Origin of the sequence: Pseudomonas sp. UBA6699, from assembly GCF_002454615.1 — a bacterium.
GTDB lineage: Bacteria > Pseudomonadota > Gammaproteobacteria > Pseudomonadales > Pseudomonadaceae > Aquipseudomonas > Aquipseudomonas juntendi.
Map to the genome: position 1 here is coordinate 60581 of NZ_DKJF01000060.1, position 56975 is coordinate 117555.

Below are 56975 nucleotides of genomic sequence, written 5' to 3' on the forward strand. Positions count from 1 at the left end.
TGTAGGAGCGGCCTTGCGCCGCGATGCGCCGCGCGGGCGGCGCTCGATCTCACTGCCACCACAAAAACCACGCCATACACCCATATGACATGAGGTTATCCCCCATTACAGACCAAGGGGTGAAACCCTGCCCCCCGGATGCAGTACAATCGCCCCTTTTTCTTGGCAACGAGTCGAAGCCAATGATCGAACCCAAGCGCGTCCTGCGCGCCCTAGCCGAACACTGGGCCCTGATCGAGCCGCTGTGCGAGCGTTTCGACCAGGGCACCCTGAGCCTGGTCGAGCTGCGCCAGCATGTGGCCCGCCAGCAAGTAGAAAGCACCCCGCAGGACATCACCCAGCTGCTCGACGTGTGGATCCGCCTGGACATCCTGGTCCCGGTGGCCAAAAGCCCGAACCGTTTCGAGCTCAATGCGCAGATACACGACTTTCTCGCCTACCTGCGCCGCGAGCACCGGCTGGGCCTGTGCCTGGAGATCGAAGCCTACCTGCGCCACCTGGAACGCCTTGCCGGGCACATCCAGGACGCCTTCGACAACCGCGACAGCGACGACCTGGCGCGCCAGCTGCGCCTGCTCGACATGCGCGTGCGCGATGTGCTCAAAAAGCTCGACAACGACGAGCAGGCGCTGGTGGCGGTGGCCGAACGGGCCAAGACCAGCAACCGCCAGATCCCGCTGCGCCAGCGCTATGCCGAGGTCCTGGCCACCTGGGACGAGTACGTCGAGCCGATGATCCAGCTGGTCAACGCCGACGGCGCCTTCGAGCAAGGCGTGCGCAAGGTCGAGACCGTGCTGCTCAAGCTGCTGGGCGAACAGGCGCGCCTGGGCCACCTGGTCGATGACGACATGCTGCTGCGCACCCATGCGCGCATCCTGGAGATGCAGACCAACGCTCAGCTCACCCTGCGCCACGCCCGCGAACTGCTGTTGCCGCTGCGCGAAGAAGCCCGTCGGCACAACGCCGTGACCCGTGGCGCCGCACTGGCCCTGTCGGTGATCCGGCGCAAGGGCCTGGATGCCGTGCCGCAAGCGGCCATGCCGATGTTCACCCGCCCGCAAAGCACCTTCCTCGGCAGTGCCAGCCAGGTCGAAGCCTACGTGTACGCCCTGGCCCGCTTCGAGCCCAAGCCGGCGCGCTTCCCCAAGGCCCACAAGACGCAGTCCGGTGCCCTGCCCCGCGCCCCACGCACGGTCAAGGAAATGGCCGAACGTTGCGAACAGGCGCTGCCCCTGCCCGACCTGATGGTGTGGCTGCTGGAGCAGGAGCCCGAAGGCGCCACCGACGAGTTGCTGTACTGGTTCTCGCGCCTGTCGCGGGAAAAGCGCTTCAAGCGCGAACGCCTGGACCGGCGCGAGTACACCACCCAGGAACACTTGGTCAGCCTGCGCTCGTTCGCCCTGACCTCCAGCCGCGAAGACGCCAACAGCGCGCCTACCGACCCCAACGCGAGCCCAGCCCATGCATCTTGATCTTTCCGAACTAGCCCAGCTCGCGCCGATCTTCCGCGAGCTGTTCAAAGGCTTCCACATCAGCCGTCGCGACCCCGAGCTGTATGCTCAGCTGTCGAACTTCCAGGACCAATACCGCACCCTGTTCAAGGCCCTGGGCTTCGAGCTGGTGTGCGACACCCGTGGTTTCTACTACTTCGTCCCGGACATGACCGCCGCGCAGGTCAACAAGACCGCGCAACGCCTGTCGCTGTTCACCTTCATCCTGGTCGAGCACCTGGCGGACCAGGGCCGCGACCCCATGGCAGTGCTGGACGGCGGCAGTATCGGCCGCGACGAGCTGCCATCGCTGCTGGACAAGTACCGCGACCTGTTCCTGCAGGCCGAGGTGCAGACCGTCGACGAGCTTGAAGAGAAGATCCTGCGGCGCATGACCCAGCTGGGCTTCGCCCACGAAGAAGGCGGCATCTACCGCTTCCTGCCGCCCATGCACCGTTTCCTCGACGTGTGCCTGTCGGTGCAGCAGGACCGCGACCTGGCCGCCACGCTGCACAGCGACCTGCCGCTGCCGACCCCGGTATTGGTCGAGGAAGAAAGCCCCGAGGAACTCAACCGCACCGACGACCCGCTGGACCTCACGCCGTTCGACGGCGAGGAAAGCGAAGAGGACGCCCTGGCCCGGGCCATCCGCGAAGAGCAACAGGAGATTGACGCATGAGCCAGGAACGCTACGGCATCCGCCGCTTTGCACTGCTCAACACTGCAGGCTACAGCCTTGGCCTGTTCCCGCTGGAGCACCCGCTGTCGGTCTACGGCGCCAACAACCTGGGCAAATCGGCGTCGATCAACGCGCTGCAGTTCCCGATCCTGGCACGCATGTCAGACATGAGCTTCGGCAAGTACAGCCTCGAGCAGTCGCGCCGCTTCTACTTTGCCAGCGACACCTCGTACATTCTCTGCGAACTGAGCCTGCCCCATGGCCCCCACGTGATTGGCGTGGTCGGCCGCGGGCCGGGCGGTGGTTTCGGTCACCAGTTCTTCGCCTACAAGGGCGAACTGGACCTGGCCCACTACCAGAAGAACGACACCTGCCTGCGCCAGAAAGAGCTCTTCACCAACCTCGAGCGCCTGGGCATAAAGGCTTACGAGGTCAAGCCCGACGAGCTGCGCCGGCTGCTGGTCGGCGGCCACACGTCGGTTCCGCTGGACCTGACCATGATCCCGCTGCGCTCCACCAGCGAGCAAAGCCTGAAAACCTTCCGCGCACTGTTCATCAACCTGCTGCACATGCGCGAAATCACTGCGGCCAAGCTCAAGCAACTGTTCCTCGATGCCTTCGAGCACAGCCTGCGCTCGGGCAGTGTCGACTACATCGCCGCCTGCGAAGAGGCCTTCCGCGACGTACGCCGCATGGAACAGGACTACAACGCCCTGGTCGCGGCCGGCCCGCTGGTCGAGGCGCTGGCGGGCGGCGTGGCCCAGCGTGACATCCTGCGCGGCAAGCTGCACCGCATTTCCCCGGTGCTCGACACCTTGCTGGGCACCTGGCAGGAATACGCCATGGCGCGCAAGGAAGAGCTGGTGATCCAGGCCGAGCACTACCGTGGCGAGCAGGACCGCCTGCAGAACGACCAGCGCGGCGGCACCCAGGAGCTGATGCGCCTGGAGCGCGAAATCACCGGTATCCAGCGCTGGCTGGGTGAGCTGTCGGTCCTCAAGCACCGCTTTGCGCTGGTCGAGGACGTGAAGGTGCTGGAGCAGCAACTGCTGGCAGCCAAGGACGCGCACGACGAACTGGCCGGTGCCCTGGCCCAGTCGCGGCAGTTCAGCGCCGAAGACCTCGACGAGCGTGTGCGCGACCTGGAAAAGCGCCTGAAGCAGGTCAAGCAGCAGCTCGACCATGCCGACAACAACAGCTATGCACGCCTGCGCGAAGAGTTCTCGCAGCAGGACGTCGACCGCCTGATGCGCCTGTTCAACGGTGCGCTGTTCAGCCTGCCACTGGGCGAGCGCGGCATCGAGCTGGACGACAGCGACCTGTGGGTAAAATCGCTGGAAGCGGTGCTCGACGGCTTCAAGGGCGAGCGCTTCGAGGCGCCGGGCCTGGCCATCGACCTGACCAACATCGACCCGCCGGCCCTGCAGGCCCTGGCCGACCGCGCCGCCCTGCGCGACCAGAAAGAGCGCCTGGAGAAAGAGCTGAAACAGCTCAAGACCCAGCAGGCCGTAGCCGCCGACCGCTCGGCCTCCAAAGCCCAGACCGAAACCCTGTATCAGGAAGTGCTGGACGCCCAGAAGGCCCTGGAAGACTACCGCCGCAGCCAGACCCTCGCGGCCGAAGAGCCGGAAAAACTCGAGCAACTGTCGCAACTGGAAGCCGCCCAGGACGAGCTCAAGCGCTCCAGCGACGCGTTCACCGAACGCGTCCAGCAACTGTCGGCCAAGCTGCAACTGGTCGGCCGCCAGCTCGCCGACCTCGAGTCCAAGCAGCGCACCCTGGAAGACGCCCTGCGCCGCCGCCAACTGCTGCCGGCCGACCTGCCCTACGGTACGCCTTTCATGGAAGCCATCGACGATTCGATGGACAACCTGCTGCCGCTGCTCAACGACTACCAGGACAGCTGGCAGAGCCTGCAGCGCGTCGATAACCAGATCGAGGCACTGTATGCCCAGGTGCGCCTGAAAGGCGTGGCCAAGTTCGACAGTGAAGACGACATGGAGCGCCGCCTGCAATTGCTGGTGAACGCCTATGCGCACCGCACCGACGAAGCCCTGACCCTGGCCAAGGCGCGCCGCGCGGCGGTGACCGACATCGCCCGCACCCTGCGCAACATCCGCAGCGACTACGACAGCCTCGAGCACCAGCTGGCGCTGTTCAACCGCGAGATCAACAAGCGCCAGGTATCCAACCTGGAAAGCTTCCGCGTGGTGCTGGCGCCGAACAAGGAAGCGCTCAAGCATATCGACCAGATCATCCACAGTGCCGGCCAGTACGAGGAAGGCGAAACCCTGTCGGTATTCGACCTGACCCAGAGCGCCGAGCAGGACAACAAGAACGAAGAGGCCAAGGAGTACCTGGCGCGCCTGGTGGCGGCCAACCACAACCAACTGGGTTTGAAGGACCTGTTCGAGCTGGCGTTCGAGATCACCAAGGTCAACGGCCAGCCGGTCATCCATGCCGACATCGATGGTGCGGCGTCCAACGGCACCACCATGACCATCAAGGCGTTGACCAACATGTACCTGTTGCTGCACCTGATGGACCGCGACCTGGCCGGCCGTATTCGCCTGCCGTACTACCTGGACGAAGCGGCCGACATCGACGAGCGCAACCAGGCGGCACTGCTGGAAACCAGCCTGCAGCTGGGCTTCGTGCCGATTCTGGCGAGCGTGAAGCCCCAGGTATCGGCACGTGTGGCGATCGACCTGGAAGGTGGCAGCGGGCCGAATGGCATCTACATCGACGAGGCGGACTGGAAGTTCATCAGCCGCTTGGATAAGGTGAAAGCGGTTGTGCGTGAGGATCAGGCCGAAGAGTTGGCCTGAGGAACCTGGGGCCGCTTTGCGGCCCTTTCGCGACACAAGGCCGCTCCCACATTGACCGGCATATGCAGGACCTTTGTGGGAGCGGCCTTGCGTCGCGATGGAGGCCAAAGGCCTCCCGGCCATCTATCAGGCGATCACTGCGCCCAAGGCAAGATCGGAATCGCCGTCACCGCATTCTGTGGGCTGCCCTCGACGATGCGGTCGCTGTACACCAGGTACACCAGGGTATTGCGCTTCTTGTCGAGGAAGCGCACCACCTGCATGGTCTTGAACACCAGCGAGGTGCGCTCCTTGAACACCTCCTCGCCATCCTTGAGCTCACCCTTGAAGCTGATCGGCCCGACCTGGCGGCAGGCGATGGAGGCCTCCGCCCGATCTTCGGCAAGGCCCAGCCCGCCTTTCACCCCGCCCGTCTTGGCCCGCGACAGGTAGCAAGTCACACCTTCGACCTTGGGGTCGTCGAAGGCTTCCACCACGATGCGGTCGTTCGGCCCAAGGAACTTGAACACGGTGGACACCTGGCCGATTTCCTCAGCCCCGGCCAGCATGGGCAAGGCCAACGCGGCAACGGCAATCATCCTTCTCAACACAGCCAAACCCTCAGACCAGAACCAGGTTGTCGCGGTGCACCAGTTCTGGCTCCGCAATGTAGCCCAAGGTGCTCTCGATGGCATCCGAAGGCTGGCCAATGATCTTCTGCGCCTCCAGGGCGCTGTAGTTGGCCAGGCCACGGGCGACCTCTGCACCGTCCGGGCCGACGCACACCACCATCTCGCCACGGCGGAAACTGCCCTGCACGGTTTTCACGCCCACCGGCAGCAGGCTCTTGTTGGCCTGGCGCAGCGCCTGCACGGCACCGGCATCCAGCACCAGGGTGCCACGGGTTTGCAAGTGCCCAGCCAGCCACTGCTTGCGCGCCGCGAGCATGCCGCGCTCGGGTGACAGCAAGGTCCCCAGACGCTCGCCAGCCTTCAGGCGGTCGAGCACGCGCTCGATGCGGCCACCGATGATGATGGTGTGGGCACCCGAGCGGGCCGCCAGGCGCGCGGCGCGCAGCTTGGTCTGCATGCCGCCACGGCCCAGCGCGCCACCGGTGCCGCCGGCCACGGCATCCAGCGCCGGGTCGTCGGCACGGGCTTCGTAGATCAGCTGGGCCTCGGGGTTGTTGCGCGGGTCGGCGTCGAACATGCCATCACGGTCGGTAAGGATCACCAACAGGTCGGCCTCGACCAGGTTGGCCACCAGCGCCGCCAGGGTATCGTTGTCGCCGAAACGGATTTCGTCGGTGACCACGGTGTCGTTTTCGTTGATGACGGGCACCACACCCAGGTCGACCAGGGTACGCAGGGTGCTGCGGGCGTTCAGGTAACGCTTGCGGTCGGACAGGTCGTCATGGGTCAGCAGGATCTGCGCGGTGTGCTTGCCGTGCTCGCCGAAGCTCGACTCCCAGGCCTGCACCAGGCGCATCTGGCCGATCGACGCAGCGGCCTGCAGCTCGTTCATCGCGCTCGGTCGCGAGGTCCAGCCCAGCTGGCTCATGCCGGCAGCAACGGCCCCGGAGGACACCAGTACCAACTCCACGCCCGCCTCACGCAGCGCGACCATCTGCTCGACCCAAACGGCCATGGCCCCGCGGTCGAGGCCCTTGCCATCGGCGGTCAGCAGAGCACTGCCAATCTTCACGACCCAGCGCTTGGCGCCCGTCACCTTGCTTCGCATCTTCTTCCAACCTATGTCGAATCTGTAGATACCGTGGATACAAAAACGCCGCTCCAGAGAGCGGCGTTTAGTGTACTGCAACCGGTCAGTCGCGCACGTAAATGATTTCCGGGCCGTCTTCGTCGTCCTCGAAGTCATCGTCCCAACCGTCATCGTCGCCGATGTCGTGCACGCTCTTGACGCCGGTGCGACGCAGGGTGCGGGCGTCGTCCAGGGCCTGCAGCTGGGCACGGGCTTCGTCTTCGATGCGCTGGTCGAGGTCGGCCAGCTCTTCGGCGTAGGCCGGGTCGTTGGCCAGGCGGTCGGCGCGGTCTTCGAGGTAGCGCATCAGGTCGTGGCTGAGCTTTTCAGTGCCCTGCTTGGAGATGGCCGAAATCACGTAGACCGGACCGTCCCACTGCAGGCGCTCGACCACTTCCTGCACGCGCGCGTCGCGCTCGTCGTCCATGACCATGTCGGCCTTGTTCAGCACCAGCCAGCGCTCACGCTCGGCCAGCGACGGGCTGAAGCGGGTCAGCTCGTTGACGATCACTTCGGCTGCGTCGGCAGGGCTGCTCTCGTCCAGCGGCGCGATGTCCACCAGGTGCAGCAGCACGCGGGTGCGGGCCAGGTGCTTGAGGAAGCGGATACCCAGGCCGGCGCCATCGGAAGCACCTTCGATCAGGCCGGGGATGTCGGCGATGACGAAGCTCTTCCAGCGGTCGACGCTGACCACACCCAGGTTCGGCACCAGGGTGGTGAACGGGTAATCGGCCACTTTCGGCTTGGCGGCCGAAACCGAGCGAATGAAGGTGCTTTTGCCGGCGTTTGGCAGGCCCAGCAGGCCCACGTCGGCCAACACCTTCATTTCCATCTTCAGGTCACGCTGCTCACCCGGCTTGCCTGGGGTGGTCTGGCGCGGTGCCCGGTTGGTACTGGACTTGAAGCGCGTGTTCCCCAGGCCGTGCCAGCCGCCTTGGGCGACCATCAGTTTCTGCCCCGGGGTGACCAGGTCACCGATCACTTCCTGGGTGGAAGCATCGATCACGGTAGTACCGACCGGCACACGCAGGAACAGGTCTTCACCCTTCTTGCCGGTGCAGTCGGTGCTGCCGCCGTTGGCGCCGCGCTGGGCTTCGTGGTGACGGGTGTAGCGGTAGTCGACCAGGGTGTTCAGGTTTTCGTCGGCAACCATGTACACCGAGCCGCCGTCACCGCCATCCCCGCCATTGGGGCCACCGTTCTCGATGAACTTCTCGCGACGGAAGCTCATGCAACCGTTGCCGCCGTCACCGGCCTTGACCCGAATAGATACTTCGTCAACAAACTTCATTAAAACCGCCTCTCGTCGGCAGACGAGCTGAATGACTCAAAAACATGAGGCTCTTGCAAAAATGAGCGCGGCGGCCCCGTACGACCGTAGAAACCAACGCCGGCAACCCAGACAAACAGCTTTGCAAGAGGCTCACCACAAACGAAAAAGCCCCGTCGCATGACGGGGCTTCTGGAGCGACGTCGCGATTAAGCGGCGACGATGCTCACGTAACGGCGCATGAACTCGCCTTTCTTCTCGAACTTGATCACGCCTTCGATCTTGGCGAACAAGGTGTGGTCCTTGCCCATGCCAACGCCGTAGCCAGCGTGGAATTCGGTGCCGCGCTGACGGACGATGATGTTGCCTGGCTTGATAACCTGGCCGCCATACATCTTCACGCCAAGGCGTTTCGATTCTGAGTCGCGACCGTTACGAGTACTACCACCAGCCTTCTTGTGAGCCATGGTTCAATTCTCCAAATAAATTCAGGGGATCTAGGGGATTAAGCCTGGATACCGGTGATTTTGATCTCGGTGAACCACTGGCGGTGGCCCATACGCTTCATGTGGTGCTTACGACGACGGAACTTGATGATGCGAACCTTGTCGTGGCGGCCTTGCGAAACGACTTCGGCCACTACTTTAGCGCCAGCAACAACTGGAGCACCGATGGTGACTTCTTCACCGTTGGCGACCAGCAGGACGCGATCGAAAGTCACGGATTCGCCAGTGGCGACTTCCAGTTTTTCGATCTTGAGGAATTCACCTTCAGCGACTTTGTACTGCTTGCCGCCGGTAACGATTACTGCGTAAGACATGGTATTTCTCCGATAATCCTGCTCACCCAGCGCTTTATATGATGAGTATTGGCTGGCATGGCTGCACAGGGCTGGAACGGCCCGGCGCAATTGCGTAAGGCAGGTGCTGCCCAGGAAGTTAGGGTGCGCGATTGTACGCAACCACGGTTTTGCTTGCAAGTGCCGCCCCCGGCCAGCTGGCACCGCGCCTTGACACACCGGGACCTGCGACCTAGCATGCCGCGCAACCTCACTGGAGCAGCCGATGCAACCCCAAACCTTCTACCGCGCGGTAGCTGATGATTTCAGCGCCGTCGACGAGATCATCAAGAAGCAGCTGACCTCGCGCGTGCCGCTGGTATCGAAGATCGGCGACTATATCACGTCCGCCGGCGGCAAGCGCCTGCGCCCCCTGCTGGTCCTGCTGTGTGGCAAGGCCCTGGGCCGTGAAGGCGACGACCTGCGCCTGCTGGCTGCCACCATCGAGTTCCTGCACACCGCCACCCTGCTGCACGACGATGTGGTCGACATGTCCGGCATGCGCCGCGGCCGCTCCACCGCCAATGCCCTGTGGGGTAACGCGCCGAGCGTGCTGGTGGGTGACTTCCTTTATTCGCGCTCGTTCGAAATGATGGTCGAGCTGGGCTCGATGCCGGTCATGCAGATCCTGTCCAAGGCCACCCGGGTGATCGCCGAGGGTGAGGTGCTGCAGCTGTCGCGGGTACGCGACGCCAGCACCACCGAGGAAGTCTACATGGAGGTCATCCGGGGCAAGACGGCCATGCTGTTCGAAGCCTCCACCCACAGCGCCGCGGCGCTGGCCGAAGCCACGGACGCGCAGCGCGAAGCCCTGCGAACCTTCGGCGACCACCTGGGCGTGGCCTTCCAGCTGGTCGACGACCTGCTGGACTACAAGGGCGACTCGCAGACGCTGGGCAAGAACGTTGGCGACGACCTGGCCGAAGGCAAGCCTACCCTGCCGCTGATCTATACCATGCGCGAAGGCACTGCCGAACAGGCTGCGCTGGTGCGCCAGGCCATTCAGAAGGGCGGCCTGGAAGACCTCGAGCAGATTCGCGTGGCAGTCGAGGAATCGGGTGCGCTGCAGTACACCGCAGAGCTGGCTCGTGATTACGTGAAGCGCGCCATTGCGTGCCTTGAGGTGCTGCCAGCCAGCGAGTACCGCGATGCGCTGGTTGAGCTGAGCGAGTTTGCAGTCGCGCGCACGCACTGACAGACCGAGCCGCTTCTTCGCGGGCTTGCCCGCTTCCACAGGTTGATACCAACACTGTGGGAGCGGGCAAGCCCGCGGTTGCTTTTGTCCGGACATAATCCCTTCTGGAAAAATACCTTTTACAATGCGGGCTTTCTACCGCCCGTCTGTTTGTTTGAGGAACCGAAGTGAGCACTCTGCCACCCTGCCCGAAATGCAATTCCGAATACACCTATGAGGATGGCACTCAGCTGATCTGCCCTGAATGCGCCCACGAGTGGTCGGCCAGCGGCGATGCCGAGGCTGCCAGCGACGAGGTGGTGAAAAAGGATTCGGTCGGCAACATCCTGCAGGATGGCGACACCGTCACCGTGATCAAGGACCTGAAGGTCAAGGGTTCATCCCTGGTGGTCAAGGTCGGCACCAAGGTCAAGAACATCCGCCTGTGCGATGGCGACCACGACATCGACTGCAAGATCGACGGCATCGGCGCCATGAAGCTGAAGTCCGAGTTCGTTCGCAAAGTCTGATTACATGAATTCCGCCAATTGGCGCTTGCTATTCTGATAATAAGAATTATTCTCATTGGAATCGATTTCCAAGGAGAGTAGCCATGACTTATCTGATCGACGCCTGGCTGGACCGCCCTCACCCCTACCTGCGCATTCTTCATCGGGAAACCGGCGAGGTGTGCGCGGTACTCGAAGCAGAAGCCCTCGACGAACTGCGTGACCAGGGCGACCTGGACATGAGCGGGTTGAATTCGAGTGAACCGGGGGTATTGAAGGAGCTGGTGCGCAATCTGTTTCTGTTCTGCTATGCGCGGGCGTTGCGCCCTACGGGAACGGATTGGAATTGAGGTTGGCAGCGCCGGCCTCATCGCTGGCAAGCCAGCTCCCACAAGTACTGCTAACGCGACACCTGTGGGAGCGGGCGAGCCCGCGAATGGGCCGCAAAGCGGCCCCGGCGATCTTACAGAACGTCGAGCAGCTCGACGTCGAACACCAGCACGCTGTGCGGCGGGATGCTGCCCACGCCTTGGGCGCCGTAAGCCAGCTCGCTCGGCACGTACAGGCGCCATTTGCTGCCTGCGTTCATCAGCTGCAGGGCTTCGGTCCAGCCAGCGATCACGCCGCCGACCGGGAATTCAGCCGGCTGGCCACGCTCGTAGGAGCTGTCGAACACAGTGCCGTCGATCAGGGTGCCGTGGTAGTGCGTGCGCACGTTGTCTTCACGGCTTGGCTTGGCGCCGTCGCCGGCAGTCAGCACTTCGAACTGCAGACCGGAAGCCAGGGTAGTGATGCCGTCACGCTTGGCGTTCTCGACCAGGAATTCCTTGCCCGCGGCAGCAGCGGCTTCGGCCTTGGCCGCCGCTTCGGCTTGCATCACTTCGCGGATGACCTTGAAGCTGGCCGACAGGTCGGCTTCGCTGACGCGGCTGTCGGCGCCGTTGAAAGCGTCGGTCAGGCCGGCCAGGATCGCTTCCAGGCTGACGCCTGGTGGTGGGTTGTCGCGCAGCTGGCCGCCCAGCTGACGGCCAATGCCGTAGCTGACGCGGGTTTCGTCGGTGGACAGGTTGAGTTCGGACATTGTCGTGCTCCACTGCAGGGCGCAGTGCAGCCGCGCCCTTGATGAAAAGGGCGAGCAGCCTAGCACACTGGGCCGCCGCGAGCAGCTACCAGGCCAAAGGCTGCGCGCGCGAACAGCCCTGTACGACTCAGTGCTTGGTCAGCTTGTCCAGGTAGCCCATGCAGAACGCCGAAACCACGAAGGTCATGTGAATGATCACGTACCACATCAGGTAGTCGGTGGAGATGTTCTGTGCGTCCATGAACACGCGCAGCAGGTGAATGGACGAAATGGCCACGATCGATGCGGCCACCTTCATCTTCAGCGACGAAGAGTCCATTTTGCCCAGCCAGTTGAGCTTTTCCTTGCTTTCGTCGATGTCCAGTTGCGAGACGAAGTTCTCGTAGCCGGAAATCATCACCATCACCAGCAGGCCGCCCACCAGCGACATGTCGATCAGCGACAGGATCACCAGGATCAGGTCGGCTTCACTGAGGGCGAAGACGTTGGGCAGGACGTGGACCACTTCCTGGAAAAATTTCAGCGCCAGGGCCAGCAGGCCGAGTGACAGGCCGAAGTAGATCGGGGCGAGCAGCCAGCGCGAGGCATACATCGCGTTTTCGAGGATACGTTCCATGAAGTTCGGGACTCATCAGGTGACTAAAAAGCGACGGCGAGTATAGCCAGCCACCTGTTGCAGCAAAAGCCCGATCCAGGCGACCACGACCCCCTGTAGGGCGGCCTTGCGTCGCGATCGGCCCGCAAAGCGGCCCTAGCGCTCGCTCAGGTCTCCGGATGGAACTGGTAGTCCCCCAGGTTCCGGCAGCGCTCGCCGTTGATCCGGCGCAGCTGCGCCTGCAGGTGCAAACACCAGATCTGCGGGTCTTCTGCCACTTGGTACCCGTGCAGGGTCAGGCTGTCGACGATGGCATGCAGCACCGACTCGGCCACCATTGGCCCATGGAACGGCCCCTGGGCCTTGATTGCAGAGGGTTGTTCACCGGCCATGCCGGCGGCGAACAGCAAGGTCCACATGCCGGTGTCGCCGGCCAATGGGCGGATGCTGCATTCGATGCGGGTCACCAGGCCCAGGCACTGGCGTGTGAGGCTGAGGTTGCGCATGGCCGCGTCCCCTCCAATGAGCCTTGTTCAGCCTGAAACCCTCAGGCTGTTTCCATCCTGAACGCTGTTCCTTCCTTAAGTTCCAGCATAGAAGAGGAAAACAGAAAGTTGGAAAACCGGCGCTGAACGGTAGCACATGGCCGCCAGCGCCGGTTTATTGACTCAGGCGGGCTTGGCCTGGGCGATGACTTCCTCAAGGCGCTCCTTTTCCGCCCTTTCGATCTCCTCCTCACTGATCATCTCGGCGATTTCCCGCAGGCGTTCCACCACCCGGGCGTTGACACTGCCCTCGGTGAACTGGCCCTTGTCATCCAGCACCCCGGCCTCTTCACCTACCAGCAGGCTGAGCGCCTCGTCGGCCTGGCTGACGGCGTAGACGTGGAACATGCCGTTTTCCACAGCCTGCAACACACGCTCGTCGAGCATCAGGGTAGCCACGTTGGCACGCGGGATGATGACTCCCTGCTCGCCCGTCAGGCCACGCGCTTCGCACAGGCGGAAGAAGCCCTCGATTTTCTCGTTCACCCCACCCACGGCCTGCACTTCACCAAACTGGTTGATCGAGCCAGTAATGGCGAAGCACTGCTTGAGCGGTGTACGCGACAAGGCCGAGATCAGCGTGCACGCCTCGCCCAGCGAGGCGCTGTCACCGTCGACATAGCCGTAGGACTGCTCCAGGGCGATACTCGCGGAAATCGCCAACGGGAATTCCTGGGCGTAGCGGCTGCCCAGGTAACCGGTGAGGATCATCACCCCCTTGGAGTGGATCGGCTGGCCCAGGTTGACCTCTCGCTCGATGTCGACGATACCGCTGCCGCCCGGGTAAACCGTGGCCGAAATACGTGCCGGCATGCCGAACGCCGAATCGCCGACTTCCAGCACCGTCAGCCCGTTGCACTTGCCAATCGCCGCACCCTCAGTGTCGATCAGGATGATGCCGGCAAGCATGTCGTCCAGTACCCGCTGCGATACCCGGCCGGTACGAGTGGCCTTGGCCTTGAGCGCCCGCTCGATATGGCCGGCGTCAGTCATTTCGTCACCGGCCAGCTGGCGGATGAAGTCGGCTTCGCTGACCAGCTGGAACAGGTCGCCGATACGGGCCGACAAGCGCGACTGGTTCTCCGCCAGGCGTGCGCTGAACGTGGCCAGGCGCGCCACCGCATCGCTGGTCAGCGGCGCCATGCCTTCTTCGTTGGTGCGGGTGCGCAACAGCTGGGCGAATTGCTCCAGGTTCTCGTCGACCATGGGCATGTCTTCGTCGAAGTCGACCAGCACGCGGAACATCTCCTGGAAGTCAGAGTCGTGGTCCTGCAGTGCGTAGTACAGCTGCCGCGAGCCGATGATCACCAGCTTGACATTGAGCGGGATCATCTGCGGCTGCAGGCTGACAGTAGCCACCCGGCCCAGCTCACCGATCGGCGATTCCATTTTCAGCTTGCGCGATTGCAGCGCACGCTTGAGCGCGTCCCACACGAACGGTTCGCCCAGCATCTTCTCGGCTTCGAGGATCAGGAAGCCGCCATTGGCCCGGTGCAGCGCCCCCGGGCGCAACTGGCGATACGAGGTATACAGCGCGCCCTGGTCGGTGCTGTATTCGATGCGGCCAAACAGGTTGTCGTAGGTCGGATGCGGCTCGAACACCACCGGTGCGCCACCGTTGGCGTAGTGGCCCACGACCAGGCTTGGCGCGTATTGCTCTTCCAGCAGCTTGCGAGCAACGGCGTCGGTCTTGCTGTCATCGACCAGTTGCTCGACCACGGTGCGCAGCAGGTTCAATTGCACCGATTGCAGGTAGGCGCAGACCGCGGCGTTCTCGGCGTACTTTTCCGAAAGCGGCGCCAGCAGCGGTTGCAAGGCCAGGGTGATGGTTTCTTCGTTCAGCTGGCGCAACTGGTTGTTCGACTCGCGCTTCCACTGCGGCAGGCTGGCCAACTCCTCGTTCAGCTGCTCCTCGAGCTGGGCGATGTCTTCGTGGAACTGCTCGCGCACCTCTTCCGGCAACTGGGCGAATTCCGCTTCGTCCAGCGCCTTGCCATCGGCCATGGGGGTAAAGGCGACGTTGCTGGAGTCGCGGTACAAGGCCACGTCCTTCTCCAGCGACGCCCGCTCGATCACATCCAGGGCACGGTCATAGCGCTGGTTGAAGGCGCGGTCGATGGCGCCCTTCTTCTGCTGGTACGACGGGTGCTCGAACACCGCCGGGAAGGTGGCCAGCAGGTTGTCGATCAGCCCGCCCATGTCGGCGATGAACTCGGTGGCGGTGCCGGACGGCAGCTCCAGTGCCCGCGGCTCGCGGGTGTCGTCGAAGTGGTTGACGTATACCCAGTCGGCCGGGGTCTGCTGGCGTTTGCCTTCGGCCTTGAGGTAGCGTTTGACGAACGAGAAACGCCCGGTGCCGGGCTCGCCCATCACGTACACGTTGTAACCAGGGCGTGGCATGGCCACGCCGAACTGCAGGGCCTCGACAGCACGTTCCTGGCCCAGGACTCCGCGAAACGGCTCCAGATCGTCGGTATTGGTAAAGGCAAACTGCTCGGGTGAGAAACGCCGGGTCAGGGCTTCAGGCGCAAGACGCAGGCGCGCAGCGACAGGATCGGGCATTGGGTTTCCTTACTTCGGCGGGGCAGATACGCAGCATTCTGGCGCTGCCCGCGCGCGCCTTGCAAGGCTCCAGGGGACTTTATATCGCCGCACCTCACCGCCAGAGCAGGTATTCGAACAGCAAATTTTTCGCAATCAACAACGCAACCTTTAGATCGTGCCTAAACTCCAAGCTGCGCGGGTGGGTGAAATGCTTTCCCGACCTGGCAACCGAGTTGCCAGAAACCCTGACCCTTGGTTATGACAAAGAGAAAAAAGCTATGAAACGGATTCTTCTGGGTACTCTGTTCACCGTGGTCTCGCTCAACGCCATGGCAGAAGCGCCAGGCGGCCCGAACTGCGGCTGGGGCAACATGCTGTTCGAGGGCCAGCGCGGCACGCCGGCTCACTTCCTGGCTTCCACCACCAACGGCACCTCTGGTAACGCCACCTTCGGTATGACCTCCGGCACCAACGGCTGCTCGACCAAGGCTTCGCTGACCTACGGCGGCAAGTCCTGGTTCGCCATGAACGGCATGATGAACGAGCTTTCCGAAGACATGGCCATGGGCCAAGGTGAAGCACTGACCACCTATGCCGTGGTACTCGGCGTGGCCCCGGAAGACCGTGGCTACTTCAACTCGGTCACCCACCAGCACTTCAACCAGATCTTCAGCAGCGCCGACGTCACCGCTGAAACTGTCCACAGCAACACCCTCGCTGTACTGAAGGGCGACCCACGCCTGGCCAAATACGCTACCGAGGCCTAAGCTGCAGCTCCCGCCCCTTCGGGGGCGGGTTTCGCCTTTTTCGGCATCGTTCAGAAGTAGTTGCCCGATATGCTCAAACGCTTCGCTGCCCTCGCGCTGTGTGTCTGCGCCCCTGTTCACGCCGCCCCTGTTCACGCCGCCCCTGTGCTGGATCAAGGCCGCCTCCAGCAACTGGCCAATACCCCCTACTGGATTGCCTTGGGTCATTACGAAACCGCCAAGCTCGGCGGCTGGCGCAGCTATGTGGACGATGACGCGTTCTTCCTGGCCAAAGACGGTGCGCACCACCCCGACCAGGAGCTGCAAGCCACGGTGCAAGCCCTGTACGCCCCGGCCAGCCTCGGCGACAAACATGCCCAGTGCGTATTCCCCGCACGCACCCGCTGGCTGCGTGAGCAGCTGAATTTGCAAGGCTTGCCACAACCGGACTGCCAGGCGTTCAACACCTGGTACAAATCGGTCGACCCGCACAGCGCCGCGCTGATTTTCCCGGCGGCCTACCTGAACAGCCCCTCGTCGATGTTCGGCCACACCCTGCTGCGCATCGACCAGTCCACTACCCGCAGCGACGACACCACGCTGCTGAGCTACGCGATCAACTTCGGCGCCTACATCGAAGGCAGCGACAACAGCATCCTGTATGCCTGGAAAGGCCTGATGGGCGGCTACCCGGGGCTGTTCGCGCTGATGCCCTACCAAGAGAAGCTCTCCGAATACCGCAGCCTGGAAAACCGCGACCTGTGGGAATACCAGCTGGACCTGACCCCACAGGAAACCGGGCGCATGGTCGAGCATGTGTGGGAACTGAAGCAGATTCAGTTCGATTACTTCTTCTTCGACGAAAACTGCTCGTACCGCCTGCTGGAACTGCTGCAGGTGGCCCGCCCAAGCCTGGACCTGACATCGCAGTTTCCGCTGACCGCTATCCCCACCGACACGGTCAAGGCCGTGAAGCAGTCCGGCCTGGTCGCCAGCGAAACCTACCGCCCTTCGCGCGAACGTGAGCTGCTGGCCCGCGCCGAGCCGCTGGACCACAACGAAAAGCAACAGGTGCTGGCGGTCAGCGCCGACACCGCGCAACTGCAGAGCCCTGCGTTCAAGGCGCTGCCCCGCGAGCGCCAGGCGCTGGTGCAGGACGCCGCCTATCGCCTCGAGCGCTACCGTGCCAACGGTCAGGAGCGTGACCCGGGCCAAGCCAAGCGCAGCTTCGAACTGCTGCGGGCGATCAACGGCAACCCGCCCCCGCCGCTGCAGGTAGAGCGCCCCGGCCTGCCCGAAGACGGCCATGACTCACGGACCTGGCAACTGGGGGTGGGCACCCGCGAGGACCGTGCCTACGCCGAGTATGGCCTGCGCATGGCCTACCACGACCTGAACGACAACGCCTATGGCTTCCCGCTGGGCGCCCAGATCGAAATCCTGCAATTGAAGGTGCGCCAGTACGAAGGCAACGACTGGCAGGTACAACGCCTGGACTTGGCCACCATCCGCTCGCTGACCCCACGCAACGCCTTGCTCAAGCCTTGGTCATGGCAAGTGGCTGGCGGCCTGGAGCGGGTACCCGGCAAGCATGATGACGAGGTGCTGGTAAGCCATGTGAATGGTGGCGCCGGCGGCACCTGGCAACTGGCCGATGGCTTGCTCGGTTTTGCCCTGGGCACGGTGCGGGTCGAACGCCACAACGACTTCGCCGAATTCATTGCCCCGGCCGCGGGGTTCAATGGCGGGCTGCTGTGGCGCAACGGGCTGGGCAACATGACCCTGGAGGCCAAAGGTGATTACTTCACCAATGGCGAAGTACGTCGCAGCCTGAGCCTGAACCAGCAATGGGAAATCAGCCAGAACCTGGGGGTGAGGTTGAGTGCTTCGCGTGAGTTCAGCCACCTGGCCACTGCGCAGAATGAGGTGATGCTGGAGCTGAAGTGGTACCACTACTGAAGATTGCGGGTTGCCTGCACAGGCAACAGTGTGGCCCAACCAACTCTTTGACACTGTTTTGACACCAACCCGACAAATCGCCACCTAGACTTGCCCCTATCGACGGGAGGGTCAGGTGGTTATGTCGCGGTACTGGTTCGGCGTGTGCATTGCGTTGTTGCTGTCAGGTTGTGAAACCACACACGAGCAAATGCTCGCCAACGGCTATCCCCCTGCCTATGCCGATGGCTTTCAGGACGGTTGCAGCAGTGGCCACCAGGCCGCCGGCACCATGGCCGGCGACTTTCGCAAGGACGTACCCCGCTACCTGCACGAGCGCCAGTACGAAACCGGCTGGGACGATGGCTTTCGCCAGTGCCAGGCCATGCAGAACACTGAAGAGCAGCGCCAGTACCACGAGCGCTTCTGGGACCAGCGCGACCGCGAGTGGCAGCAGGAAAAGGACCGTGGCGCCGCCAAGGCCTATCGCCACGACTGAGGTCGTTAACGGACATTTCTTTAAACCCGCGGCCTGCCATGATGGTCTTCTGCACAAGGAGGCCTTGCATGAGCCGAGCATTCGTCAATGAGGACCAGGCCGCCGCCCAGGCCGATCAACCGGTAGAGCGGCGCGTCAGTGAGCAACCCAACTATGTGACCGCCAGCGGCCTGCGCCAGTTGCAGGAACGTGTGGCCGAGTTGAATGCCTTGCGCAGCGACCTGCAGGCGCAGGGCGAGCGTGTGGACAAGCAGCGGCTGGCCGATACCGAGCGCGACCTGCGGTACTTCAGCGCGCGGGTGCAGAGCGCCCAGGTGGTACCGCCCGCGACGTCGCACAGCAAGGTGCAGATTGGCAGCCGGGTACGCTTTGTCGACGCGCAAGACCAGGCGCATGAGGTACGGCTGGTGGGCGAGGATGAGGCGGATGCCGGGCGCGGCCTGATCAACTGGGGGTCGCCGTTGGGGCGGGCCTTGCTGGGGGCGGGGCCGGGGGATGAGGTGGTGTGGCAGCGGCCGGTTGGGGAATTGCTGATCGAAGTGACTGACGTGATCGCTGAAGGGTGAGGTGCTTTGTATCGCGACGGGCCGCAGAGCGGCCCCCTGCGATCCCGGATCAAACCACGCCCTGAGCCAACATCGCATCCGCCACTTTGACAAAGCCGGCGATGTTCGCACCTTTCACGTAATTGACCCGGCCATCCGCCTCTTCACCATAATGCACGCAAGCATGGTGGATCGATTGCATGATGTTGTGCAGCTTGCTGTCCACTTCGCCGGCAGTCCACAGCAGGCGCATGGCATTCTGCGACATCTCCAGGCCAGACACGGCCACACCGCCGGCGTTGGATGCTTTGCCCGGGGCATAGAGGATGCCGGCTTCCAGGAAGATATCCACCGCTTCCAGGGTGGTCGGCATGTTGGCGCCTTCGGCCACGCAGATACAGCCGTTGGCCAGCAAGGTACGGGCGTCTTCGGCGCCCAGTTCATTCTGCGTGGCGCACGGCAAGGCGATGTCGCATGCCAGGCTCCAAGGGGTCTGGCCCTTGCGGAACTCCAGGCCGAACTGCTCGGCCAGCTCGCTGATACGGCCCCGCTTGACGTTCTTCAGCGCCATCAGTGCTTCCCACTGGGCATCGGTCAGGCCGGCTTCGGCATACAGCGTGCCTTCGGAGTCCGACATGGAGATCACTTTGCCGCCCAGGTCCATGACCTTGCGCGCGGCATACTGGGCAACGTTGCCCGAGCCCGACACCGCCACGCGACGGCCGTCGATGCGCTTGTCCTGGCGCTTGAGCATTTCCTCGGCGAAATACACGCAACCGTAGCCGGTGGCTTCGGGGCGAATCAGGCTGCCACCGTAGATCATCCCCTTGCCGGTCAGTACCGACGTGAACTGGTTGGCAAGCCGCTTGTACTGGCCAAACATGAAGCCGATTTCGCGGGCACCCACGCCGATGTCACCGGCCGGCACGTCGCAGTCGGCGCCGATGTGGCGGTACAGCTCGCTCATGAACGCCTGGCAGAAGCGCATCACTTCGGCGTCGCTCTTGCCTTTGGGGTCGAAGTCCGACCCGCCCTTGCCACCCCCCATGGGCAGCGAAGTCAGGGAGTTCTTGAAGACCTGCTCGAAGGCCAGGAATTTCAGCACGCTGAGGTTGACCGAGGGGTGGAAGCGCAAGCCGCCCTTGTACGGGCCGATGGCGCTGCTCATCTGGATACGGTAGCCGCGGTTGACCTGCACTTTGCCCTGGTCATCGACCCACGACACGCGAAACAGCACCGCACGCTCCGGCTCGACCATACGCTCCAGGATGCCGGACTGCAGGTAATGAGGGTTGGCTTCCAGGAAGGGCCACAGCGTGCGCAGCACTTCTTCCACTGCCTGATGAAACTCAGGCTGGCCTGGGTCGCGCTGTTGCAGGCGCGCGAGGAAACTGTCGACAGATTCGATCATGGTAGACATCTCACCGAAGATTTTGGACTTATTGGTTTTTCGGGAATGTACCAAGAAGCAATCGCACCGGAACAGGGCGATATGTCGTTTTTCTGAATTTATTTGGTGCGTTTTATATAAGTGTATACAAAAACAGCCGCAATACTGGCCTTCAAACAGCCACACCCGTAAACGGCAGGCACAAAAATGGGGCCACCAAGGGCCCCATTCCTGTGCATCAAGACACTGGCTTACTGGGCCAGTTTCTTGTGCCGTACCCGGTGCGGCTGGGCAGCAGCGTCACCCAGACGCTTTTTGCGGTCGGCTTCGTACTCGGTGTAGTTACCCTCGAAGAACACCACGTTCGAGTCGTCTTCGTACGCCAGGATGTGGGTCGCCACACGGTCCAGGAACCAACGGTCGTGGGAAATCACGATCGCGGCGCCCGGGAAGTCCAGCAGGGCTTCTTCCAGCGAACGCAGGGTTTCCACGTCCAGGTCGTTGGACGGTTCGTCGAGCAGCAGGACGTTACCGCCCTCCTTCAGCGTCAACGCCAGGTGCAGGCGACCCCGCTCACCACCGGACAGGTCCTTGACGAACTTCTGCTGGTCGCCGCCTTTGAAGTTGAAACGGCCAACGTAAGTGCGCGACGGGATCTCGTAGTTGCCGATCTTGATCATGTCGGAACCGTCGGACACCTGCTGGAACACGGTCTTGCTGCCGTCCAGGTCTTCGCGGCTTTGGTCGACGCAAGCCAGTTGCACGGTTTCGCCGATTTCGATGCTGCCCGAATCCGGCTGTTCCTTGCCCATCAGCATGCGGAACAGGGTGGACTTACCAGCACCGTTACCACCGATCACGCCGACGATCGCGCCTTTTGGCATGGCGAACGACAGGTTGTCGATCAGTACGCGGTCGCCATAGCCCTTGGTGACGTTCTTGAACTCGATGACCTTGTCACCCAGGCGTGGGCCGGCCGGGATGTAGATCTCGTTGGTTTCGCTACGCTTCTGGAATTCCTGCGACTGCATTTCTTCGAAGCGCTGCAGGCGGGCCTTGGACTTGGACTGGCGGGCCTTGGCGCCTTTGCGCACCCATTCCAGTTCCTCTTTCATGGCCTTTTCATGGGCGCTTTGCTGCTTGGACTCCTGCGCCAGGCGCTCGGACTTGGCTTCCAGCCAGCCCGAGTAGTTGCCTTCGTACGGGATGCCGGCGCCACGGTCCAGTTCCAGGATCCAGCCAGCGACGTTGTCGAGGAAGTAACGGTCGTGGGTAATCGCCACCACCGTGCCCGGGAAGTCGTGCAGGAAGCGCTCCAGCCAGGCCACCGAGTCGGCGTCCAGGTGGTTGGTTGGTTCGTCGAGCAGCAGCATGTCGGGGGCCGACAGCAGCAGGCGGCAAAGGGCCACACGGCGCTTCTCACCACCGGACAGGTGCTCGATGCGGGCGTCCCAGGCCGGCAGGCGCAGGGCGTCGGCAGCGACGTCCAGCTGGCGCTCCAGGTTGTGGCCATCGGCGGCCTGCAGGATGGCTTCCAACTTGGCCTGTTCGGCGGCCAGCTTGTCGAAGTCGGCATCTGGTTCGGCGTAGGCAGCGTACACCTCGTCCAGGCGGGCCTGGGCGTCCTTGATCACGCTGACCGCTTCTTCGACCACTTCGCGGACCGTCTTGCTCGGGTCCAGTTGCGGTTCCTGGGGCAGGTAGCCCACGTTGATGTCGGGCATCGGACGGGCTTCGCCGTCGAATTCCTTGTCGACGCCCGCCATGATCCGCAGCAGGGTCGACTTACCGGCGCCGTTCAGGCCGAGCACGCCAATCTTGGCGCCTGGGAAGAATGACAGGGAAATGTTCTTGAGAATTTCCCGCTTCGGCGGCACGACCTTGCTCAGCCGATGCATGGTGTAGACGTATTGAGCCAAAACCAAGCCCTCTAATCAGGTAAGTAAAGACATCGACGATCGCCCTGGCGCGCTGACCAGGGAGATGTGTGTTTGGGTGTAATTGAACAAAGGCGACCATTCTACGCCATCGCACGGCGTTTCATAGGCGGGGCGATGGTGGGCAGGGAACGGTGTGATCTATGGGGAAATGTGTTGCCTGTGGCGGCCCTTTCATGACTTTAGCCGCGAAAGGGGCGGCACCGCTGCCGAGATGGCTCAGACGTGACGCTGCCGGGCCTTGCCACGCGGCAACCGGCAACGGTCACCCTGCTCGGCCAGGCGCGCGGCCCAGGCAGACTTCACGCTGAAGCCACTGCTGCGGGCAGGCTGCTGCTCGGCAACATTCGCGGGTTTGGCGGCCGCAGGGGCAGTGCTGACCACCTTGGCTGCAGGCTTGTGGGCCGCAGCCACTGCCGGCGCTGCCGCCTTGGCGGTCTTGCGCAGTTCAGCCAGCGACGGGGCCTTGGGCTTGGCCGAACTGGCCGCTTCAGGTTTGCTCAGCGAACGCTGGCAAGACTTGCAGGATACGTCCTCGGTCACGGCAGTGCTGACAAGGGTCTGACTGCTACGCCCACAGGCGGAATCGAGGCCATTGGAGGAAAAGTGAGTAACCAAAAGCGAACATCTCCGATGCGTTGTCATGTAAAGCGGGCGGCATTCTCGCACAGGTTGCAGGGGCTTGCCGAACCGGCGGGCAGTCGCCATCGGTCCAGATGGCTGGCACTTTGCCATAATCGTAGGCATGCTAGCCGGTTTCGGCTGTCCGGCCTTATAGTGCGCCACCACGGTGTGACTGCCGGACACCGGTACATGCCGTGCACGTTTCGTCCCTGCCATCGCCAGCCCAATCGCAGGATCAGCGCTTGATCAATCTTACTCACCCGTCGTCACTGCGTTCCGCGCCTGAAGCACCCGCCTCTACCCTGCGCGGGTCGATCAAGGGCACGTTGGCGCTGCTGGCCCTGATCCTGCTGGGCCTGCTGCTGTGGCAACTGTTCGCCCAGTTCAACCACACCCAGGCCGACCTGCGCGCGCAGAGCCTGGATGCCAGCGTGGAAATGGCCGACCACCTGAACCTGAACATGGCGTTCAAGGCCCAGCAGGCGCTGAATGTGGTACAGCCCTACATCAACCCGCCGACGCCCGCAGCCATGCCCAGCCTGGTGGATACCCTGCGCCAGCGCCTGCCCGACCTGCAAAGCCTGGCCTGGCTGGACAGCACCGGGCAGCTGCGCGCCGACAGCCTGGCCGGCAGCCCGGACCGGCAGTGGCTGGACGAGTTGCTGGCGCTGAACCAGGGGCGTGCGTACTTCTTCACCAATTCGCCCGACAACCACGCGCTGTACATGCTGCTGCGCCAGGCCACCGAGCAGGAACGCGGCTACTGGCTGCTGCGCCTGTCGCCAGACTACTACCGCGAGCTCACCCTGCACCTGGACAGCGGCACCCATCCGTTATGGCTGCTGGAAAACAGCCGCACTGGCGAAGTGCTGCAGCGCCATGCCCCCACCGCTACCAGCGATGACCCGCTGCAAAGCGTGATGCTGGCCTTCATCGACAACAGCACCTGGCAACTGCGCGGCCTGTTCGACGCCAAGCTGATGCAACAGAAGCTGCTGCCGGCGCTGATCGGCAAATGCCTGCTGGTGCTGTTTTGCGCCCTGCTGCCGGTGCTGGCCCTGATCAACATGCGCCGGCGCCAGCGTGCGCTGCAGGAAGACCGCCGGCGCTACCAGGAAATTTTCGAAGGCACCGGCGTGGCCCTGTGCGTGCTCGACTTGTCGAGCCTGCCGGGCCAGCTGGACCGCTACCACCTGCGCAACCGCGCCGCACTCAAGCACAGCCTGGCCCTGGATCCAGGCCTGCGCCGGTCCCTGCTGCTGGAACTGAAGATCACCGAAGTCAACCAGGTGGCCCGCCAGTTACTGAACATCGACTGCCATGAAGGCGCCTGGCAGCGGTTGATCGACGGCACCGGCGATGGCCGCGACAGCATCGGCATGCAACTGATCGACGCGCTGATCGAACAGCGCCAGGTGCTGGAGCTGGAAGTACGCCTGCCGTCACCGCTGGGTGGCGAGTTGCACCTGTGGTTGATGGCGCGCCTGCCGCAACAACGGCGTGACTACCAGGCGGTGATCCTGAGCATCAGCGACATCACCAGCCGCAAGCAGGTCGAACTGTCGCTGCTGGAGCGCGAAAGCTTCTGGTCCGACGTGGTGCGCACCGTACCCGACCAGCTGTATGTGCAGGATGTGCTCAGCCAGCGGATGATCTTCAGCAACCGCCACCTCGGCCAGACACTGGGCTACGACCGTACCGAGCTGGCACACATGGGCGAGCGCTTCTGGGAACTGCTGCTGCACCCCGAAGACGCCGCGCACTACCAGGCCTTGCGCCAGCAACAGCGGAACAATGGCCACGACCAGCAATTGCACTGTCAGTTGCGCTTCCGCCACCGGGACGGCAGTTGGCGCTGCTACGACATCCGTGAGCAGGTACTGACCCGCAACGCCGAAGGTCTGGTAACGCGCATCATCGGCGTTGGCAAGGATGTCACCGTACAGATCGAGGCCAGCCAGTCGCTGCGTGACAGCGAGCAGCGCTACCGCATGCTGGCCGAAAGCATCAGCGACGTGATCTTCTCCACCGACAGCCTGCTCCAGCTCAACTACGTCAGCCCGTCGGTGCAGAGCGTGCTGGGTTACCAGGCCGAGTGGATCTTCACCAACGGCTGGCAGTCGATCATCGCCAACCCGGCCCAGCTCACCGGCATCTACAGCCTGATGGAGCGGGTCAGCAAGGCCATGGGCGACGCCGAGCAGTTGGCCCAGCTGCGCAGCCAGCTGCCGACCCAGCTGTTCCTGTTCGACTGCCTGCGCGCCGATGGCCGCAAGATCCCGATCGAACTGCGCCTGGTGCTGGTGTGGGACGACGACCAGCGCTTCGAAGGTGTGCTGGGGGTCGGCCGCGACATCAGCCAGCAGCGCCGCGCAGAAAAAGACCTGCGCATGGCCGCGACGGTATTCGAGCACTCGACCTCGGCGATTCTCATCACCGACCCGGCCGGCTATATCGTCCAGGCCAACGAAGCGTTCAGCCGGGTCAGCGGCTACGCCGTCAGCGACGTGCTCGACCAGTTGCCCAGCATGCTCACGGTCGACGAACAGCAGGAAAGCCACCTGCGCTACGTGGTCAAGCAACTGCACCAGCGCGGCAGCTGGGAGGGCGAGGTGTGGCTCAAGCGCCGTGACGGCGACCACTACCCGGCCTGGGTCGGCATCACCGCAGTGCTGGACGATGAGGGCGACCTGGCGAGCTACGTGTGCTTCTTTACCGACATCAGCGAGCGCAAGGCCAGCGAGCAACGCATTCACCGCCTGGCCTACTACGACGCCCTCACCCACCTGCCCAACCGCACGCTGTTCCAGGACCGTTTGTACAACGCCCTGCAACAGGCCGAGCGGCAAAAGGCCTGGGTGGTGCTGATGTTCCTCGACCTCGACCGCTTCAAGCCGATCAACGACTCGCTTGGCCATGCCGCCGGCGACCGCATGCTCAAGGACATGGCCTTGCGCCTGCTGGCCTGCGTGGACGACGACGAGACCGTGGCGCGCATGGGCGGCGACGAATTCACCTTGCTGCTGCAACCGCGCGCGACCCGGGAAATGGCCTTGAACCGCGCCATCCATGTGGCCGAGAACATCCTTGCCAGCCTGGTGCGGCCGTTCGTGCTGGAAAACCGCGAGTTCTTCGTCACCGCCAGTATCGGCATCGCCCTCAGCCCGCAGGATGGCAGCGAGCTGAGCCAGCTGATGAAAAACGCCGACACCGCCATGTACCACGCCAAGGAACGCGGCAAGAACAACTTCCAGTTCTACCAGGCCGAGATGAACGCCAGCGCCCTGGAGCGCCTGGAGCTGGAAAGCGACTTGCGCCACGCCATGGAGCAGAACGAGTTCATCCTGTACTACCAGCCGCAGTTCAGTGGCGATGGCAAACGCCTGACCGGTGCCGAGGCGCTGCTGCGCTGGCGGCACCCGACCCGCGGCCTGGTGCCGCCCGGCGACTTCATCCCGGTGATCGAGGAACTGGGCCTGGTGGTGGATGTGGGCGACTGGGTGCTGCGCGAGGCCAGCCGCCAGCTCAAGGCCTGGCACAAGGCCAAGGTGCGGGTGCCGAAGGTCTCGGTGAACATCTCGGCGCGGCAGTTCTCCGATGGCCAGCTGGGCACCCGGATTGCCACCATCCTCGAGGAATGCGGGCTACCGCCGGCGTGCCTGGAGCTGGAACTGACCGAGAGTATCCTGATGCGTGAGGTGAACGAGGCGCTGCAGATACTGGCCAGCCTGAAGAACCTTGGCTTGAGCATTGCGGTGGATGACTTCGGCACCGGCTACTCGTCGCTGAACTACCTCAAGCAGTTCCCTATCGACGTGCTGAAGATCGACCGAACCTTCGTCGACGGCCTGCCCGAAGGCGAGCAGGACGCGCAGATTGCCCGGGCGATCATCGCCATGGCCCACAGCCTGAACCTGGCGGTCATCGCCGAGGGCGTGGAAACCCACGAGCAACTGGAGTTCCTGCGCGAGCACGGGTGCGACGAAGTGCAGGGCTACCTGTTCGGGCGCCCGATGCCGGCGCATCAGTTCGAGGCACAGTTCGCCAACGAGACGTTGTTCATGTTCCATTGACGCTGCCTGCACTGGCCTCATCGCAACTATTGATTCAGGAGGGCCTTGTGGGAGCGGGCGTGCCCGCGAACACCGGCGTAGCCGGTGCCAGCCACCGCGCCGGGTTCTTCGCGGGCGGGCCCGCTCCCACACCGACCGCATTAACTTCCGGCCATGTGCAAACCTGTGGGAGCCGGCTTGCCGGCGATGGGGCGCAACGCCCCCAGAAACCGGACTTCAGAGTCAACTCCAATCCCAGCCCAGCCCAGACACGGCGCGGGATGCAACATGAGACCCATTGGTCCGCGACTTGACGCCACTTCATATGCCAGCCGCGAATCAATCGGTTAGAATGCCCCCCCAAACTACCCCGATCCTTGAGGACCGCCATGTTCAGCCGTGATTTGACCATTGCCAAGTACGACGCCGAGCTCTTCGAAGCCATGCAGCAAGAAGCCCTGCGCCAGGAAGAGCATATCGAGCTGATCGCCTCGGAAAACTACACCAGCCCGGCTGTCATGGAAGCCCAGGGCTCGGTGCTGACCAACAAGTACGCCGAAGGCTACCCAGGCAAGCGCTACTACGGTGGTTGCGAGTACGTCGACGTCGTCGAGCAACTGGCCATCGACCGTGCCAAAGAGCTGTTCGGTGCCGATTACGCCAACGTCCAGCCGCACGCTGGCTCCCAGGCCAACGCTGCTGTCTACCTGGCCCTGCTGTCGGCCGGTGACACCATCCTGGGCATGAGCCTGGCCCACGGTGGCCACCTGACCCACGGTGCTTCGGTAAGCTCCTCGGGCAAACTGTACAACGCCATCCAGTACGGCATCGACGGCAACGGCCTGATCGACTATGACGAAGTCGAGCGCCTGGCTGTCGAGCACAAGCCGAAGATGATCGTTGCCGGCTTCTCCGCCTACTCGCAAGTGCTGGACTTCGCCCGCTTCCGTGCCATCGCCGACAAGGTGGGTGCCTACCTGTTCGTCGACATGGCTCACGTTGCCGGCCTGGTTGCCGCTGGCGTGTACCCGAACCCGGTACCGTTCGCCGACGTGGTCACCACCACCACGCACAAGACCCTGCGCGGCCCACGCGGCGGCCTGATCCTGGCGCGCAAGAACGAAGAAATCGAGAAGAAGCTGAACTCCGCCGTGTTCCCTGGCGCCCAGGGCGGCCCGCTGGAGCACGTCATCGCCGCCAAGGCCATCTGCTTCAAGGAAGCCCTGCAGCCTGAGTTCAAGGCTTACCAGCAGCAGGTCGTGAAAAACGCCCAGGCCATGGCCGAAGTGTTCATCGAGCGAGGTTTCGACGTGGTATCCGGCGGTACCCAGAACCACCTGTTCCTGCTGTCGCTGATCAAGCAGGAAATCTCCGGTAAAGATGCGGACGCTGCCCTGGGCAAAGCCTACATCACCGTCAACAAGAACTCGGTACCCAACGACCCACGTTCGCCGTTCGTCACCTCGGGCCTGCGTTTCGGCACCCCAGCCGTCACCACCCGTGGCTTCAAGGAAGCCGAGTGCAAGGAACTGGCTGGCTGGATCTGCGACATCCTGGCTGACCTGAACAACGAAGCGGTGATCGATGCCGTGCGTGAAAAGGTCAAGGCCATCTGCAAGAAGCTGCCGGTTTACGGCAACTGATCGCTGATCGCCAGAGGAAAAGCCCGGCTCGAGGCCTAATGCCAGTCAGTTAAGTAATTTGGGGCCGCTTTGCGACCCTTCGCGGGCACGCCCGCTCCCACAAGGGATCGCGCATCTCTTGAGTTCAGCGCCAAACGTGTGGGAGCGGGCGTGCCCGCGAAGGGCTGCAAAGCAGCCCCAGTAACGCTTAACTGACAGGCATTAGGCTCAATGCCGGTTTTTTTTGCGCGCCGGATTTACATATGGCTTGCGGCGCAGCACGTTCGCGCTTCGCCGCATTGCAAGACCGGCGCTGCCATTTTTTTTCAGCAGGTAGCGCCTTGACCAGAGACCAACTCGAAACCCGGCAAACGCTCATCTACTTCGCCACCGTGCTGGCGGCCTGCGCTTTCGGCGTTTTCGCCAGTGCGGGTGCTTCAGTGCTGGAAGTGCTGATCACACCCGCCATCGCCGTGCTGATGTACGCCATGTTCTTGCAGATACCCTTTCTGGACCTGCGCGCGAGCCTGGCCAATCGACGCTTCATGGTTGCCTTGTTGCTGGCCAATTTCGTGCTGGTGCCCTTGCTGGTGTGGAGCCTGACGCGCGGGCTGACGGGCCAGCCGGCCTTGCTGGCAGGCGCCCTGCTGGTACTGCTGGCACCTTGCATCGACTATGTGGTGGTGTTCACACACATGGGCAAAGGCGATGCGCGGCTCATGCTGGCAGCCACCCCCGTGCTGTTGCTGCTGCAACTGCTGCTGTTGCCGTTTTACCTGGCGCTCATGCTCGACGATGGCCAGCCGTTGAACCTGGCGATAGGGCCCTTCGTGCAGGCGTTCGTGGCGATGATCGTCGTGCCGTTGGCCTTGGCCGTGTGGACCAGTGCCCTGGTCGGCAAGTGGCGGGGGGTGAGCCGATGGAACGATGCCTGGGCCTGGATGCCCGTACCGGCGATGGCGCTGGTGCTGTTCGTGGTGATCGCTTCACAGATCCGGATTGTGTTGCACGACCTGCCGCAACTGCTGCCCGTAGTGCCGGTTTACCTGGGCTTTGCGCTGGTGGCACCGGCCATCGGCTGGGCAACAGCGAGGCTGCTGGGCTTGCCGGCACAGCAGAAGCGCGCCGTGATGTTCAGTGCGGCGACGCGCAACTCGCTGGTGGTGTTGCCGCTGGCGCTCGCCTTGCCAGAGCAGTGGCGCACGCTGGCGGCAGCGGCGGTGATTACCCAGACATTGGTCGAGCTGGTCTGCGAGCTGGTCTATGTGCGGGCGATTCCGGCGATCGCCCGCACGTAAACAGCATCAGCTCACCACGTGCAGGTAATGCAAGTGGCGCTCGTACTGGTCGAGGATGTCGCCGATCACATCCTCACGGCTCCAGCCCATCACATCGTAGTCCTGCCCGCCTTCGCGCAGGTACACCTCTGCCCGGAAGTATTTGCGCGCATCGCTGTTGTCATCGGCGTCGCGCATGACGAAGCTCGGCGTATTGAATGCCCGGGGGCGTACCTCGTACTTGAAGCGCCCTTCACCGGCATGGGAAAGCTCGAGCGTGATGCGGCCGTCGTCACGCTCGTCCACGGTCACCTCATAGCCCTGTTTGCGCAGTTCCTGGGCCACTTCTTCGCATGCGGGCTTGACCACGTCGGCGATGAAGCGGGTAACGTGCGCCCTGCGCGGCATCATGGCGATGTTGCGCAAGCGGCATCATGGCGATGTTGCGCAAGCGGCGCTGCCAGCCGCCGTGGTTCTGACGGCCCTGCCGCTGACCTGGCAGTGCCTGGGTGCGCAGCCCACGCCGTGTGGCGTCCAGCCCCAGGGCCTTGAACAAACCCCAGATGGAAAACAGCAGGATGATCGCGAACGGCAAGGCGCTGGCAATGGTGGCCGCCTGCAATGCTTTCAGGCCGTTGGCCAGCAGCAGGGCAATGGCCACCGCGCCCATGCTGACGGACCAGAACACGCGCTGCCAGAGTGGTGAATGGCCCCTGCCGGACGAAGCCAGCATATCCACCACCAAGGCGCCCGAGTCGGCCGAGGTGACGAAAAACACCACGACCATCAGCACCGCCACCATCGAAATGGCTGTCGACCAGGGAAAGTGCTCAAGGAACGCGAACAACGCCACCGAGCTGTCCTGGTCGACCACCGCGGCCAGGTCCTTGATGCCGCCGTGCAGGATCATGTGAATGGCCGAATCGCCAAACACCGTCATCCACAGCAAAGTGAAACCGGCCGGCACGAACAACACGCCGCAAACGAACTCGCGAATGGTGCGGCCGCGGGAAATGCGCGCAATGAACAGCCCCACGAACGGCGACCAGGACAACCACCAGCCCCAGTAGAGCAAGGTCCAGCCGCCAATCCAGTCGGTGGGTTCGTAGGCAAACAGGTTGAACGTCTTGTTGACGATATCGGACAGGTAGGCCCCTGTGTTCTGCACGTAGGCCTGCAGCAGGAATACCGTAGGGCCTACCGCCAGCACGAAAAGCATCAGGATCACAGCGAGGCCCAGGTTGAGCTCCGACAGGATACGGATGCCCTTGTCCAGGCCGCTGGCCACCGACAGCGTGGCCAGTGCACAGGTAACCGCAATCAGAATGACCTGCACCGAGGTGCTGATCGGAAGGCCGAACAACTGGTTCAGCCCGCTGTTGATCTGCAGCACGCCGTAGCCCAGCGAGGTGGCGACGCCAAATACCGTGCCCAGGATGGCGAAGATGTCCACTGCATGGCCGATAGGGCCGTAGATACGCTCGCCGATCAAGGGGTACAGCGCCGAGCGCAGGGTAAGCGGCAGCCCGTTGCGGAAACTGAAGTAGGCCAGGATCAACGCCACGATGGCGTAGATCGCCCAGGCATGCAGCCCCCAGTGGAAAAAGGTGATGTTCATGGCTTCGCGGGCGGCGGCCACCGTGTTGGGGTCACCCACGGGCGGGTTGATGAAGTGCATCACCGGTTCGGCCACACCGAAGAACATCAGGCCGATGCCCATGCCGGCAGAGAACAGCATGGCGAACCAGCTTTTGTTGGGGTAGTCGGGCTCGCTATGGTCCGGGCCCAGCTTGATGTCGCCATAGCGGCTTACGGCCAGGAAGACGACGCTGATCAGCACCAGTGCGACGGTGAGGATGTAGAACCAGGCTGCATTGGTAACGATCCACTGCTGAACATGCTCGAAGACGCTTTGGGCATGCGCCTGGAACACTGTGGAGTACAACACCAGTAACAGCACCAGTACTGCACTGGTGAAAAAGACAGGTGGGTTGATGGTGCTCCTGCGTTTCTGGTTTTCAGGCATAGGCGTTACTCCTTCGGGCGTTCAGCGCTGCGCTCCATCATTGGGCAGTCCGAACACGACTGCCCGTGGCGCATGATGCATGGAAGATGCTGAAACCTTACCGTCAGTTCCAGCAATTCCAAAACTTAGCCGCTTCGCTTGCCGTACAGAAGGCTTTGAACCTGTCAGCCGAGGTGACGCTTCAGCTCGGCAATGTGCTCGGGGCCAATGCCGCAGCAGCCGCCCACCATGCTGGCGCCGCGTTCACGCCAGTCCTTGGCCCAGGCGAGGTAGCCCGGTGGGTCCAGGTCTTCCCGCAGCTCGTCCAGCCCGTCGTTGGCGGTAGCCTCTTTGGGCTGCGGGGGGAAGGCGTTGGCGTAGGCACCGATGGCCACCTCTGCGCCTTGCTGGCCGATAACGGTACGGGCGACGTCAATGGCCGCGCCGATTACTTCCGGCTGGCTGCAGTTGAACAGCACCGCTGCGGCGCCCAGCCCGACTACCGCTTGCACGGCATCAGCCACCGGCTCACCGGAACGCAGGCGCGGCACCGTATCCACGTCCTCGTCCTGCAAAGTGAAAGACACCCAGAACGGGCGGCCGTCTTCGGGCAGGTGCGCATGGATGGCACGTACTTCGGCGATGGCGCTCTGGGTTTCGGCCAGCCACAGATCAACGTGTGGCGCCAGGCCGGCGAGCAGCGGCTTCAATACTTCTTCGACCCGCTCAGGCTGGAACAGGTCAGGGCGGTAAGAGCCGAACAGCGGTGGCAGCGAACCCGCTACCTTGACCGGGTGTGCAGCGTTATCGGCGGCATGACGCGCCAGCTGGCCGGCGGTATTGGCCAGTTGCTGGCCTTCTGTAGCAAAACGTTGCTCGCCAATGTGGAACGGCACGACCGCATAGCTGTTGCTGGTAATGACCTGGGCACCCGCGGCAATGAACGCCGCATGCACACCCACCACGGCCTCGGGCGCCTCGGTCAGCGCCAGCGCCGACCATTCGGGCTGACGAAACGGTGCGCCGCTGCGCTGCAGTTCACGGCCCATGCCCCCGTCGAGAATAACCATCGCGCGCTGTGTCATATAACTACTCTGAAGGTATTTATGAATAAAATTCATTATGAGAGAAAGGTTTATAACTATTAAATACACTTTCTCTTTTTTGGCAAACTTTTCAGGTATGTACATGCGCTTTTCTACTGTGCTCGGCGCGGGCCTCGTGTTCCTCGCCACTGCGTCCCAGGCCCTGGCAGGCACCACGCTGGAGCGGGTTGAATCGCGCAAGGAAATGGTCAACGTGTTGATGGAGAGCTACCCGCCGTTCTCCTTCCTCAATGATCAGAACCAACTCGACGGCTTCGACGTGGATGTGGCCAAGGCTGTGGCCGACAAGCTTGGCGTGAAGCTGCGCCTGGAAACCCCGTCGTGGGACGTGATCGCCGCCGGCCGCTGGAGCGGCCGCTACGACATCTGCATCTGCTCGATGACGCCCAGCAAAGCCCGCGCCGAAGTGTTCGACTTCCCGGTGGAATACTACGCATCGCCGGCGGTGATCGTGGTCAATGCCAAGGATGAGCGCATTCATGGGGCCAAGGACCTGGATGGACGCAAGGTAGGCTTGACCAGCGCCTCCAGCTACGAGAGCTACCTGAACAAGAACCTGGTGATCGAAGGCAAGGAAGACCAGAAGATCGACTACCCCTTCGACTTTGTGCAGATTGCGCCTTACGACACCGACAACGTCGCTTTCCAGGACCTGGGCCTGGGCGCGGGCGTGCGTCTGGATGCCATTCTTACCAACCTGGTGACCGCGCAGCCGCGCCTGACCCAGGACAAGCGCTTCAAGCTGGCCGGTGCCCCACTGTATGAAGAGCCCAACTCGGTGGCCATCGAAAAAGGCGACCCTGAATGGGATGCCAAGGTGCGCCAGGTGTTTGCCGAACTGAAAGCCGATGGCACGCTGGCCAAGCTGTCGCAGAAATGGATTGGCGCCGACATCAGCAAATGAGCACCTTCCCTTCTTCCCCCAAGCCCGCGGCCAAAGCCACGGGCGCCAGCCTGTTCGGCTTTCGCACCCGGCTGCTGCTGACCTGGCTGGCGCTGTTCGGTCTGTTCGTGGCGTTCTTCCTCAGCTTCGACCTGAAGTTTGCGATCATTGTGGAGAAGTTTCCCAACCTCGCCGGCTTCAAACTGGGCCCTAACGGCTTTTTGCAAGGCGCAGCGCTGACCCTGTTCCTGTGCCTGTGCTCGATGGTGGTCTCGGTGCTGCTGGGCTTTGCCGCAGCCCTGGCGCGCTTGTCCGGCAGTGCGGTGCTGGTCGGTATCGCCAGTTTCTACACGTCGTTCTTCCGCGGTACGCCGCTGCTTATCCAGATTCTGCTGATTTACCTGGGCCTGCCACAGGTCGGCCTAGTGCCCGGCGCAATCAGCGCAGGCATCATTGCGTTGTCGCTGAACTACGGCGCCTACCTCAGTGAAATCTTCCGCGCCGGCATTCTCGGCGTGGCGCGCGGCCAGCGCGAAGCGGCGCTGGCGCTGGGCATGCGCCCGCCGCAGACGTTCTGCTACATCGTGCTGCCCCAGGCCATGCGGGTGATCATTCCGCCCACGGCCAACCAGTTCATCTCGATGCTCAAGGATTCATCGCTGATTTCGGTGATGGGGGTGTGGGAAGTGATGTTCCTGGCCCAGTCGTACGGGCGCTCCAGCTACCGTTACCTGGAAATGCTGACCACCGCGGCAATCATCTACTGGGTACTGTCGATTCTGCTGGAGCTGGTGCAAGCGCGCCTGGAACGGCACTTCGGCAAGGCGTACCAGCGCTGAGCAGTGCCTTGGCGCAGCGGGCACATGCAAGAACGGTCGCCCGAAGGCGACCGCTGGTGGGTGGGGCGACAGTCGGCTAGTCCTTGCTGACGGCGTCCTTCACATCGCCCACCACTTGTTGGGCTTCACCCTTTTTCTCCTGCACCTTGCCCTTTACCTCCAGCTCGGTATTGCCAGTCGCTTTACCAACGGCTTGCTTGACCTTGCCAACCACTTCGTTGGCCATGCCTTTGACTTTGTCAGACGTGCTGCTCATGGTTTTTCTCCTTCAACGACATCCGTACATGTGGGTTGGGGTTACACCAGTGAAACGGGCAGACCTGGGCGGGTGATCACACATTCACGACCCGGGTCTTGCGTGACGACAGGGCGAAGCGGCCTGCCACAACGCTCAAGGCAGCGCCAAGCAGCAGGGTTACCAGCGTGCCCCAGGCGGCTTTGGACACGTTGCTGGCCGCTACTTGGGCAGCTTCACGCGCCTGTTGCTCTGCCTGGTCTTTCAGCACTTGCACCTGCTCGGCGGCTTGCTGGTAGGCACGGGCATAGTTATCCACGATCTGCTGGGCCTCCTGCTGGCTCTTGCCCGTGCGCGCCGCCACGATGTTGACCAGGGCCTGCTTGTCTGCCGCGCTCAGCGCAGGCTCACCGGCCTTGCGTACCCGGTCGAACCATTGCTTGAGCTGGTCAACGGCCTGGGTCGGGTCCTCGGCGGCGATACGGCCCGCCGACTCACCCTGCGCCTGCGCCTGATCGGCCTGCTGCTCCAGGTTCGACGGGTTCAGTTCGGCCTTGCCGGACTGCTGCAGGGTCTTGTTCAGCTCCGCTTCCAGGCTGTCCCAGTCGAGCGAAATGCCCTGCTTACCCAGGCGCTCTTTGATGCCTTGGCCGACTGCCGGTGCGGCGGCAGCCACACCATCCGCGGCAAGCGACAGGCCTTTACCGGCAATATTGCCGGCAGTGCCGACCACGCCCCCGGCCAGCGAAGCCAGCAGCCAGGTCGCCAGCAATGTGGTCACCGTCCAGCTCAACAGGCCATGCAGGCCACCGCGGCCCGGCGCCGTGCGGCCGGCAACCCAGGCACCGGCGGCGACCGAAACCAGGGTGCTGACGAACAACCACACCCCCGCACCGGTGCCAAAGCCACGCAGCGGGTTGCCATCGGCCATCGCGTCAACGGCTCCGGCCCCGATGGCGGTGCCCAGCACACTGAGTACCAGGTAGGTAGCCAAGGCAATGGCCCCCCCGGCGAAAACTGCACTCCACGACACCCGCAGCGGGCTCACGGCATTTGCCGGGGTGCTTACATAGGCTTCAGTCATCTATGCATCCTCGTCAATGGGAACTGGCTGCACCGGCCACGGGTGCCTGATGCAACGTCATGGCCAGTTTGCGGGTCCCATGCAAGGGTGTATTGATGCATCTGCCCCACCCGCACTAGTGCATTGGCACCAATCTGCCGGTGCCTGCTGCGTTTATGCTCAACGCCAGTCACCACACCAGCCATTACCGACCGGGGGACGCCCATGAGCGACGCCGTGCTTGCCCGTGAAACCAACCGCCGCCAGCTGCAGCAGATAATTGCCGGGCTTTCGGATGGCGTGATGCTGCTGGAAGTGGACCAGACGATCATCTGGGCCAACGAAGCCGCCCTGCGCATGCACGGGGTCGACAGCCTGGAACAGCTGGGCGGTGACGCCGAGGGTTATCGCCAGCGCTTTGCCCTGCGCTACCGCAACAACCATCCACTGGAAGCCGACCAGTACCCCATTGCCCGCGTGGCGGCGGGGCAGGTGTTCAGCGATGTGGTGGTCGAGGTTTCGCCGGTTGGCGATGAGGAGGCGCGCAGCCGGGTACACCGGGTGCGCAGCATGGTGCTGGAAGACAGCAAGGGCGAGGCCGAATCGTTGGTGCTGATACTGGCCGACGCTACCGAGTGGGCCAGCGCAGAGCAGCGCTTTGAAAAAACCTTCAACGCCAACCCTGCCCCCGCCGTTATCTGCCGCCTCAGCGACTTGCGCTTCATCAAGGTGAACCAGGGCTTTCTGGAAATGACCGGGCATGTGCGGGAAAACGTCATTGGCCGCTCGGTGTATGAAGTGGACGTGCTGGAAAACGCCGAGCGCAAGGAGTTGGCGATCGAGCGCCTGATAGAAGGCGCGACCATCCCGCAGATGCAGGCCGAGCTGCGCTTGCCAGAGGGCGGCACCAAGCTGGTGATCGTGGCCGGGCAGCCGCTGGACATGCACGAAGAGGATTGCATGCTGTTTTCGTTCACCGACCTGGAGCCCCGGCGCAAGGCGGAGAACGCCCTGCGCCAGAGTGAAGAGCGCTTTGCCAAGGCGTTTCGCCTGAGCCCGGTGCCGACCTTGCTGTGCAGCGCCGACAAGCAGCAACTGATCGATGCCAACGAAGCGTTCCTCGACAGCCTGGGCTACACCGCCCAGGAGCTGATCGGGAAAACCGTGGCCGAAATCGACTTCTTTGCCGACCGCGGGGTGGCAGCGCAGGTGTTCGATGCGCTGGAAAAGAGCGGGCGTATCGAGGCGCTGGATGTGAAGCTGCGCAAGAAAGGTGACGACCCGCTCGACTGCATGCTGCAAGCCGACACCGTGAGCCTGCTGGACACCCCGTGCTACCTGCTGGTGCTGATGGACATCACCGAGCGCAAGCGCTCGGAGCTGGAACTGGTCGAGGCGATCGAGACCGTCATGCAGGATGCATCGTGGTTCAGCCAGACCTTGATCGAGAAGCTGGCCAATGCCAAACGTATCAACACCGGCCGGTTGCCCGATGCCTCGTTCACCGACCTTACCCGCCGCGAGCGGGATGTGCTGGCGCTTATCTGCGAAGGGCTGGCCGACAAGGAGATTGCGGCGCGCCTGAACCTGGCGCTGAACACGGTGCGCAACCACGTGGCAACGGTTTATTCCAAGCTCGATGTGCACAGCCGCAGTGAAGCGATCGTGTGAGCGCGGGAACGGCGTTTGTTCAGTACCTGATGGGTTGTTCGCGGCTGGGCCTGGCGCTGCCGCTGCCAGGCCCTACCCTTGACAGTATCCCGGTTGACCGCAAATACTCTGGGCAGATTCATATAGATGACCAAATAACAAGGTGAATCGTTCCATGACCGCACTCCCCGTCCCGATGCCTTTGCATGCTGGCCAGCCCGCACATTTGATTGCCCTGCCTGCACCTTCTGTTTGCCGCTGACGCGCCTGCCCAACCGAGACTCCTTGCATGACTCCCTTAGATATTCAGCTGTTGCTGACCGCCCTGGTCAGTGTTCTGGTGCTGGTGGCGCTGATCGTATCGCGCCTGAAGATGCACCCGCTTCTGGCCCTGCTGGTGGTGTCCATTGGCGTGGGCTTCGCGACCCATATGCAACCCGGCAGTATCGTTTCGCACCTGCTCACCGGTGCTGGCAAGACACTGGGTGCGGTCGGGGTGGTGATTGCCCTTGGCGCCATGCTGGGCAAGATCCTGGCGGATGCTGGCGTTACCGAACAGGTCGCCGATGTGATCCTCAAACGCACCCCCGACCGGCTGATCCCCTGGGCGATGATGCTGGTGGCCTTCGTCATCGGCATCCCGATGTTCTTCGAGGTGGGCCTGGTGATCATGCTGCCGTTGATTTTCAGCGTGGCACGCAAGCTGGAGGGCAAGGCGCGCTTCAAGGGCTCTGCCTATGTGTACGTGGGTGTGCCAGTGATTTCTGCCTTGGCGGCCATGCATGGCATGGTCCCTCCGCACCCTGGCCCACTGACCGCCATTGCCGTGCTCAAGACCTCGGTCGGGCCGACCATGCTTTACGGCTTCCTTGCCGCGATCCCTGCCATGGTCCTGGGCGGCCCGTTGTACGGCATGTTCATTTCCCGGCGCATGAGCACCCGCCCCGATCAGGCACTGCTGGACCAGTTCACCCTGGCTGAGCAGGCCGACGGCCAACCCCGCCCCGGTGTATTGATCGGCATGCTGGCCGCGCTGCTGCCGGCGATCCTGATGCTGGTGCACGCCGTTGCCGAAATGCTGCTGCCCAAGGGCAATGCGCTGCTGGAATTGGCCAGCTTCCTTGGCAACCCACTGATCGCCATGCTGCTGGGCGTGCTGTTCGCAGGCTTCAGCCTGGTACTGGCGCGCGGTGGCAACGCCGAGCAGTTGCGCGATGCGCTGGGCAAAAGCCTGAAGCCGATTGCCTCGATCATCATGATCATTGCCGGCGGCGGCGCTTTCCAGGAGATGCTGACCAGCGCCAAGGTTGGCGATGCCATCGTGCACCTGACCCAGCAATCGGCATTCCCGCCGTTGATTCTGGGGTGGCTGATCGCCATGCTGCTGTCGGTGTCGACCGGCTCGGCCACCGTTGGCATCGTCGGCGCTGCCGGCCTGCTGGCCCCCTTGGCAGGTGCCGACCCCAGCCTGAACCTGCCCTTGCTGGCCCTGTCCATCGGCTGCGGTTCGCTGTTCTTCAACTACGCCAACCATGCCGGTTTCTGGATGGTGAAAGAGTCGTTTGGCATGACCATGGGGGAAGCGACCAAGACCATCTCGGTGGTGCAGTCGATCGTGGCGGTGGTGGGGTTGATCGTGGTGTTGGTGCTGAATGCGGCGGTTGCGGTGGGTTGAGCCGGATGAGCGGGTGAGCCAGTTATCCTGGCTCACATGCCCTGGCGTCAGTAGCCGCGCTCCCTCAGCTTTTCTGCCAAGGGCGGGTAGTAGATCTGGCCAATCTCATCCGCAGCCCACCACGCCCAGTGCAACAGGCAGAGCGTAACGCCCCCCAGCACCAGATAGCCCTCCCAGCCAATCAGCTCGGTGACCTGATGCATCAAGCCAGGCAACTGGTAATGCGCCCCGACATTGGCGTTGGCAATGGCCATCACTACCAGCCCGAATACCAGGACACCGGCCTGGTAGCGCTGCTGACGCCACACCTCCCGTTGCTGGCTCTTGCTGCGCCAGTAGTTAAACAGGAACTCATTGCCTTCACGAAGGCTGTGCTCTTTCAAGGCGCTATAGGTCACGTGATTGTGCAGCAGGGAGTAATCGCGCCGGCTCTGTAGCCAGTGCCAAGGGATGTAGGAACCAAGCATGACCGCGACCTGCGCAAGCACTGGAACGCACACCGACACGGCCAGGCAAAACACCACGACACTCACAAAGATCCGCCCGATATTCCCCCAAACCGTAGCCATGTTCCCCGAGAAATCCAGCAGAGTGGTCCCTAGGGCTGTCATGAAAGCCATATCCATGAACAGGCACACGTAGGTGAGTTTCAGGGCCCAGCGCACCTCCCAGGCTTTCTCGAATACTGCCCCCGGCAGCCCGGCGATAGGGTTGGTTGTTTTCAGGCTGTCTCTGTTCTGATCCATGCAAAATCCTCGGCAGTTGGCATTGGCCAGTGAATGGTTACTGCAAAGTGCTGGCAGTGCGCCTTGCCTGATTACCATGCCCGAGAGCGGCGCAAGCGCTCCACTCAACTTGAGCCATTTGCTATTCCCTTGCGTCGCCACCTCACCCTGTAGGAGCGGCCTTGCGTCGCGATGGGCCGCAAAGCGGCCCCACTGCCAGCCTCGGACTCGCCGTTCATTACCCGCTATGGCGTCAGTCTGGTGCCTTTCGAGCTGGCCTGCACGGGCTGGGCTGGACCTGTGTAAGGCCTGCCGGGGATGTTTGAAAACCTACCCCTGCCCGGTTTAGGCGCAAGTCAGATCTCAAAGGCTCACGCGAACATGGGCGATGCCCATGCCCGCCAACGAGCCAGGGCCCCCGCTAGTCAGCCGGCGTACGCCCGGCTTGCTCCATCACCTTGCCACACTGCTCACTGGCCAAGCGACTGATGATCCGGATCGCCTGGTGGATGCCGGCAGTATTGCGAAAGCTCAGGCGTGGGTTGTGTTCGCACTCCAGCATTTCATCATGCTGGACCAAGGCCTCGCCTAACAGTTCGAGCGTCCAGGCGTAGCTTTGGAGGGTAGACAGGCGTTCATGATCAGGCATGGCGCACCTCCAGAGAGCCAGAGATGAAGCCTGGCCTGGCGGCAGCTAGATTATTGAGGCCCGTCGATAAACGACGGCGGGGAACGGATACGTGGATCTGCGACGGATTTACGGTGGTCATGCATGAGTTCCTTTCGTGATGGAACTGCCACCGCTCGCGGCCAAGCAAGTTAAGGTGGCAGCAGTACGCGGGTTGGCCGACCGGGACGAAAGGAGCCCGGCACACCCGAAGGTGTCCCGCGCACCACCGCCATAACGCGCCATCGCAAGCACAAAAAAGCGCCTGCGATGATGATTGGGCGCTGATGCGCCTTCCGATTCCGACCGGCCAAGGTCGCATCGCCGATGCTTCGGCGACGGGGGGACTTTATTCCCGGGTGATGGTTTTCGCAAGTTTCTACAGGTACGAAATGGGCACGCGCGTCGTAGGAGAGCGCCCTGATATAGGCAACACGCAGAGCAAGCGACCATCCCTCAGCCGTGATCACTGGCCGGGTTAGCTGCATACCGCACCCACCCCGCAACCTCCGCGCCACCCCCCACCCGATCCTTGGGATGAACACGCCCTTCGCTGACCGCCACCTCTGCAAAATCGAACGGGCTCATCCCTTCGATACACGCAACGTTCACCCCATACTGGTCCGGAGAGGAACGCCGCTGGTGGAAGGTGTAGATGCCGCATTTCGAGCAGAAGTAGTGCTTAGCTTCCCGGGTGTGGAACTGATAGAGCGTCAGCGCCTCTTCACCTTGGGTGACCGTGATATCGCCCAGATTGACCGACACCGCCACCGCCCCACGCATACGGCACAGCGAGCAGTTGCACCTGCGTGCGGTACACAGACCATCGGTCAACCGCAGTGAGAAACGCACGGTGCCGCAATGGCACGCTGCTTGGTAGACAGGGCGGTTATCGTTGTTTTTATTCGTCATGGCGTTTCTCCCGATTGAAAGGCAAACCTGGCGATTCAGGGAACAAGCCAGATGTATTGGAAATACCTAGTCATTGGAGCGTACTACGAATTCCATTTCTCCCCCTGCCCCACCTAGCAGGCGGTATGGATCGAAAATCCTGTTGCCACGACAGCAAGCGCAAAGCTGGTGTTCATGCCGGACTTGACCAGACTCGACGCTGTGGAAACGTCCGGATCAACAATGTGCACGCTACGGCTCTCTCTCGCCGGGGCTGCCGAGGTCGTGAAAACGACCACGACGCCCTCCAGCAAGCCATGACTCTGCTAATCGGTCGAGGCGCGCCCGGCTTGCTCCATTACCTTGCCACACTGCTCGCTGGCCAACCGGCTGATGATCCGGATCGCCTGATGGATGCCGGCCGTATTGCGAAAGCTCAGGTGCGGGTTGTGTTCGCATTCCAGCATTTCGTCGTGCTGGACCAAGGCTTCGCCTAGCAGTTCGAGGGTCCATGCGTAGCTTTGGAGGGTGGAGAGGCGTTCTTGGTCAGACATGGCGCACCTCTGAACGGGTTGAGACACAGCCGGCATTGCTATCAGCGAGGTCACGCATAGCAGCAAATGAATGACGGAGGGGAACGGATGCGAGGATCCAGATCAGGCTTGAGATAAACATGCATGAAGCTCCAAGTTTTGATTGGAGCTACCACGATCCTTCCTACGGGATTGGGTGGCAGCTGTGTGCGGGGTAGGAATACCGGGAAACTTGGAAACCCGGCCAGGCCGAAGCCTGCCCGCACACAGCCGCCATGTCACAGCACGGCAAGCACAAAAAAGCGCCAGCTGTGGTGCAGCGGCGCCGAGTGCGTACGCCAAGTTTACCAACGGGTTCCAACGCCCGGTCACGGTTTTTTCGTGATCAGGAAATTTAGCCTCACATTCACAAGACAATCAGGTACTGCCCGGTTCATGGCTACAACAGTACGATCAAGCTGAGCTTTAGTCAGGTCAGAACGATTTATCAGCACATTTTGCGTTCATTCATCATGAATCTGCGCGGACTAGCGCGCTCGATAAGCGCCGGTCAAGGCCAGGTGCATCAGCAAATCACGCAGAGGGGCTGGGTACAACACACAGGCGTCATAGATAACAGTGAACGATGAATGCCTCATTAATACCCCATATTGAGCACTTGGGCTTGTGCAGCCAGTTCTTCCATGGCGGCTTGGCTCACTCTGTCACGTTCGGCCTTGAACGCCATGACATCGGTGAACTTGATACGACGGTGGCTGCCGGTTTTTGTGTGTGGAATCTGACCCTCGTCCAGTAGCTTGACAAGATGCGGACGCGACACGTTGAGCATGTCGGCGGCTTCTTGAGTAGTCAGTTCTGCGTGAACCGGCACTACTTTCACGGTGTTACCTAGAGCCAGTTCGTTAAGAATGTCCCCGAGCAGTCTAAGAGCGAACGTCGGTAGCTCAACGACTTGGCGTTGCTGGGCTTCATCAATCAGCTCAATACGCTGAATATCCAGTTTCGACGAAACAAAAGCAGCGATCTGGCGGCTTGATTCAGTAGCCGCGGCGATCGCTTTCTCATCTGGAAGGATGCTTCGAGCGAGATCGGCGGTAGTCATGATGTGTCTCCAAAAGCGACTTGAAATTCCTGGCGTCTCATACGGCAGGTTTAGATCTTATAATCGAAATAAACGAAACGAAACAAACGAAACAAGGCTCGGCGCCGGCTCAAGCATGATCATGAGCTAGTGGCTGGTACCCACAGCTTCCTCAGGCCTGTGGTTCCGCTGAGGGTGAAGGGCCAGAGTGCGATCCGAAGTGGTCCAATCAACGGACAGGGCCGGACATCAGCGCCCCAACTAGGTCAAGGCAACACTCGATGACCACCGCCGGGAAGAGACGACTGTTGAGCATTGGTGCCGAGATCCCGCGCGCACATGTTCATGCCTTTCTTGATCAGGCTCGACGCTCTGGAAACGTCCGGATCAACAATGTGCACGCTACGGCACTCTCTCGCCGGGGCGCCCGAGGTCGTGAAAACGTCCACGACGCTCTCCAGCAAGCCATGACTGTGCTAATCGGTCGAGGCGCGCCCGGCTTGCTCCATTACCTTGCCACACTGCTCGCTGGCCAACCGGCTGATGATCCGGATCGCCTGATGGATGCCGGCAGTATTGCGAAAGCTCAGACGCGGGTTGTGTTCGCATTCCAGCATTTCGTCGTGCTGGACCAAGGCTTCACCTAGCAGTTCGAGGGTCCAGGCGTAGCTTTGGAGGGTGGAGAGGCGTTCTTGGTCAGACATGGCGCACCCCCTGGTGGAGGAAGCTAAGGCCCGCTGCATTGACAGCGATGTCGCTGAAAGCCTTCGAGAAACGACGGTGGGGAACGAATGCGGGGATTCTGAATAGATTTGAAGTGTGCATGCATGCTTTCCTTTTCGATTGAAGCACCGCCCTCACCGTCGCCAAACGGTTAGGGTGGCAGCTGTACGCAGGTTGGCGAAGCGCCGGGACATTTCGACATGCCACTCCAGAGCGACGGTTTCAAACAGAAGAGTCGCCCGCTGAGCTGCAATCTTGGCCTTCTGCTTTTCCTCCATCGGATCAAGGTTATCGAGCCACAGAGCCTTGGCCTCATCGCGCTTGGTTCTCGCGACAGCCAACGAAACGATGCGGTACTTGCCGATGATCAGCGTGCCTTCCTTGCCGCTGGATTTGAAATACCGCAGCCGCCAAGTCTTCGAACCAGCGGGCGTGACGTACAGGTACATGCTCCCGCCGTCGAACAGTTTGTAGGCGCGATCACTCGGTTTGGCCGTGCGGGATTTGAGGTCGCTGAGCGGAATAGCTAGGCGTGGCATAGGGGTACGTTCTCCACTCAGGAAAGACGCTGTACCCCAAAAAAAACCCCGGTTATTAGGGATTTAGTTGGTTCCCGACGGAGGGTCTTGGAGACAAAAAACCAGCCAGAAGGGTAATGCCTGTCAGTTGAGCGTTACTGGGGCTGCTTTGCAGCCCTTCGCGGGCATGCCCGCTCCCACACGTTTGGCGGTGAACGCAAGAAATGCGCGACCCCTGTGGGAGCGGGCGTGCCCGCGAAGGGTCGCAAAGCGGCCCCAAATTACTCAACTGACTGGCATTGGCCAGAAGGCCGGTTTAGAGGGCTTCCAACGCACTCAGCGGAATGCAGTGGAGCTGGATGTGGTGCGGAGACAGGAATCGAACCTGCGACCTTCGCGTTACGAGTGCGCTGCTCTACCGACTGAGCTACACCGGCGTGTAGCGCAACGTACCACTGCTCGCACCCGTTACGCAAACCTCTGTTTCCACTACTTTATTGCCCTGCCCTCAGGCCCCCTTGCAGCCCTTCGGCGCCAGGTCTTCTTCGATGTCGGTGGTGCACGCCCAGCCCGTCGCCGAGCGGGTCAACGTCAGGGCCTTGCCCAGCACGGTGGCCGGTGCGTCCACCAGGGTGCAAACCAGGCTGCCGCTGCTATCGGCCGCCTTGCCGTTGGCGGTGATCGCGCAATGGGCCGTTGCCGGCTGGCCGCCCAGTTCGGCTACGCCGGCTACATCCTTGCCGTCGTTCAGGCGCAGGTCCATCGCCGTTTTCAGGGCGCTGATTTCCAGCAAGCCGGCCGCGGCCTTGGAGCGGGCCTGGTGGTTGGTGTACATCGGTAAGGCGATGGTCGCCAGAATGCCGATGATCGCCACAACGATCATCAGTTCGATCAGGGTGATACCGCGTTGCCCTTTCATGAACAGTTTCCTTTTTGATACGCGTACTCGTTAGGGTCAATCTCGCCCCAAGCGACAGCGGCGCAGTAGGCCTGAACAGTCACCTTTTGTCACCCCTGCCTGCTTGGGCTTCATCATCGCTGAACTACTCTAGTGAGCATCATGGACGCGCGCCCTGGCATAGGCGCGGCAAGCTGTTTCCAGGCTTGTCGCACGGGCAACAAAAGGACCTTCGCATGACCACTTCCACCCCCCTCTACAGCTGGCACGGCACCGACGCCAACGGCGCGCCGGTCAGTGGCCAAACGCCTGGGCCCAGCCCGGCCCATGTACGTGCCGGGTTGATTCGCCAAGGCATCAACGTGGCCAGTTTGCGGCCGGCCAGCGCGCTCGGCCTCAAGCTGCCAAAGCGGCGGGAAAAGGCCGACCCGGCGGGTTTCAGCCGGCAATTGGCGACCATGCTCAAGGCCGGGGTGCCGCTGTTGCAGGCGTTCGAGGTGATGGGGCGCAGTGGCTGTGGTGCCGCCCTGGCTGCGCTGCTGGTTAGATTGAAACAGGATGTAGCTGCGGGCATGGGGCTGGCGAATGCATTGCAACGCCACCCAGGCTGGTTCGATGCGCTGTACTGCAACCTGGTACGGGTGGGCGAACAGTCGGGCACGCTGGACCGGCAGCTGGAGCAGCTGGCAGGCATGCTGGAACAGCGGCGGGCGCTGCAGAAGAAGGTGCGCAAGGCGATGGTCTACCCGTTGCTGCTGTTGCTGACCGGGTTGGGCGTGTCGGCGGTGTTGTTGCTGGAGGTAATACCCAGGTTCGAGGACATGTTCGCAGGCATGGGCGCGCAATTGCCGGCATTTACCCAGTGGGTGATCGACTTGTCCACAGGGTTCGGCCGGTTTGCGCCGATGTTGCTGGCGCTGGGCCTGGTGCTAGGTTTTGCCGGGCGCCAGCTGTGCCGCCGGCATGCGCCTGCGCGGTTGTGGCTCGGCCGCCTGGTGTTGGGCTTGCCGGTATTCGGCACGCTGCTGGGGCAGGCGGCGTTGGCGCGCTTTGCGCGTAGCCTGGCAACCGCTTATGGGGCCGGGGTGCCCTTGCTGGATGCCCTGGGTACGGTGGCGCGGGTAACCGGGGGCCAGTTGCATGAACAGGCGGTGCTGCGCTTGCGCCAGGGTATGGCCAATGGGCAGGGGCTGAACCAGGCGATGGCAGGTGAGCCGCTGTTTCCGCCCTTGCTGGTGCAACTGACGGCCATCGGTGAAGCCAGCGGCACGCTGGACACGATGCTGGACAAAGCCGCCAGCCATTATGAGGAACAGGTCAGCCAGGCGCTGGACCAGTTGACCAGCTTGCTGGAGCCGGCCATCGTGCTGGTCCTGGGCTTGCTGGTGGGTGGCCTGGTAGTGGCGATGTACCTGCCGATCTTCCAGTTGGGTAGCTTGATCTGAACATGACTTTATGGACCTTGCTGGCTGAACAGCCGGCGTACTTCTATACCCTGGCGAGCGTGCTCGGCCTGCTGGTAGGCAGCTTTCTCAATGTGCTGGTGTACCGCCTGCCAATCATGCTGGAGCGCCAATGGCAGCGTGAAGCGCAGCAGGTTCTGGGGCTGCCGACTACGCAGCACCCGCGCTTCGACCTGTGCCTGCCCGGTTCGCGCTGTCCGCAGTGCGCACATCCGATTCGCCCGTGGCAAAACATTCCAGTGCTCAGCTACATGGCCTTGCGTGGGCGCTGCTCTGCCTGCAAGGCCCGCATCAGCCCGCGTTACCCACTGGTGGAAGTGGCCAGTGCGCTGCTGTCGCTGCTGGTGGCCTGGCGTTTTGGTGCGTCAGCCGAGGCATTGCTGGCATTGCCCTTGACCTGGTGCCTGCTGGCCCTGAGCCTGATCGATGCCGATCACCAGCTGTTGCCGGACGTACTGGTGCTGCCGATGCTGTGGCTGGGGCTGATCGTCAACGCCTTTGCCGTGTATGTGCCGCTGGGCAGTGCGGTATGGGGGGCGGTGGCGGGTTACCTCTGCCTGTGGTCGGTGTACTGGCTGTTCAAGCTGGTCACCGGCAAGGAAGGCATGGGTTATGGCGACTTCAAGCTGATGGCGCTGATCGGCGCCTGGGGTGGCTGGCAGGTGCTGCCGTTGACGCTGCTGTTGTCGTCGGTGGTCGGGGCGCTGGTGGGCCTGAGCTTGTTGCATTTGCACCGGCACGCACTAGGCACGGCGATGCCGTTTGGCCCTTATCTGGCCATTGCGGGGTGGATTGCCGTGCTCTGGGGTGATGAAATATACGCCTCTTACCTGCAACTGCTGGGATACTGATGACCACTGCGGCGTTTACCCCCTGGATTCTCGGCCTGACTGGCGGCATTGGCAGCGGCAAAAGCGCCGCCGCCGAGCGCTTCGTCGAGCTTGGCGTGCACCTGGTCGACGCCGACCAGGCCGCACGCTGGGTGGTCGAGCCTGGCCGCCCGGCCCTGGCCAGCATTGTCGAGCGCTTTGGCGCGGGGGTGCTGCAGGCCGATGGCCAGCTCGACCGTGCCGCGCTGCGCCAGCTGATTTTCGCCGACCCCGCGCAGCGCAAATGGTTGGAGCAACTGCTGCACCCGCTGATCGGGCAAGAGATTTTCAGCTACCTGGCCAAGGCAGAGTCGCCGTATGCGATCTACGTGTCGCCGCTGCTGATCGAGTCGGGGCAGCACCACAAGACCCAGCGCGTGCTGGTGATCGATGCGCCGCAGGCGCTGCAAGTGGCGCGTACCCTGGCCCGGGACAACACCAGTACCGAGCAGGTGCAGGCGATCCTGAAGGCCCAACTGGCCCGTGAGGAACGCTTGCGCCATGCCGACGATGTGCTGGTCAATGACGGCGACCTCGCCGCGCTGCATGAGCAGGTTGACCGCCTGCACCACTTTTACCTGACTTTGAAAGGAGGCCAGCCATGAGCCAGCCATTGACCGTCGATTGCCCGACCTGTGGCGCACCTGTGGAATGGACCGAGAAAAGCGCGTTCCGGCCGTTCTGCTCAGACCGCTGCAAGCTGATCGACCTGGGTGCCTGGGCTGCGGAGGAACACAAGATTCCTGGGGCGCAGGAGTCCGAGGACGAGCTGTATTCAGGCGACCTGGAGTCGCGGCATTGAACTGATCCACCTGCCGGGCCAGGCGATGATGCACCGGCCTAGCCTGCGGGCTCAGTGCTCATCGTCCTTCCACGGCGCCTGCAAATACCGGGTGCGGTTGAAGGTTTCCAGCCAGTCCGGGCAAAACACCACCAACGCACTGATCACCATGCCGTTGATGAACGCTTCGGGGAACATCATCAGCCACAGGTAACCGACAAAGTCGCCAAGCCACTCTGGCAGCGCAAAGCGCCCGTCCAGCCACAATAGCCCTAGCGCCACCGGCACGCAGACCAGCACCGTGAGTGCGGCAGGGAAAAACCCTGAGCAGAAGATGTAGACGAACAGGTTTCGCGGTTGTGCCCGCTCCACTACAAGGGCGCACACCTCGGTGATCAGCACCGGCAAACCCACCAGCAACAGACCATTGACCCCCAACGCCGCCAGGTCCTGGCGCCCCAGCACCAGCAGGCCCAGCTGGGCCATGAAACCACCCAGCACGGCCAGTGGCCAGTCCAGCAACAGGGTAACCGCCGTCATGCCGATGAAGTGGTACGCCACGCCGGTATCGAAATCGCGCCTTACCAGCCACAACGCGAACAGGCAGAACACCGTGCCAAACAGCAGGTGCTGGCGGCGCCGGTCGGCAAGCAGTTCCACCCAGCGAACCTGGCTGGCGGCCCAGGCCAGCAGCGGCACGTAACCCAGCCAGCCAAGGCTCAGGGTGGTGCCAGACAACACCTGTGCGCTGATCACTGAATAATGCCCCCTGCCGGCCTGTGGATAAGGGCAGTGTACACGCAAACTTCCCGGCCCCTTTGCGGCGGATGGCCTGCGGCCGCATGCGTGCCTCTTGCTGTCATCGATTAACGGCTAAGCTTGTGTGCATGGATGACTCCGACTACCTGCGCCTGCTGACCATTCAGGCCGAACAAGCCAATGCCTTCCTCTCCAACGCCCGCAAGTGGGAGCGGGAGCGGTGGGTGTGCCAGCGCCTGTTGCAGGGGCTGAACATTCCCTACCGCAGCGAAGACTTCACCCCGGCCGGGCAAGAGCCGCCCGACGTGCTGTTTCGCGACGCCGCCTTCGAGGTGTTTTTCGTGCTCGACGAGGGCCGCCGCCTGAATGATGAATGGCGCGAGGAGCTGCAGCGCCGGCGCAGTGCATTTTCCCTGGCGCAACTGGTGCGCCGCGAAGCCCGCCCACGGCGCATCAGTGCCACCGAACTGCTCGGGCGGCTGGCGCCCACCTTGCGCAAGAAGGCGCGCAATTACCGCGAGCGCGGGCTGGAGCTGAACGATCTGGACATCATTGCGTTTTCCAGCCTCAAGCGCGAGGTGCTGGACCTGAACACCCACTTCCCGCCGCCCACCGAATACCTGCGCCAGGGCTGGCGCTCGCTATCGCTGGTCGGGCCAACCTTTGCCCGCGTGCTGTTCGCCCACCCCGATGCGCCGGATTTCCTGCGCAGCAACCTGGGGCGCAGCATCGTCTTCGACGTTGGCATCAGTCTTTGATCCAGTGCAGCGAGTGTTTGCGATGGCGTACACTCGGCGCCAGGGATAGAAAGCATTATCATTTGTTTCAAGCGCTTGCACGAACGCTGTAGCGTTTGTGCAGTCTCTTACGTCTACCTGACGAGGCCCTACCATGACCAGCCGCCTGAACCCGGAAGATCAGCGTCGTGTCGATGAGTATCTGCGAGCCCCTCAGCACCAAGTCGAGCGCCGGCCCTTCCGGCCATGGCTGCTCCTTGTGCTGGTGGTGGCCGTGACCATCGGGTTGGGCCTTGTCAGCCGCCTGCTGAGTGGACTGGTGCTATGAGCTGCCTTGCGCTCGCCCTCCCCTCGTGCAGTTTGCGGCCGCCCCCAAAGGGCAAGCATTCCGTAAACCTTATGAGATATCCCCATGACTCATCGCATCGTGATTGTCGGCGGCGGCGCCGGCGGCCTGGAACTGGCGACCCGCCTGGGTAAAACCCTGGGCAAGCGCAAGCAGGCCGATGTCACCCTGGTCGACACCAACCTCACGCACATCTGGAAGCCATTGCTGCACGAAGTGGCCGCCGGCTCGCTGAACTCCTCGGAAGACGAACTGAACTACGTGGCCCAGGCCAAGTGGAACCACTTCAACTTCCAGCTGGGGCGCATGAGCGGCCTGGACCGTGAAGGCAAGCAGATCCAACTGGCCGCCACCCTGGACGAAGAGGGCCGCGAGCTGTTGCCTGCACGTACCCTGGGTTACGACACTCTGGTCATTGCCGTGGGCTCCAATACCAACGACTTCGGCACCCTGGGCGCGGCGCAGCACTGCCTGTTCCTGGACACCCGCAAGCAAGCCGAGCGCTTCCACCAGCAACTGCTCAACCACTACCTGCGTGCCCACGCCGGCGACGTGGCCAGCGAGAAAATCAGCGTAGCCATTGTGGGTGCGGGCGCCACCGGTGTGGAGCTGGCGGCCGAGCTGCACCACGCGGCCCACGAGCTGGCGGCCTATGGCCTGGACCGCATCCAGCCCAAGGACATGCACATCACCATCATCGAGGCCGGCCCGCGCGTTCTGCCGGCGCTACCGGAGCGCATCAGCGTACCGGTGCACAAGACCCTGGAAAAACTCGGGGTCAAGGTAATGACCAATGCCGCTGTCAGCGAAGTCACCGAAGACGGCCTGAAAACCAAGGACGGCGAGGTGATCCAGGCCAGTTTGAAGGTGTGGGCGGCCGGTATCCGTGCGCCCGGTTTCCTCAAGGACATCGATGGCCTGGAAACCAACCGCATCAACCAGCTGGTGGTACGCCCTACCCTGCAAACCACCCGCGACGACAACATTTTCGCCTTTGGCGACTGTGCGGCGTGCCCGCAGCCAGACAGCGACCGCAATGTACCGCCACGCGCGCAAGCAGCGCACCAGCAGGCGTCGATGCTGGCGCAAAGCCTTAAAGCACGGCTGGAGAACAAGCCGCTGCCCACGTATGCCTATAAGGACTACGGCTCGCTGGTTTCACTGTCGCGTTTCTCGGCGGTGGGCAACCTGATGGGTAACCTGATGGGCAGCGTGAAGCTGGAAGGCTGGCTGGCGCGGATGTTCTATGTGTCGCTGTACCGCATGCACCAGATGGCGTTGTACGGGTTCTTCCGTACGGCATTGATGATGTTGGGCAGCAAGATTGGCCGGGGTACCGAGCCGCGGTTGAAGTTGCACTGACACACATGCAATAGAGGCTGCCTGTACAGGCCTCATCGCCGGCCAGCCCGCCCCAGAGGCTGCAACAGGCTCAAGGCCTTGGTTTGCCCCTTGTTGGATCGGGTTTTACCCGCTCCAACAAGGCAAGGGTGCATTTTCCCGAGGCAAAGAAAAAGGGCATCTCGTAGGAGATGCCCTGTTTTGCATGGTGGGTCGTGTAGGATTCGAACCTACGACCAATTGGTTAAAAGCCAACTGCTCTACCAACTGAGCTAACGACCCAAAAATGGTCGGGGTGAGGGGATTCGAACTCCTGACATCCTGCTCCCAAAGCAGGCGCGCTACCGGACTGCGCTACACCCCGAGGTCTTTCAAAAAAAAGGGCATCTCTTTGAGATGCCCTTCTTTACATGGTGGGTCGTGTAGGATTCGAACCTACGACCAATTGGTTAAAAGCCAACTGCTCTACCAACTGAGCTAACGACCCGGAAAATGGTCGGGGTGAGGGGATTCGAACTCCTGACATCCTGCTCCCAAAGCAGGCGCGCTACCGGACTGCGCTACACCCCGAGATGGCTCCGCGACCTGGACTCGAACCAGGGACCCAATGATTAACAGTCATTTGCTCTACCGACTGAGCTATCGCGGAACTGAACTTCGGTACTACTTTTCGATTTGCTACTCCGAAGACTGTGTTCGCTTCGGACTCTTGAGCTTCGCTGCTTTCGCGTTGTAGCTGCTGAGGCCGGCTATTCTACATTCTTCGTTTTGCTTGTCAACCACTTTTTTTCATTCAACTTACTGATTTGTAAGTTGTTTTGCGGCCATCGTTACTGCTGATGATTCGCTTAGTGCCTGACAACGCGGCGTATATTAGGGGCACTCGTTTTTTGATGCAAGCAAAAATTTCAAAAATTTCAGCGGGTTATCCAGACAGGCTGGGAAAGCCCGAATTTGCTGGGGCGGTGCCGGCTTCTTCGCGGGTGAACCCGCTCCTCCAGGGTTATGCGCAGGCTTCAAGGCTGCAGGTAAACGTATGACCCCCTAACAGGCCAGCGCAGGCAGCCAGGCAAAAAAAAAGCCCCGCAAACGCGGGGCTCATGGTGAAGCAGGTCAGCCAAAGACGATTTCGTCGCCTTCCACCTTGGCAGTGATCGCGGTACCCGGCATGAACTTGCCTGCCAGGATCAATTGCGCCAGCGGGTTTTCGATCCAGCGCTGGATCGCCCGTTTCAGCGGGCGGGCACCGTAGACAGGGTCGTAACCCACGGCGATCAGCTTGTCCAACGCTTCCGGGCTCAGGCTCAGCGACAACTCGCGCTCCAGCAGGCGGCTGCGCAGGCGGCCCAGCTGTATCTCGGTAATGCCGGCAATTTGCTCGCGGCCCAGCGGCTCGAACACCACCACTTCGTCGATACGGTTGATGAACTCCGGACGGAAGTGCGCCCCTACTGCATCCATCACTGCCGCACGCTGTGCCTCGCGGTCGCCGACCAGCTCCTGGATCTGTGCCGAGCCCAGGTTGGAGGTCATCACGATCACCGTATTGCGGAAGTCCACGGTGCGCCCGTGGCTGTCGGTCAGGCGGCCGTCTTCCAGCACCTGCAGCAACACGTTGAACACATCCGGGTGGGCCTTCTCCACCTCGTCCAGCAGCACCACCGAGTAGGGCTTGCGCCGTACCGCCTCGGTCAGGTAACCGCCCTCTTCGTACCCTACGTACCCGGGTGGCGCACCAATCAGGCGAGCCACGGAGTGTTTCTCCATGAATTCGGACATGTCGATGCGGACCATGGCCTCTTCGGTGTCGAACAGGAACTCGGCCAGTGCCTTGCACAGCTCGGTCTTGCCCACACCGGTAGGGCCCAGAAACAGGAACGAACCACTTGGCCGGTTGGGGTCGGACAACCCAGCACGTGAGCGGCGCACAGCATTGGCCACGGCGGTTACCGCTTCGCCCTGCCCGATCACGCGCTGGTGCAGCAACGCTTCCATTTTCAGCAGTTTTTCGCGCTCGCCCTCCAGCATCTTGGATACCGGAATACCGGTCCACTTCGACACCACCTCGGCAATCTCTTCCTCGGTCACCTTGTTGCGCAGCAACTGGTTCTCGGTCTTGCCGTGCTGGTCGACCATCTGCAGGCTGCGCTCCAGGTCCGGGATTACCCCGTACTGCAGCTCGGCCATGCGGCTCAGGTCGCCCTTGCGGCGGGCAGCTTCCAGCTCCTGGCGGGCCTGCTCGATCTTTTGCTGAATCTGCGCCGAGCCCTGTACTTCGGCTTTCTCCGAAGCCCAGATTTCTTCCAGGTCGGAATACTCGCGCTCCAGCCGTTCGATTTCTTCGGTCAGCTTCTCCAGGCGCTTTTTCGCTGCCTCGTCTTCTTCCTTCTTCAGCGCCTGCGATTCCACTTTCAACTGGATCAGGCGGCGATCGAGGCGGTCGAGCACTTCCGGCTTGGAGTCGATCTCCATGCGGATGCGGCTGGCCGCTTCGTCGATCAGGTCAATGGCCTTGTCCGGCAACTGACGGTCGGTGATGTAGCGGTGGCTGAGTTTGGCCGCAGCGATAATGGCACCGTCGGTGATGGCCACCTTGTGGTGCACTTCATAGCGTTCTTTCAGGCCACGCAGGATGGCGATGGTGTCTTCTTCGCTCGGTTCCTCTACCAGCACTTTCTGGAAGCGGCGCTCCAGGGCGGCGTCTTTCTCGATGAACTGGCGGTACTCGTTCAGCGTAGTGGCGCCCACGCAGTGCAGTTCGCCACGGGCCAGGGCCGGCTTGAGCATGTTGCCTGCGTCCATGGCACCCTCGCCCTTGCCGGCGCCAACCATGGTGTGCAGTTCGTCGATGAACAGAATGATCTGGCCTTCCTGCTTGGACAGCTCGTTCAGCAGCCCTTTCAGGCGCTCCTCGAACTCACCGCGGTACTTGGCACCCGCAATCAGCGCGCCCATGTCCAGCGCCAGCAGGCGTTTGCCTTTCAGGCCGTCGGGCACTTCGCCATTGATGATGCGCTGGGCCAGGCCCTCGGCGATGGCGGTCTTGCCCACGCCGGGTTCGCCGATCAGCACCGGGTTGTTCTTGGTACGGCGTTGCAGCACCTGCACCGTACGGCGGATTTCGTCGTCGCGGCCAATGACCGGGTCCAGCTTGCCTTCTTCGGCACGCTTGGTCAGGTCGACGGTGTACTTGTCCAGCGCCTGGCGTGACTCTTCGGCGTTGGCGTCATTCACCGCCGCGCCACCGCGCAGGTTGTTGATGGCATTTTCCAGGGCCTTTTTGCTGACACCCTGGCTGAGCAGCAACTTGCCCAGCTTGCTGTTCTCGTCCATGGCGGCCAGCAACACCAGCTCGCTGGAAATGAACTGGTCGCCCTTTTGCTGGGCCAGGCGGTCGGCCTGGTTGAGCAGGCGCGCCAGGTCCTGCGACATGTTGACGTCGCCGGTGGGGTTCTGGATTTTCGGCAGCTGGTCGAGTTCTTTCACCAGTGCCTGGCGCAGGCTATTGATATCGAAGCCCACTTGCATCAGCAGTGGCTTGATCGAGCCGCCCTGCTGTTCGAGCAATGCCTGCAACAGGTGCACGGGCTCGATGGCAGGGTGGTCCATGCCTACGGCCAGGGATTGGGCATCGGATATTGCAAGTTGCAGCTTGCTGGTCAAACGGTCTATTCGCATGGTGTACCTTCCTTTAAAGGGCAGGTCGGAGCGATGGACAGCGCCTGTTTATAAAGAAACCTGCCTGAGATGCCTTTATAGATAAGGCTGATTCTGGAAGATTCAAGCGTAGCGGGGTTGACCGGGATCAACGGGTTGGATTAGCGCTTGGGGCAGGCGGTGCCCATCAAGGCTAGAGCGGCTGCAACCACACCAGCGAAGCGAAGCGGCCACCCTGCGGCGTACGGCGGTAGGAGAAAAACCGCTCGTCACTGACCGTGCACCAGCCACCGCCATAAACAGCCGATACCCCACGGGCCGCCAGGCGAATGCGCGCCAATTCGTAGATGTCTGCCATCAGCTTGCCTGGCCGCTCGCCCTCGACAAAAGCCCGGGCGGCTTCAGGGTGCACGGCAGTAAAGGCATCGCGCACTTCCAGCCCCACTTCGAAAGCCTTGGGCCCGATCGCCGGCCCCAGCCACACCAGCACCTCCTGGGGCGCCAGCGCCAGGCGGTCGAGGGTGGCTTCCAGCACGCCACCCGCCAGCCCGCGCCAGCCCGCATGCGCCGCCGCCACGCGGGTGCCCGCACGGTCACAGAACAGTACAGGCAGGCAGTCGGCCGTCATCACGGTGCAGGCAATGCCGGGCTGGCTGGTGCAGCTGGCATCGGCCTCGGCTACCAGGGCCGGGTTGGCATCCGCCACCTCCAGCCCATGCACCTGCTTGAGCCAGGCTGGCTGGATGGCGAATTGCTCGCGCAGGCGGCGACGGTTTTCGGCAACCGCGGCAGGGTCATCCCCCACATGGTCACCCAGGTTGAACGTGGCGTAGGGCGGCAGGCTCACACCGCCCTGACGGGTGGTGACACAGGCGCGTACCGAGGCCGGGGCTGGCCAGTCGGGAAACAGCAGCGTCTGCGCCAGGTCACTCATCCGATGAAGCTCTCACGGTCCTGGTTGAGCAGCGACAGCAACCAGACGAAGTCGTCGGGCAGTGGCGACTCCCACTTCATGACTTCACCGGTGATCGGGTGGGCCAGGGCAAGGAACCGCGCGTGCAGCGCCTGGCGCGGGAAGCTTTTCACTGCCTCGACCATGGTTGGGCTGGCAGCCGGCGGAATGCGGAAGCGGCCACCGTAGGTCTGGTCGCCGACCAGCGGAAAGCCCACATGGGCCATGTGTACGCGGATCTGGTGGGTGCGGCCGGTTTCCAGCTTGACCCGTACATGGGTGTGCGAGCGGAAGCGCTTGAGCACCCGGTAGTGGCTGACGGCTGGCTTGCCGCCGTCGGTGACCGCCATGCGCTGGCGCATGCCGCCGTGGCGACCGATCGGGGCGTCGATCTTGCCACCGGCGGTGACCACGCCGATGACGATGCACTCATAAATGCGGCTGACCTTGCGCGCCTGCATCTGCTCGACCAGCTTGGTCTGCGCCTGCAGGGTCTTGGCCACCACCATCAGCCCGGTGGTGTCCTTGTCCAGGCGGTGAACGATACCCGCACGCGGTACGTTGACGATGTCTGGCACGTGGTGCAGCAGCGCATTGAGCAGGGTGCCGCTGGCGTGCCCGGCAGCCGGGTGCACGACCAGCCCGGCAGGCTTGT

The 56975-nt window shown here is 62.5% G+C and carries 51 protein-coding genes, 6 tRNA genes and 2 pseudogenes (1 of these 59 cut by a window edge); 24 read left to right on the top strand and 35 right to left on the bottom strand.

All coding sequences use genetic code 11. The annotated features are described in order from the left end of the window. Nucleotides 1-182: 182 nt before the first annotated feature. From mksB to mksF, 3 genes are read left to right on the top strand one after another with little or no spacing between them, the layout of a single operon-like run. A complete protein-coding gene (gene mksB / locus B3361_RS12095) occupies nt 183-1472 on the top strand; it encodes an Mks condensin complex protein MksB (RefSeq protein ID WP_009686111.1) in 1290 nt (429 codons plus the stop codon). Beyond that, nucleotides 1462-2169, top strand: a complete 708-nt coding sequence (gene mksE / locus B3361_RS12100; protein WP_054903909.1) for an Mks condensin complex protein MksE — start codon at nt 1462-1464, stop codon at nt 2167-2169. Before mksB ends, mksE begins: the two co-directional genes overlap by 11 nt. Beyond that, nucleotides 2166-4997 (top strand): Mks condensin complex protein MksF, encoded by a 2832-nt coding sequence (gene mksF / locus B3361_RS12105; protein ID WP_286920232.1) that lies wholly within the window; start codon nt 2166-2168, stop codon nt 4995-4997. The genes mksE and mksF overlap by 4 nt, the downstream gene beginning before the upstream one ends. Before the next feature lie 134 nt (nt 4998-5131). Here the strand turns inward: mksF and B3361_RS12110 are convergent, their stop codons facing one another. From B3361_RS12110 to rplU, 5 genes are all read right to left on the bottom strand, one after another. Further along, nucleotides 5132-5575, bottom strand: coding sequence for a CreA family protein (locus B3361_RS12110; protein ID WP_161892746.1), 444 nt, complete (start codon nt 5573-5575; stop codon nt 5132-5134). A 22-nt stretch (nt 5576-5597) separates the two neighbouring features. Further along, nucleotides 5598-6716, bottom strand: coding sequence for a glutamate 5-kinase (proB, locus tag B3361_RS12115; RefSeq protein WP_009686107.1), 1119 nt, complete (start codon nt 6714-6716; stop codon nt 5598-5600). Between the two features lie 85 nt (nt 6717-6801). Continuing rightward, nucleotides 6802-8028, bottom strand: a complete 1227-nt coding sequence (gene cgtA / locus B3361_RS12120; protein WP_029884881.1) for an Obg family GTPase CgtA — start codon at nt 8026-8028, stop codon at nt 6802-6804. A gap of 188 nt (nt 8029-8216) precedes the next feature. Beyond that, nucleotides 8217-8474 carry a 50S ribosomal protein L27 gene (gene rpmA / locus B3361_RS12125; protein ID WP_003247464.1) on the bottom strand — a complete coding sequence of 86 codons (258 nt, stop codon included), beginning with the start codon at nt 8472-8474 and terminating at the stop codon, nt 8217-8219. Between the two features lie 38 nt (nt 8475-8512). Further along, entirely contained in the window at nt 8513-8827 is a 315-nt protein-coding gene (gene rplU, locus B3361_RS12130) for a 50S ribosomal protein L21 (protein ID WP_003247466.1), read from the bottom strand. Between the two features lie 244 nt (nt 8828-9071). On the opposite strand from rplU, the gene B3361_RS12135 reads away from it, so the two are divergent. From B3361_RS12135 to B3361_RS12145, 3 genes are all read left to right on the top strand, one after another. Beyond that, complete coding sequence (locus B3361_RS12135; protein ID WP_029884883.1) at nt 9072-10040, top strand: polyprenyl synthetase family protein; 969 nt, start codon at nt 9072-9074, stop codon at nt 10038-10040. 167 nt (nt 10041-10207) lie between these two features. Then, on the top strand, nt 10208-10549 hold the full coding sequence (locus tag B3361_RS12140; RefSeq protein ID WP_009686103.1) for a zinc ribbon domain-containing protein YjdM: 342 nt from the start codon (nt 10208-10210) through the stop codon (nt 10547-10549). Between the two features lie 83 nt (nt 10550-10632). Then, nucleotides 10633-10878: a hypothetical protein gene (locus B3361_RS12145; protein ID WP_054903906.1), complete on the top strand. Its 246-nt coding sequence runs from the start codon at nt 10633-10635 to the stop codon at nt 10876-10878. 113 nt (nt 10879-10991) lie between these two features. On the opposite strand, the gene B3361_RS12150 is transcribed toward B3361_RS12145, so the two are convergent. From B3361_RS12150 to B3361_RS12165, 4 genes are all read right to left on the bottom strand, one after another. Next, on the bottom strand, nt 10992-11609 hold the full coding sequence (locus B3361_RS12150) for an FKBP-type peptidyl-prolyl cis-trans isomerase (protein WP_009686101.1): 618 nt from the start codon (nt 11607-11609) through the stop codon (nt 10992-10994). Between the two features lie 127 nt (nt 11610-11736). Further along, on the bottom strand, nt 11737-12225 hold the full coding sequence (locus tag B3361_RS12155) for a TIGR00645 family protein (RefSeq protein WP_003247486.1): 489 nt from the start codon (nt 12223-12225) through the stop codon (nt 11737-11739). Between the two features lie 146 nt (nt 12226-12371). After that, nucleotides 12372-12710, bottom strand: a complete 339-nt coding sequence (locus B3361_RS12160; RefSeq protein ID WP_009686099.1) for a hypothetical protein — start codon at nt 12708-12710, stop codon at nt 12372-12374. Between the two features lie 162 nt (nt 12711-12872). After that, a complete protein-coding gene (locus B3361_RS12165) occupies nt 12873-15311 on the bottom strand; it encodes a Lon protease family protein (protein ID WP_154211140.1) in 2439 nt (812 codons plus the stop codon). A gap of 260 nt (nt 15312-15571) precedes the next feature. On the opposite strand from B3361_RS12165, the gene B3361_RS12170 reads away from it, so the two are divergent. The 4 genes from B3361_RS12170 (at nt 15572) to B3361_RS12185 (ending at nt 19042) form a co-directional block, all read left to right on the top strand. After that, the gene (locus tag B3361_RS12170; RefSeq protein ID WP_009686097.1) at nt 15572-16060 is read left to right on the top strand and encodes a DUF3015 domain-containing protein; all 489 of its coding nucleotides are present in this window, start codon (nt 15572-15574) and stop codon (nt 16058-16060) included. Nucleotides 16061-16129: 69 nt separating this feature from the next. Then, nucleotides 16130-17998, top strand: coding sequence for a DUF4105 domain-containing protein (locus B3361_RS12175; protein WP_054903904.1), 1869 nt, complete (start codon nt 16130-16132; stop codon nt 17996-17998). Between the two features lie 121 nt (nt 17999-18119). Then, nucleotides 18120-18476 (top strand): hypothetical protein, encoded by a 357-nt coding sequence (locus tag B3361_RS12180; RefSeq protein WP_009686095.1) that lies wholly within the window; start codon nt 18120-18122, stop codon nt 18474-18476. A 68-nt stretch (nt 18477-18544) separates the two neighbouring features. Continuing rightward, complete coding sequence (locus B3361_RS12185; RefSeq protein WP_029884886.1) at nt 18545-19042, top strand: GreA/GreB family elongation factor; 498 nt, start codon at nt 18545-18547, stop codon at nt 19040-19042. A gap of 49 nt (nt 19043-19091) precedes the next feature. Here B3361_RS12185 and gdhA read toward each other — a convergent pair whose 3' ends face one another. From gdhA to B3361_RS12200, 3 genes are all read right to left on the bottom strand, one after another. After that, entirely contained in the window at nt 19092-20432 is a 1341-nt protein-coding gene (gdhA, locus tag B3361_RS12190; RefSeq protein WP_286920233.1) for an NADP-specific glutamate dehydrogenase, read from the bottom strand. Between the two features lie 230 nt (nt 20433-20662). Next, nucleotides 20663-22330 (bottom strand): energy-dependent translational throttle protein EttA, encoded by a 1668-nt coding sequence (gene ettA / locus B3361_RS12195; protein ID WP_009686092.1) that lies wholly within the window; start codon nt 22328-22330, stop codon nt 20663-20665. Between the two features lie 237 nt (nt 22331-22567). Next, a complete protein-coding gene (locus B3361_RS12200) occupies nt 22568-22966 on the bottom strand; it encodes a hypothetical protein (protein ID WP_029884888.1) in 399 nt (132 codons plus the stop codon). Nucleotides 22967-23214: 248 nt separating this feature from the next. On the opposite strand from B3361_RS12200, the gene B3361_RS12205 reads away from it, so the two are divergent. The 3 genes from B3361_RS12205 (at nt 23215) to B3361_RS12215 (ending at nt 29944) form a co-directional block, all read left to right on the top strand. Further along, nucleotides 23215-27045 (top strand): sensor domain-containing protein, encoded by a 3831-nt coding sequence (locus B3361_RS12205; RefSeq protein ID WP_054903902.1) that lies wholly within the window; start codon nt 23215-23217, stop codon nt 27043-27045. 368 nt (nt 27046-27413) lie between these two features. Beyond that, a complete protein-coding gene (gene glyA, locus B3361_RS12210) occupies nt 27414-28667 on the top strand; it encodes a serine hydroxymethyltransferase (RefSeq protein WP_009686086.1) in 1254 nt (417 codons plus the stop codon). Between the two features lie 320 nt (nt 28668-28987). Then, nucleotides 28988-29944, top strand: coding sequence for an arsenic resistance protein (locus tag B3361_RS12215; RefSeq protein WP_054903939.1), 957 nt, complete (start codon nt 28988-28990; stop codon nt 29942-29944). A 6-nt stretch (nt 29945-29950) separates the two neighbouring features. Here the strand turns inward: B3361_RS12215 and B3361_RS12220 are convergent. Next, nucleotides 29951-31949 (bottom strand): annotated as a pseudogene (locus tag B3361_RS12220) (BCCT family transporter). Nucleotides 31950-32113: 164 nt separating this feature from the next. Further along, nucleotides 32114-32998 (bottom strand): homocysteine S-methyltransferase family protein, encoded by an 885-nt coding sequence (locus tag B3361_RS12225; RefSeq protein ID WP_177331320.1) that lies wholly within the window; start codon nt 32996-32998, stop codon nt 32114-32116. A gap of 118 nt (nt 32999-33116) precedes the next feature. Here B3361_RS12225 and B3361_RS12230 point away from each other — a divergent pair, with 118 nt between their 5' ends. Together B3361_RS12230 and B3361_RS12235 are read left to right on the top strand one after the other, a co-directional pair. Continuing rightward, nucleotides 33117-33938 carry an ABC transporter substrate-binding protein gene (locus B3361_RS12230; RefSeq protein ID WP_054903899.1) on the top strand — a complete coding sequence of 274 codons (822 nt, stop codon included), beginning with the start codon at nt 33117-33119 and terminating at the stop codon, nt 33936-33938. Beyond that, a complete protein-coding gene (locus B3361_RS12235) occupies nt 33935-34756 on the top strand; it encodes an amino acid ABC transporter permease (protein ID WP_029884901.1) in 822 nt (273 codons plus the stop codon). The genes B3361_RS12230 and B3361_RS12235 overlap by 4 nt, the downstream gene beginning before the upstream one ends. Before the next feature lie 76 nt (nt 34757-34832). Here the strand turns inward: B3361_RS12235 and B3361_RS12240 are convergent, their stop codons facing one another. Continuing rightward, the gene (locus B3361_RS12240) at nt 34833-35012 is read right to left on the bottom strand and encodes a CsbD family protein (protein ID WP_029884902.1); all 180 of its coding nucleotides are present in this window, start codon (nt 35010-35012) and stop codon (nt 34833-34835) included. 76 nt (nt 35013-35088) lie between these two features. Next, the gene (locus B3361_RS12245) at nt 35089-36075 is read right to left on the bottom strand and encodes a hypothetical protein (protein WP_009686079.1); all 987 of its coding nucleotides are present in this window, start codon (nt 36073-36075) and stop codon (nt 35089-35091) included. A gap of 204 nt (nt 36076-36279) precedes the next feature. Here B3361_RS12245 and B3361_RS12250 point away from each other — a divergent pair, with 204 nt between their 5' ends. Further along, on the top strand, nt 36280-37725 hold the full coding sequence (locus B3361_RS12250) for a PAS domain S-box protein (RefSeq protein WP_054903898.1): 1446 nt from the start codon (nt 36280-36282) through the stop codon (nt 37723-37725). Nucleotides 37726-37993: 268 nt separating this feature from the next. Then, complete coding sequence (locus B3361_RS12255; RefSeq protein WP_009686077.1) at nt 37994-39379, top strand: GntP family permease; 1386 nt, start codon at nt 37994-37996, stop codon at nt 39377-39379. 47 nt (nt 39380-39426) lie between these two features. On the opposite strand, the gene B3361_RS12260 is transcribed toward B3361_RS12255, so the two are convergent. From B3361_RS12260 to B3361_RS12305, 10 genes and pseudogenes are all read right to left on the bottom strand, one after another. Continuing rightward, entirely contained in the window at nt 39427-40203 is a 777-nt protein-coding gene (locus B3361_RS12260) for a hypothetical protein (protein WP_286920234.1), read from the bottom strand. Nucleotides 40204-40525: 322 nt separating this feature from the next. Beyond that, entirely contained in the window at nt 40526-40753 is a 228-nt protein-coding gene (locus tag B3361_RS12265) for a hypothetical protein (protein WP_054903896.1), read from the bottom strand. A gap of 474 nt (nt 40754-41227) precedes the next feature. Further along, entirely contained in the window at nt 41228-41683 is a 456-nt protein-coding gene (locus B3361_RS12270) for a GFA family protein (RefSeq protein WP_082414524.1), read from the bottom strand. A 305-nt stretch (nt 41684-41988) separates the two neighbouring features. After that, nucleotides 41989-42216, bottom strand: a complete 228-nt coding sequence (locus B3361_RS12275) for a hypothetical protein (RefSeq protein ID WP_054903894.1) — start codon at nt 42214-42216, stop codon at nt 41989-41991. Between the two features lie 386 nt (nt 42217-42602). Then, a pseudogene (locus B3361_RS12280) lies at nt 42603-42833 on the bottom strand (PIN domain-containing protein); the annotation flags it as partial. Then, on the bottom strand, nt 42833-43297 hold the full coding sequence (locus tag B3361_RS12285; protein ID WP_054903893.1) for a helix-turn-helix domain-containing protein: 465 nt from the start codon (nt 43295-43297) through the stop codon (nt 42833-42835). The pseudogene B3361_RS12280 and the gene B3361_RS12285, both read right to left, overlap by 1 nt. Before the next feature lie 455 nt (nt 43298-43752). Continuing rightward, the gene (locus B3361_RS12290; protein WP_054903892.1) at nt 43753-43980 is read right to left on the bottom strand and encodes a hypothetical protein; all 228 of its coding nucleotides are present in this window, start codon (nt 43978-43980) and stop codon (nt 43753-43755) included. A 153-nt stretch (nt 43981-44133) separates the two neighbouring features. Then, on the bottom strand, nt 44134-44538 hold the full coding sequence (locus B3361_RS12295; RefSeq protein WP_054903891.1) for an Arm DNA-binding domain-containing protein: 405 nt from the start codon (nt 44536-44538) through the stop codon (nt 44134-44136). A 341-nt stretch (nt 44539-44879) separates the two neighbouring features. Then, nucleotides 44880-44954 (bottom strand) — tRNA-Thr (locus B3361_RS12300). Nucleotides 44955-45025: 71 nt separating this feature from the next. Next, nucleotides 45026-45436 carry a pilin gene (locus tag B3361_RS12305; protein WP_029884908.1) on the bottom strand — a complete coding sequence of 137 codons (411 nt, stop codon included), beginning with the start codon at nt 45434-45436 and terminating at the stop codon, nt 45026-45028. Nucleotides 45437-45651: 215 nt separating this feature from the next. Between B3361_RS12305 and B3361_RS12310 the strand changes: the two genes are divergently transcribed. From B3361_RS12310 to yacG, 4 genes are read left to right on the top strand one after another with little or no spacing between them, the layout of a single operon-like run. Further along, a complete protein-coding gene (locus tag B3361_RS12310; RefSeq protein WP_054903882.1) occupies nt 45652-46860 on the top strand; it encodes a type II secretion system F family protein in 1209 nt (402 codons plus the stop codon). Nucleotides 46861-46862: 2 nt separating this feature from the next. Then, complete coding sequence (locus tag B3361_RS12315; protein WP_054903881.1) at nt 46863-47729, top strand: prepilin peptidase; 867 nt, start codon at nt 46863-46865, stop codon at nt 47727-47729. Beyond that, entirely contained in the window at nt 47729-48352 is a 624-nt protein-coding gene (coaE, locus tag B3361_RS12320) for a dephospho-CoA kinase (RefSeq protein ID WP_054903880.1), read from the top strand. Before B3361_RS12315 ends, coaE begins: the two co-directional genes overlap by 1 nt. Beyond that, nucleotides 48349-48549 (top strand): DNA gyrase inhibitor YacG, encoded by a 201-nt coding sequence (gene yacG / locus B3361_RS12325; protein ID WP_009683001.1) that lies wholly within the window; start codon nt 48349-48351, stop codon nt 48547-48549. Before coaE ends, yacG begins: the two co-directional genes overlap by 4 nt. Before the next feature lie 51 nt (nt 48550-48600). On the opposite strand, the gene B3361_RS12330 is transcribed toward yacG, so the two are convergent. After that, nucleotides 48601-49284, bottom strand: a complete 684-nt coding sequence (locus tag B3361_RS12330; protein ID WP_054903879.1) for an energy-coupling factor ABC transporter permease — start codon at nt 49282-49284, stop codon at nt 48601-48603. A gap of 131 nt (nt 49285-49415) precedes the next feature. On the opposite strand from B3361_RS12330, the gene B3361_RS12335 reads away from it, so the two are divergent. The 3 genes from B3361_RS12335 (at nt 49416) to B3361_RS12345 (ending at nt 51732) form a co-directional block, all read left to right on the top strand. Further along, nucleotides 49416-50045 carry a DUF1780 domain-containing protein gene (locus tag B3361_RS12335; protein ID WP_054903878.1) on the top strand — a complete coding sequence of 210 codons (630 nt, stop codon included), beginning with the start codon at nt 49416-49418 and terminating at the stop codon, nt 50043-50045. A 133-nt stretch (nt 50046-50178) separates the two neighbouring features. Beyond that, nucleotides 50179-50352, top strand: a complete 174-nt coding sequence (locus tag B3361_RS12340; RefSeq protein WP_033744188.1) for a DUF3094 family protein — start codon at nt 50179-50181, stop codon at nt 50350-50352. A gap of 84 nt (nt 50353-50436) precedes the next feature. Further along, nucleotides 50437-51732, top strand: coding sequence for an NAD(P)/FAD-dependent oxidoreductase (locus B3361_RS12345; protein ID WP_009683004.1), 1296 nt, complete (start codon nt 50437-50439; stop codon nt 51730-51732). 185 nt (nt 51733-51917) lie between these two features. On the opposite strand, the gene B3361_RS12350 is transcribed toward B3361_RS12345, so the two are convergent. The 8 genes from B3361_RS12350 to rluD all read right to left on the bottom strand — a co-directional run. After that, nucleotides 51918-51993, bottom strand: a tRNA-Lys gene (locus B3361_RS12350). Between the two features lie 5 nt (nt 51994-51998). Next, nucleotides 51999-52075, bottom strand: a tRNA-Pro gene (locus tag B3361_RS12355). 47 nt (nt 52076-52122) lie between these two features. Then, nucleotides 52123-52198: transfer RNA gene (locus B3361_RS12360), tRNA-Lys, on the bottom strand. 6 nt (nt 52199-52204) lie between these two features. After that, nucleotides 52205-52281, bottom strand: a tRNA-Pro gene (locus B3361_RS12365). A 3-nt stretch (nt 52282-52284) separates the two neighbouring features. After that, nucleotides 52285-52360: transfer RNA gene (locus tag B3361_RS12370), tRNA-Asn, on the bottom strand. A 464-nt stretch (nt 52361-52824) separates the two neighbouring features. Next, a complete protein-coding gene (gene clpB, locus B3361_RS12375; RefSeq protein WP_009683005.1) occupies nt 52825-55389 on the bottom strand; it encodes an ATP-dependent chaperone ClpB in 2565 nt (854 codons plus the stop codon). Nucleotides 55390-55561: 172 nt separating this feature from the next. Then, nucleotides 55562-56302, bottom strand: a complete 741-nt coding sequence (gene pgeF / locus B3361_RS12380; RefSeq protein WP_054903877.1) for a peptidoglycan editing factor PgeF — start codon at nt 56300-56302, stop codon at nt 55562-55564. Further along, nucleotides 56299-56975, bottom strand: the 3' portion of a protein-coding gene (gene rluD / locus B3361_RS12385; RefSeq protein ID WP_009683007.1) for a 23S rRNA pseudouridine(1911/1915/1917) synthase RluD. It continues 286 nt past the right edge of the window; only the last 677 of its 963 coding nucleotides appear in the window; the start codon falls outside the window, past its right edge; it ends in the stop codon at nt 56299-56301. Before rluD ends, pgeF begins: the two co-directional genes overlap by 4 nt.

Coding starts and splice junctions, on each gene's coding strand:
- mksB (WP_009686111.1), top strand. CDS start 183: ATGATCGAACCCAAGCGCGTCCTGCGCGCCCTAGCCGAACACTGGGCC.
- mksE (WP_054903909.1), top strand. CDS start 1,462: ATGCATCTTGATCTTTCCGAACTAGCCCAGCTCGCGCCGATCTTCCGC.
- mksF (WP_286920232.1), top strand. CDS start 2,166: ATGAGCCAGGAACGCTACGGCATCCGCCGCTTTGCACTGCTCAACACT.
- B3361_RS12110 (WP_161892746.1), bottom strand. CDS start 5,575: ATGATTGCCGTTGCCGCGTTGGCCTTGCCCATGCTGGCCGGGGCTGAG.
- proB (WP_009686107.1), bottom strand. CDS start 6,716: ATGCGAAGCAAGGTGACGGGCGCCAAGCGCTGGGTCGTGAAGATTGGC.
- cgtA (WP_029884881.1), bottom strand. CDS start 8,028: ATGAAGTTTGTTGACGAAGTATCTATTCGGGTCAAGGCCGGTGACGGC.
- rpmA (WP_003247464.1), bottom strand. CDS start 8,474: ATGGCTCACAAGAAGGCTGGTGGTAGTACTCGTAACGGTCGCGACTCA.
- rplU (WP_003247466.1), bottom strand. CDS start 8,827: ATGTCTTACGCAGTAATCGTTACCGGCGGCAAGCAGTACAAAGTCGCT.
- B3361_RS12135 (WP_029884883.1), top strand. CDS start 9,072: ATGCAACCCCAAACCTTCTACCGCGCGGTAGCTGATGATTTCAGCGCC.
- B3361_RS12145 (WP_054903906.1), top strand. CDS start 10,633: ATGACTTATCTGATCGACGCCTGGCTGGACCGCCCTCACCCCTACCTG.
- B3361_RS12150 (WP_009686101.1), bottom strand. CDS start 11,609: ATGTCCGAACTCAACCTGTCCACCGACGAAACCCGCGTCAGCTACGGC.
- B3361_RS12155 (WP_003247486.1), bottom strand. CDS start 12,225: ATGGAACGTATCCTCGAAAACGCGATGTATGCCTCGCGCTGGCTGCTC.
- B3361_RS12160 (WP_009686099.1), bottom strand. CDS start 12,710: ATGCGCAACCTCAGCCTCACACGCCAGTGCCTGGGCCTGGTGACCCGC.
- B3361_RS12165 (WP_154211140.1), bottom strand. CDS start 15,311: ATGCCCGATCCTGTCGCTGCGCGCCTGCGTCTTGCGCCTGAAGCCCTG.
- B3361_RS12170 (WP_009686097.1), top strand. CDS start 15,572: ATGAAACGGATTCTTCTGGGTACTCTGTTCACCGTGGTCTCGCTCAAC.
- B3361_RS12175 (WP_054903904.1), top strand. CDS start 16,130: ATGCTCAAACGCTTCGCTGCCCTCGCGCTGTGTGTCTGCGCCCCTGTT.
- B3361_RS12180 (WP_009686095.1), top strand. CDS start 18,120: ATGTCGCGGTACTGGTTCGGCGTGTGCATTGCGTTGTTGCTGTCAGGT.
- B3361_RS12185 (WP_029884886.1), top strand. CDS start 18,545: ATGAGCCGAGCATTCGTCAATGAGGACCAGGCCGCCGCCCAGGCCGAT.
- gdhA (WP_286920233.1), bottom strand. CDS start 20,432: ATGATCGAATCTGTCGACAGTTTCCTCGCGCGCCTGCAACAGCGCGAC.
- glyA (WP_009686086.1), top strand. CDS start 27,414: ATGTTCAGCCGTGATTTGACCATTGCCAAGTACGACGCCGAGCTCTTC.
- B3361_RS12225 (WP_177331320.1), bottom strand. CDS start 32,998: ATGGTTATTCTCGACGGGGGCATGGGCCGTGAACTGCAGCGCAGCGGC.
- B3361_RS12230 (WP_054903899.1), top strand. CDS start 33,117: ATGCGCTTTTCTACTGTGCTCGGCGCGGGCCTCGTGTTCCTCGCCACT.
- B3361_RS12235 (WP_029884901.1), top strand. CDS start 33,935: ATGAGCACCTTCCCTTCTTCCCCCAAGCCCGCGGCCAAAGCCACGGGC.
- B3361_RS12240 (WP_029884902.1), bottom strand. CDS start 35,012: ATGAGCAGCACGTCTGACAAAGTCAAAGGCATGGCCAACGAAGTGGTT.
- B3361_RS12245 (WP_009686079.1), bottom strand. CDS start 36,075: ATGACTGAAGCCTATGTAAGCACCCCGGCAAATGCCGTGAGCCCGCTG.
- B3361_RS12250 (WP_054903898.1), top strand. CDS start 36,280: ATGAGCGACGCCGTGCTTGCCCGTGAAACCAACCGCCGCCAGCTGCAG.
- B3361_RS12255 (WP_009686077.1), top strand. CDS start 37,994: ATGACTCCCTTAGATATTCAGCTGTTGCTGACCGCCCTGGTCAGTGTT.
- B3361_RS12260 (WP_286920234.1), bottom strand. CDS start 40,203: ATGGTAATCAGGCAAGGCGCACTGCCAGCACTTTGCAGTAACCATTCA.
- B3361_RS12265 (WP_054903896.1), bottom strand. CDS start 40,753: ATGCCTGATCATGAACGCCTGTCTACCCTCCAAAGCTACGCCTGGACG.
- B3361_RS12270 (WP_082414524.1), bottom strand. CDS start 41,683: ATGACGAATAAAAACAACGATAACCGCCCTGTCTACCAAGCAGCGTGC.
- B3361_RS12275 (WP_054903894.1), bottom strand. CDS start 42,216: ATGTCTGACCAAGAACGCCTCTCCACCCTCCAAAGCTACGCATGGACC.
- B3361_RS12285 (WP_054903893.1), bottom strand. CDS start 43,297: ATGACTACCGCCGATCTCGCTCGAAGCATCCTTCCAGATGAGAAAGCG.
- B3361_RS12290 (WP_054903892.1), bottom strand. CDS start 43,980: ATGTCTGACCAAGAACGCCTCTCCACCCTCCAAAGCTACGCCTGGACC.
- B3361_RS12295 (WP_054903891.1), bottom strand. CDS start 44,538: ATGCCACGCCTAGCTATTCCGCTCAGCGACCTCAAATCCCGCACGGCC.
- B3361_RS12305 (WP_029884908.1), bottom strand. CDS start 45,436: ATGAAAGGGCAACGCGGTATCACCCTGATCGAACTGATGATCGTTGTG.
- B3361_RS12310 (WP_054903882.1), top strand. CDS start 45,652: ATGACCACTTCCACCCCCCTCTACAGCTGGCACGGCACCGACGCCAAC.
- B3361_RS12315 (WP_054903881.1), top strand. CDS start 46,863: ATGACTTTATGGACCTTGCTGGCTGAACAGCCGGCGTACTTCTATACC.
- coaE (WP_054903880.1), top strand. CDS start 47,729: ATGACCACTGCGGCGTTTACCCCCTGGATTCTCGGCCTGACTGGCGGC.
- yacG (WP_009683001.1), top strand. CDS start 48,349: ATGAGCCAGCCATTGACCGTCGATTGCCCGACCTGTGGCGCACCTGTG.
- B3361_RS12335 (WP_054903878.1), top strand. CDS start 49,416: ATGGATGACTCCGACTACCTGCGCCTGCTGACCATTCAGGCCGAACAA.
- B3361_RS12340 (WP_033744188.1), top strand. CDS start 50,179: ATGACCAGCCGCCTGAACCCGGAAGATCAGCGTCGTGTCGATGAGTAT.
- B3361_RS12345 (WP_009683004.1), top strand. CDS start 50,437: ATGACTCATCGCATCGTGATTGTCGGCGGCGGCGCCGGCGGCCTGGAA.
- clpB (WP_009683005.1), bottom strand. CDS start 55,389: ATGCGAATAGACCGTTTGACCAGCAAGCTGCAACTTGCAATATCCGAT.
- pgeF (WP_054903877.1), bottom strand. CDS start 56,302: ATGAGTGACCTGGCGCAGACGCTGCTGTTTCCCGACTGGCCAGCCCCG.